The 57671-nt window shown below is 40.7% G+C and carries 47 protein-coding genes, 1 other RNA gene, 1 pseudogene and 2 riboswitches (2 of these 51 cut by a window edge); of the genes and pseudogenes, 8 read left to right on the top strand and 41 right to left on the bottom strand.

Translation table 11 applies throughout. The features are described from left to right. Positions 1-604: the 3' portion of an acyl-CoA dehydratase activase-related protein gene (locus tag ACTNC0_RS09750; protein ID WP_441087217.1), read on the top strand. 3638 nt of this gene lie to the left of the window's left edge; 604 of the gene's 4242 nt are visible here — the last part of the coding sequence; the start codon falls outside the window, past its left edge; its stop codon occupies positions 602-604. A 227-nt stretch (positions 605-831) separates the two neighbouring features. On the opposite strand, the gene ACTNC0_RS09745 is transcribed toward ACTNC0_RS09750, so the two are convergent. The 6 genes from ACTNC0_RS09745 to ACTNC0_RS09720 all read right to left on the bottom strand — a co-directional run bounded on the left by ACTNC0_RS09745 (position 832) and on the right by ACTNC0_RS09720 (position 7290). Further along, complete coding sequence (locus tag ACTNC0_RS09745; protein WP_441087216.1) at positions 832-2460, bottom strand: putative polysaccharide biosynthesis protein; 1629 nt, start codon at positions 2458-2460, stop codon at positions 832-834. Between the two features lie 45 nt (positions 2461-2505). Then, on the bottom strand, positions 2506-3180 hold the full coding sequence (gene ung / locus ACTNC0_RS09740; protein ID WP_008703498.1) for a uracil-DNA glycosylase: 675 nt from the start codon (positions 3178-3180) through the stop codon (positions 2506-2508). A gap of 32 nt (positions 3181-3212) precedes the next feature. Beyond that, positions 3213-3971 carry an imidazole glycerol phosphate synthase subunit HisF gene (gene hisF / locus ACTNC0_RS09735; protein ID WP_441087215.1) on the bottom strand — a complete coding sequence of 253 codons (759 nt, stop codon included), beginning with the start codon at positions 3969-3971 and terminating at the stop codon, positions 3213-3215. Beyond that, positions 3972-4613 (bottom strand): imidazole glycerol phosphate synthase subunit HisH, encoded by a 642-nt coding sequence (hisH, locus tag ACTNC0_RS09730; RefSeq protein WP_441087214.1) that lies wholly within the window; start codon positions 4611-4613, stop codon positions 3972-3974. A gap of 335 nt (positions 4614-4948) precedes the next feature. Then, a complete protein-coding gene (locus tag ACTNC0_RS09725) occupies positions 4949-6613 on the bottom strand; it encodes a sensor histidine kinase (protein ID WP_441087213.1) in 1665 nt (554 codons plus the stop codon). Continuing rightward, positions 6610-7290 (bottom strand): response regulator transcription factor, encoded by a 681-nt coding sequence (locus ACTNC0_RS09720; protein ID WP_117677037.1) that lies wholly within the window; start codon positions 7288-7290, stop codon positions 6610-6612. The genes ACTNC0_RS09725 and ACTNC0_RS09720 overlap by 4 nt, the downstream gene beginning before the upstream one ends. Positions 7291-7634: 344 nt before the next feature. Here ACTNC0_RS09720 and ssrA point away from each other — a divergent pair. Further along, positions 7635-7983, top strand: a transfer-messenger RNA (tmRNA) gene (gene ssrA, locus ACTNC0_RS09715). 277 nt (positions 7984-8260) lie between these two features. Here the strand turns inward: ssrA and ACTNC0_RS09710 are convergent. The 5 genes from ACTNC0_RS09710 to ACTNC0_RS09690 all read right to left on the bottom strand — a co-directional run bounded on the left by ACTNC0_RS09710 (position 8261) and on the right by ACTNC0_RS09690 (position 12506). Continuing rightward, a complete protein-coding gene (locus ACTNC0_RS09710; RefSeq protein WP_441087211.1) occupies positions 8261-9268 on the bottom strand; it encodes an aldo/keto reductase in 1008 nt (335 codons plus the stop codon). Positions 9269-9364: 96 nt separating this feature from the next. Then, entirely contained in the window at positions 9365-9922 is a 558-nt protein-coding gene (gene efp / locus ACTNC0_RS09705) for an elongation factor P (protein WP_008703519.1), read from the bottom strand. Positions 9923-10087: 165 nt separating this feature from the next. Then, the gene (locus tag ACTNC0_RS09700) at positions 10088-10612 is read right to left on the bottom strand and encodes a shikimate kinase (protein ID WP_441087210.1); all 525 of its coding nucleotides are present in this window, start codon (positions 10610-10612) and stop codon (positions 10088-10090) included. After that, on the bottom strand, positions 10609-11112 hold the full coding sequence (locus tag ACTNC0_RS09695; RefSeq protein WP_119244829.1) for a YqeG family HAD IIIA-type phosphatase: 504 nt from the start codon (positions 11110-11112) through the stop codon (positions 10609-10611). Before ACTNC0_RS09695 ends, ACTNC0_RS09700 begins: the two co-directional genes overlap by 4 nt. A 32-nt stretch (positions 11113-11144) precedes the next feature. Continuing rightward, positions 11145-12506, bottom strand: a complete 1362-nt coding sequence (locus ACTNC0_RS09690) for a citrate/2-methylcitrate synthase (RefSeq protein WP_441087209.1) — start codon at positions 12504-12506, stop codon at positions 11145-11147. Positions 12507-13005: 499 nt separating this feature from the next. Here ACTNC0_RS09690 and gdhA point away from each other — a divergent pair, with 499 nt between their 5' ends. After that, the gene (gdhA, locus tag ACTNC0_RS09685) at positions 13006-14340 is read left to right on the top strand and encodes an NADP-specific glutamate dehydrogenase (RefSeq protein WP_117677032.1); all 1335 of its coding nucleotides are present in this window, start codon (positions 13006-13008) and stop codon (positions 14338-14340) included. 256 nt (positions 14341-14596) lie between these two features. Here gdhA and nrdR read toward each other — a convergent pair whose 3' ends face one another. Next, positions 14597-15046, bottom strand: coding sequence for a transcriptional regulator NrdR (gene nrdR, locus ACTNC0_RS09680; protein WP_117677031.1), 450 nt, complete (start codon positions 15044-15046; stop codon positions 14597-14599). A gap of 283 nt (positions 15047-15329) precedes the next feature. On the opposite strand from nrdR, the gene ACTNC0_RS09675 reads away from it, so the two are divergent. Then, entirely contained in the window at positions 15330-15581 is a 252-nt protein-coding gene (locus ACTNC0_RS09675; RefSeq protein ID WP_117677030.1) for a PRC-barrel domain-containing protein, read from the top strand. 196 nt (positions 15582-15777) lie between these two features. Beyond that, the gene (gene sigG, locus ACTNC0_RS09670; RefSeq protein ID WP_118609560.1) at positions 15778-16557 is read left to right on the top strand and encodes an RNA polymerase sporulation sigma factor SigG; all 780 of its coding nucleotides are present in this window, start codon (positions 15778-15780) and stop codon (positions 16555-16557) included. A 139-nt stretch (positions 16558-16696) separates the two neighbouring features. On the opposite strand, the gene ACTNC0_RS09665 is transcribed toward sigG, so the two are convergent. From ACTNC0_RS09665 to ACTNC0_RS09545, 25 genes and pseudogenes are all read right to left on the bottom strand, one after another. Then, on the bottom strand, positions 16697-19585 hold the full coding sequence (locus ACTNC0_RS09665) for a CDP-glycerol glycerophosphotransferase family protein (RefSeq protein ID WP_441087208.1): 2889 nt from the start codon (positions 19583-19585) through the stop codon (positions 16697-16699). 25 nt (positions 19586-19610) lie between these two features. Further along, complete coding sequence (locus ACTNC0_RS09660) at positions 19611-20894, bottom strand: CDP-glycerol glycerophosphotransferase family protein (protein WP_441087207.1); 1284 nt, start codon at positions 20892-20894, stop codon at positions 19611-19613. An 11-nt stretch (positions 20895-20905) separates the two neighbouring features. Further along, the gene (locus ACTNC0_RS09655; RefSeq protein ID WP_441087206.1) at positions 20906-21322 is read right to left on the bottom strand and encodes an adenylyltransferase/cytidyltransferase family protein; all 417 of its coding nucleotides are present in this window, start codon (positions 21320-21322) and stop codon (positions 20906-20908) included. 91 nt (positions 21323-21413) lie between these two features. After that, on the bottom strand, positions 21414-22685 hold the full coding sequence (locus tag ACTNC0_RS09650) for a CDP-glycerol glycerophosphotransferase family protein (RefSeq protein WP_441087205.1): 1272 nt from the start codon (positions 22683-22685) through the stop codon (positions 21414-21416). A gap of 97 nt (positions 22686-22782) precedes the next feature. Beyond that, entirely contained in the window at positions 22783-23775 is a 993-nt protein-coding gene (locus ACTNC0_RS09645; protein WP_441087204.1) for a Stealth CR1 domain-containing protein, read from the bottom strand. Further along, entirely contained in the window at positions 23772-24887 is a 1116-nt protein-coding gene (locus ACTNC0_RS09640) for a glycosyltransferase family 1 protein (RefSeq protein ID WP_441087203.1), read from the bottom strand. Before ACTNC0_RS09640 ends, ACTNC0_RS09645 begins: the two co-directional genes overlap by 4 nt. 90 nt (positions 24888-24977) lie before the next feature. Continuing rightward, on the bottom strand, positions 24978-25715 hold the full coding sequence (locus tag ACTNC0_RS09635) for an ABC transporter ATP-binding protein (RefSeq protein WP_441087201.1): 738 nt from the start codon (positions 25713-25715) through the stop codon (positions 24978-24980). 138 nt (positions 25716-25853) lie between these two features. After that, complete coding sequence (locus ACTNC0_RS09630; protein ID WP_441087200.1) at positions 25854-26630, bottom strand: ABC transporter permease; 777 nt, start codon at positions 26628-26630, stop codon at positions 25854-25856. Between the two features lie 584 nt (positions 26631-27214). Next, complete coding sequence (locus ACTNC0_RS09625; protein ID WP_441087199.1) at positions 27215-28054, bottom strand: TPM domain-containing protein; 840 nt, start codon at positions 28052-28054, stop codon at positions 27215-27217. Positions 28055-28066: 12 nt separating this feature from the next. Next, positions 28067-29155: a hypothetical protein gene (locus ACTNC0_RS09620; protein ID WP_441087198.1), complete on the bottom strand. Its 1089-nt coding sequence runs from the start codon at positions 29153-29155 to the stop codon at positions 28067-28069. Positions 29156-29224: 69 nt separating this feature from the next. Then, positions 29225-30505 (bottom strand): SPFH domain-containing protein, encoded by a 1281-nt coding sequence (locus ACTNC0_RS09615; protein WP_441087197.1) that lies wholly within the window; start codon positions 30503-30505, stop codon positions 29225-29227. A 324-nt stretch (positions 30506-30829) separates the two neighbouring features. Then, positions 30830-31459: a sugar O-acetyltransferase gene (locus ACTNC0_RS09610; protein WP_441087196.1), complete on the bottom strand. Its 630-nt coding sequence runs from the start codon at positions 31457-31459 to the stop codon at positions 30830-30832. Between the two features lie 141 nt (positions 31460-31600). Then, on the bottom strand, positions 31601-31909 hold the full coding sequence (locus tag ACTNC0_RS09605) for a hypothetical protein (RefSeq protein ID WP_441087195.1): 309 nt from the start codon (positions 31907-31909) through the stop codon (positions 31601-31603). A 206-nt stretch (positions 31910-32115) separates the two neighbouring features. Further along, the gene (locus ACTNC0_RS09600; protein ID WP_441087243.1) at positions 32116-32538 is read right to left on the bottom strand and encodes a flavodoxin; all 423 of its coding nucleotides are present in this window, start codon (positions 32536-32538) and stop codon (positions 32116-32118) included. Further along, the gene (locus ACTNC0_RS09595) at positions 32531-32665 is read right to left on the bottom strand and encodes a hypothetical protein (protein ID WP_441087244.1); all 135 of its coding nucleotides are present in this window, start codon (positions 32663-32665) and stop codon (positions 32531-32533) included. Before ACTNC0_RS09595 ends, ACTNC0_RS09600 begins: the two co-directional genes overlap by 8 nt. A 390-nt stretch (positions 32666-33055) precedes the next feature. Continuing rightward, positions 33056-36388 carry an AAA family ATPase gene (locus ACTNC0_RS09590; RefSeq protein ID WP_441087194.1) on the bottom strand — a complete coding sequence of 1111 codons (3333 nt, stop codon included), beginning with the start codon at positions 36386-36388 and terminating at the stop codon, positions 33056-33058. 2 nt (positions 36389-36390) lie between these two features. Next, positions 36391-37521: an exonuclease SbcCD subunit D gene (locus ACTNC0_RS09585; RefSeq protein WP_441087193.1), complete on the bottom strand. Its 1131-nt coding sequence runs from the start codon at positions 37519-37521 to the stop codon at positions 36391-36393. Between the two features lie 400 nt (positions 37522-37921). Then, positions 37922-38662, bottom strand: coding sequence for a DeoR/GlpR family DNA-binding transcription regulator (locus ACTNC0_RS09580; protein ID WP_441087192.1), 741 nt, complete (start codon positions 38660-38662; stop codon positions 37922-37924). 166 nt (positions 38663-38828) lie between these two features. Continuing rightward, positions 38829-39086: an HPr family phosphocarrier protein gene (locus tag ACTNC0_RS09575; protein WP_117675333.1), complete on the bottom strand. Its 258-nt coding sequence runs from the start codon at positions 39084-39086 to the stop codon at positions 38829-38831. 105 nt (positions 39087-39191) lie between these two features. Then, positions 39192-40298: a PTS fructose transporter subunit IIBC gene (locus ACTNC0_RS09570; protein ID WP_441087242.1), complete on the bottom strand. Its 1107-nt coding sequence runs from the start codon at positions 40296-40298 to the stop codon at positions 39192-39194. Between the two features lie 177 nt (positions 40299-40475). After that, a pseudogene (locus ACTNC0_RS09565) lies at positions 40476-40765 on the bottom strand (PTS sugar transporter subunit IIA); the annotation flags it as partial. Positions 40766-40874: 109 nt separating this feature from the next. Further along, complete coding sequence (pfkB, locus tag ACTNC0_RS09560; RefSeq protein ID WP_441087191.1) at positions 40875-41786, bottom strand: 1-phosphofructokinase; 912 nt, start codon at positions 41784-41786, stop codon at positions 40875-40877. A gap of 382 nt (positions 41787-42168) precedes the next feature. Beyond that, positions 42169-43584, bottom strand: a complete 1416-nt coding sequence (locus ACTNC0_RS09555; RefSeq protein ID WP_441087190.1) for an alanine/glycine:cation symporter family protein — start codon at positions 43582-43584, stop codon at positions 42169-42171. A gap of 200 nt (positions 43585-43784) precedes the next feature. Beyond that, positions 43785-43929: riboswitch (glycine riboswitch) on the bottom strand. Between the two features lie 9 nt (positions 43930-43938). Next, positions 43939-44025: riboswitch (glycine riboswitch) on the bottom strand. A gap of 239 nt (positions 44026-44264) precedes the next feature. After that, the gene (locus ACTNC0_RS09550; RefSeq protein WP_441087189.1) at positions 44265-45944 is read right to left on the bottom strand and encodes an acyl-CoA dehydratase activase; all 1680 of its coding nucleotides are present in this window, start codon (positions 45942-45944) and stop codon (positions 44265-44267) included. Beyond that, on the bottom strand, positions 45937-47208 hold the full coding sequence (locus tag ACTNC0_RS09545) for a 2-hydroxyacyl-CoA dehydratase subunit D (protein ID WP_441087188.1): 1272 nt from the start codon (positions 47206-47208) through the stop codon (positions 45937-45939). Before ACTNC0_RS09545 ends, ACTNC0_RS09550 begins: the two co-directional genes overlap by 8 nt. A gap of 359 nt (positions 47209-47567) precedes the next feature. Between ACTNC0_RS09545 and ACTNC0_RS09540 the strand changes: the two genes are divergently transcribed. Further along, positions 47568-49415 carry an ABC transporter ATP-binding protein gene (locus tag ACTNC0_RS09540; RefSeq protein ID WP_441087187.1) on the top strand — a complete coding sequence of 616 codons (1848 nt, stop codon included), beginning with the start codon at positions 47568-47570 and terminating at the stop codon, positions 49413-49415. Next, the gene (locus ACTNC0_RS09535; protein ID WP_441087186.1) at positions 49412-51178 is read left to right on the top strand and encodes an ABC transporter ATP-binding protein; all 1767 of its coding nucleotides are present in this window, start codon (positions 49412-49414) and stop codon (positions 51176-51178) included. The genes ACTNC0_RS09540 and ACTNC0_RS09535 overlap by 4 nt, the downstream gene beginning before the upstream one ends. Before the next feature lie 223 nt (positions 51179-51401). Here the strand turns inward: ACTNC0_RS09535 and ACTNC0_RS09530 are convergent, their stop codons facing one another. Continuing rightward, complete coding sequence (locus ACTNC0_RS09530) at positions 51402-53189, bottom strand: aminopeptidase P family protein (protein WP_441087185.1); 1788 nt, start codon at positions 53187-53189, stop codon at positions 51402-51404. 128 nt (positions 53190-53317) lie between these two features. Beyond that, the gene (gene larE, locus ACTNC0_RS09525) at positions 53318-54124 is read right to left on the bottom strand and encodes an ATP-dependent sacrificial sulfur transferase LarE (RefSeq protein WP_441087184.1); all 807 of its coding nucleotides are present in this window, start codon (positions 54122-54124) and stop codon (positions 53318-53320) included. Between the two features lie 463 nt (positions 54125-54587). Here larE and ACTNC0_RS09520 point away from each other — a divergent pair, with 463 nt between their 5' ends. Then, positions 54588-55712, top strand: coding sequence for an acyltransferase family protein (locus ACTNC0_RS09520; protein ID WP_441087183.1), 1125 nt, complete (start codon positions 54588-54590; stop codon positions 55710-55712). Between the two features lie 93 nt (positions 55713-55805). Here the strand turns inward: ACTNC0_RS09520 and ACTNC0_RS09515 are convergent, their stop codons facing one another. Together ACTNC0_RS09515 and ACTNC0_RS09510 are read right to left on the bottom strand one after the other, a co-directional pair. Further along, a complete protein-coding gene (locus tag ACTNC0_RS09515) occupies positions 55806-57191 on the bottom strand; it encodes an MATE family efflux transporter (protein ID WP_441087182.1) in 1386 nt (461 codons plus the stop codon). A 23-nt stretch (positions 57192-57214) separates the two neighbouring features. Further along, positions 57215-57671, bottom strand: the 3' end of a protein-coding gene (locus tag ACTNC0_RS09510; protein ID WP_441087241.1) for a putative ABC transporter permease. It continues 848 nt past the right edge of the window; only the last 457 of its 1305 coding nucleotides appear in the window; its start codon lies beyond the right edge, outside the window; it ends in the stop codon at positions 57215-57217.

Below are 57671 nucleotides of genomic sequence, written 5' to 3'. Positions count from 1 at the left end.
TCGTGTCGGCATCGTAGGTGAGATCCTTGTCAAGTTCCTGCCTGCTGCAAATAATCATCTGGCAGAGCTTCTGGAATCTGAAGGCGCTGAGGCAGTTGTACCGGATCTGATCGATTTCATGTGCTACTGCTTCTATAATCAGAACTTTAAGGTAGAAAATCTTGGATTCAAGAAGTCCAAGGCAACCATGGCAAACTGGGGAATCAAAGCAATCGAATGGGTGAGAAAGCCTGCAAGCGAAGCTCTTGCACAGAGCCGCCATTTTGCACCGCCTGCTGATATCAGAGATCTGGCAAAAATGGCATCTCCGATCGTTTCCACCGGAAACCAGACAGGTGAGGGATGGTTCCTGACAGGTGAGATGATGGAACTGATCCATGGAGATGTTCCGAATATTGTTTGTATCCAGCCTTTCGGATGTCTGCCGAACCATATTGTGGGTAAGGGTGTTATCAAAGAAATCCGCAGAGAATATCCCACAGCAAACATTGTAGCCATCGACTATGATCCGGGTGCAAGTGAAGTCAACCAGCTGAACCGAATCAAACTGATGCTCTCCACAGCCCAGAAGAATCTGAAAAAAGCAGAAGAAAAAAATGCATAAATAATACCGTAATGGATATATTGCAATGTATTTTACCTTGCAATATATCCGCCTTAGAGCGTATTTGAAAAATCATTCCCGCAATCTACATATCCTGCTTTGCGAAAAGCATTTTTCAAACGCGCTCAAAAAAAGAGTTATATTTCAGAAATTTTAAATGTGTTTCTATTTCAGAACTACATTTAAACCATGAAATATAACTCTTTTGTTTTTTATAATTTCAGTGTTTAATTATTCTTCCAGAACGGAAGTTTCTCTGCAATCCTTATCAGATAGCTTCCACCCGGAATTCTTCTAAGCTGTGATTCTGACGGTTTGCTGATGATCAGGTAAGCAAACAGATAAACAACCGCAGCAACAGGAATGGAAACGATCAGACAAATGAAATTGGATTTTACAAAAATATTCAGTCCATAACAGATACAGCCTGCAACAATTCCCATGGGAACAGATGCAAGAACAGGATACAGATATCCTTCTTTCCATGGATTCTTATACTGCAGATATTTCTTCATGGCTCTGTCATTTAACACACATACAACCACAGAATAGATCACCATTGCGATCAGCAGTGCATAAACTCCAAGGTTTGTAGTAAACAGAAGCACTACCACTACCACAATATCCACAACCAGTGCGATTGCAGCCGTAATCACCGGAATCCTCTGCTGTCCGATTGCCTGCAGAACTCCATTGGAAATATTTGACATTCCATTGAGCAGGATCGAAAAAGAACCAAGGATCAGCAGGTTGGCTGCCAGTCCTGTGGAATTTCCGTAAAGCAAAAATACAATCGGCTGTGCAAGCACTGCCAGTCCCATGGCACATGGGGCGGAAACTACCATAGAAAGCTGTACGGTCTGGTCAATGCACTCTCTGGTCGCTTCAATGTCTCCGGTGGCATACAGGGCGGAAACTTCCGGAATCATGGAAGTAGGTGCCGTACTGGACAGCGTCAGAGGAATATTAATAATAGTCATAAAGTAAGTAGCATACTCTGCATATAAAATACCAATCTGTGCCGCATCTCCACCTCTTCTTCCCAGAATATCCGAGAAAAGATACCCATTGATATAAGCATTTACATTATAAACAAAGGCGCTGAGAATGATCGGCGAAACAACCAGGATAATCACACGAAAAATCTCTTTGTAGGACTCTTCCTGATGTCTGTGGTCTTTCTCTACCCGGTGCAGGATTTTTCTGCGGTTTAAACCATACACCAGAAGCATGAATGCCAATGCAGTCACCACTCCGGCTCCGGTTCCTACTGTGGAACCTGCTGCCCCCCATTTTGCAATGCTGTTCTCTGTTCCATCTGAGAATGCATTGATGAATCCCCAGGCTGCCAGAAGACTGACTGCCGCATTAAATACCTGCTCAATGATCTGGGAGATAGATGTTGGCATCATATTTCTGTATGCCTGAAAATATCCTCTGAATACCCCAAGAATACCGGACAAAAAAATCGTCGGAGCCAGGATCTGAAGTGCCGGAATTGCATCCTTCTGATTCTGAGGGATGATCAGCCCTGCTCCAAAGAGACAGAATAAACCGACCACTCCGCCAATCACCATGGCATAGATCATGGCACCCTTAAAGAACTTATGTGCATTTCTGTAATCCTTCAGAGCAATACGCTCGGAGATCAGCTTGGATACCGCCTGTGGAATACTAAAGGATGCGATCATCAGAAGGATCATATAGGCATTCTGTGCAAGACTTGTATAGCCCATTCCAAGGCTTCCGATAATATTGGAAAGGGGACTCTTGTACAGAAGACCGATCACCTTGGAGATCATAGCTGCAATCATCAGAAAGGATGCATTTTTTACTAAATTGTTTTTCTGATTCATGTTATCACTGTGTGTCTTTTACCTGACTACACATTACCTCTTTTCTTATATATTTTCTATCTGCCAGTCGATTGGTTCCAGACCATTGGCAACAAGAAATTCGTTTGTTTTACTGAAATGTTTACATCCGAAAAATCCCCTGTAAGCAGACAGAGGACTTGGATGAGGTGCCTCCAGAATCAGATGCTTCGGATTATTCAGCATGGATTTTTTCATCTGCGCCGGACGTCCCCATAGCAAAAATACAATAGGACGGTCTTGCTCATTCAGAACCTGGATCGCAGCATCCGTAAACTGCTCCCAGCCGATCCCCCTGTGTGAATTTGCCTGATGGGCGCGTACAGTCAAAACGGTGTTCAGAAGAAGCACCCCCTGCTTCGCCCACTTCTCCAGATAGCCGTTATTGGGGATATAGCATCCACAGTCATCATGAAGCTCCTGATAAATATTCACCAGCGACGGCGGAGTCTCCACTCCTCTCTTTACGGAAAAACAAAGCCCATGAGCCTGCCCGTCATTATGATAGGGATCCTGACCCAGGATCACTACCTTCACTTCATTCAACGGTGTAAAATGAAATGCATTAAACAGATCATCCGCAGGAGGAAAAATCTTCCTAGTCTGATATTCTGTCATCACCGTTTTATATAATTTCGCATAATACGGCTGGTGAAACTCCCCCTTCAGGGCTTCCAGCCAGTCACCTGAAATTGCTGACATACCTTATCCTTCACCTCTTATATTTTTCGTGGTCATCGTCTGACAGAAATTCCCCTGTCAGACAGATAATCCTTCACCTGAGAAATCTCCAGTTCTTTATAATGGAACAAAGACGCAGCCAGTGCAGCACCTGCTCCCCCTTCGGTCAGTGCATCATAAAAATGCTCCAGTGTACCTGCACCGCCTGATGCGATCACCGGAATGGATACTGCATCTGCGATTGCTCTGGTAAGTTTCAGATCATATCCCGCTTTCGTTCCATCGCAGTCCATGCTGGTAAGAAGAATCTCACCTGCGCCAAGGGCTTCCACTTTCTTCGCCCATTCTACAGCATCGATTCCTGTATCCAGTCTTCCACCATGTTTGTAGATATTCCAGCCGCCATCTTCTCTTCTCTTGGCATCAATGGCAACTACAACACACTGGCTTCCGAATTTATCTGCCGCCTCACTGATAAGCTCCGGTCTGTCGATAGCCGCAGAATTTACAGAAATTTTATCCGCGCCTTCTCTTAACAGCTTCTTGAAATCATCTACTGTACGAATTCCGCCGCCTACTGTAAAAGGAATAAATACATTGGCAGCTACACGTCTTACCATATCTACGACGGTGTCTCTCTGTTCGCAGGATGCTGTAATATCCAGAAATACCAGTTCATCTGCTCCCGCCGCATCATAAGCCTTCGCAATCTCCACTGGATCACCGGCATCACGAAGCTGGACAAAATTAACGCCCTTTACCACACGTCCATTATTTACATCCAGGCAGGGAATAATTCTCTTTGTAAACATTTATCTTCCCTCCTTTTCGTCAGTTTCTGTTGTTTTTCCGATAGCAGCAAAATTCTCAAGTATTTTCAGTCCCCATTTGCTGCTCTTTTCCGGATGAAACTGACACGCAAATACATTGTCTTTCTCTACAGATGCATGAATGCAGGTGCTATATTCTGTCGTTGCTTTTACGATTTCAGGATCCTCTGCCTGCAAATAATAGGAATGAACAAAATATACATAGGTCTGTTCCGGAATTCCTTCAAACAATCTGCCATTATTCTGAAGATGCAGAGAGTTCCAGCCCATATGCGGAATCTTAAGTCCTGCTGCCGGTGGAATCTTAACGATTTTACCTTTCAGGATTCCAAGTCCCTCTACCCCAGGAGTTTCTTCACTACTTTCAAAAAGGAGCTGAAGTCCAAGGCAGATTCCAAGAAATGGTATCTTTTTCTCTACAATCTCATGAATCACCGTTACAAGTCCATATGTATGGAGATTCTCCATAGCCTGCCCAAAACTTCCCACTCCCGGCAGAATCACTTTATCTGCACTTAATAAAGTCTGCGGATCACGGGTTACAATTGTTTCTTCTCCAAGATAATGAAGTGCTTTTTCCACGCTTTTGATATTTCCGGCGTCGTAATCGATTATCGCTATCATGTTGTCCTCCTATATCATTATCTTTTTCCTCATTATATAGTAATCCAAGTATACCTCAGAGTACCTGTCAAACTGAATCAACTATCTGTTTTACCTTTGATTCAGATCCAACGGATAAGAATATCCGCCCGCTATATTTGCATAGCTATAATACAGTATAACCCAAAAACAGACAGTTGCAAAGTATAATTTCTTTGCAACTGTCTGTTTTTGTTTCTTTTTATTTTCTTTTATTTCAGTCATCTGCTACTATTCTTAGTTATCGCATACTTCTGACTGAAAGACAGGTCTTTTACTTTACAGGAAAGATCATCTGACAATATTCTCTTAATTTCTTACTGTCTGCAATCCAGCGTAAACCAGAACTCAACACCGTTATCATAGTTACATACGCCATACTTCTGGTTCATGCCCTCAACAATCGCCTTAACAATCGAAAGTCCAATGCCGCTTCCGCCATACTCTCTTGTACGTGCTTTATCTACTTTATAGAATTTATTCCAGAGATTTGGAATATCCTCTTCCGGAATCGGAGTTCCTGTGTTAAATACTGTCACTTTTACGCAGTCACCCTCACGGAATACTTTGATTTCCACCTTACGTTCTCCATCCAGATGATTTAACGCATTGCTTGTATAGTTTGTTACAACTTCTTCCGTTTTAAATTCATCTGCCCAGACGTATACAGGCTCTGTCTCTTCAAAAATCACTGTTGCCTCTTTTTGCTCAATCATAATGTGCATAGAGCCAATCACTCCTTTTATCAGAGATACAATATCGAAACGCTCCATCAACGGAGCATCTTTACCGGATTCCAGCTGATTTAAGGTCAACAGATTCTTTACCAGTTTATTCATTTTGGATGCTTCATCCATGATAACTTCACAGTAAAACTCTCTGCTCTCCGGATCATCGGAAATATTTTCATTCAGACCTTCTGCGTAGCCCTGAATCAACGCGATCGGAGTTTTCAGCTCGTGTGATACGTTATCCAGAAATTCTTTACGCATTTCATCAATCTTGATCTTATCTTCAATATCCTTCTGCAATTTGTTATTTGCCGATTTCAGTTCAGAAATCGTACTTTCCAGTTTTCTGGACATCTTGTTGAAATTATCACCAAGCACATCAATCTCATTTCCCGCCCAACTCTGATATCTTGCCTCAAAATCAAGGTCCGACATCTTTTCTGACAGCTTTGTCAGTTCACTGATTGGTCGGGTAATACGACTTGTTACTACCAGAATGATCAATCCGCTGATCACAACTATGATTGCTCCTACAACAAAATAAAAACTATTAGAAATAGCAGCGCTTTCTTTTATACTTTCCAGTGGAGAACGGATCAGAAAATAATAGCCATTATCAAACTGCCCCCAACATTCTACATATTCCATACCTGCAAATCGGTCATGTACCTGCCACATAGTACAGGTATCTGTCTGTTTGAGAATGCGGCTGCGCTCCATATCCTTATCAAGATCATTCACATATCCGAATAATTTACTTCGGAGCATCTTGGCCATATTATTCTCACCCCAGTAATAGTATCCACTGTTCTCCTCATTTACAATGATCCACGTAAGGTTATTTCTGGAACTGTTCCATTCAATCTCATCCGGAATCTCAGCTTTTGCTTCTTTTGTGTCTTCTCCCGAATCTGTGTCATATTCCAGTATATCATCCAGATTCATCTGGGATAAAAGTACTTTTGCTTCTTCTAGTGCTTCCACTTTCTTGGACACGTAATACTTTTCAAGAAACAGACCGTTAATCAAAGTAATGCTGAAAATAGATAATAACAGCAATCCTATAAACAACACTGAAATCTGATGCTTCAGAGAATGAAATTTTTTAGCTTTGACTCGTTTCTTACGTTTCTTATTTTTTTGTGATTTTTCAGCAGGCGCTGACTCATTCTTTAAATTTTTTTGAATTTCTTTTTCGTCAGTTTTTTCACCTGGAAGCCCTTTCTCACCTGTATTCCCATTTACTGTCATTCGTCTACCTCAAACTTATAACCCATGCCCCATACAGTTTTGATATATTCACCTTTGTCACCCATTTTGCTTCTGAGTTTCTTGACATGGGTGTCAATGGTACGGGCATCTCCGAAGTAGTCGTAATTCCATACAGAATTAAGAATCTTCTCTCTGGAAAGAGCTATTCCCTCATTCTCCAGAAAATAGGTCAGAAGTTCAAATTCCTTGAAGCTTAATTCCATCGGATTGCCATCTACGGTAGCCAGATGTGCGGCTTTGTCTATCACGATACCACCTGCTGAAAGCACATCTTCCGGATTACTCTGACCGGTACGTCGGAGAATTGCTTCTACTCTCGCCACAAGAATCTTCGGGCTGAATGGCTTGGAAATATATTCATCTACTCCCAGATCAAATCCGAGTAGTTCGTCTCTCTCATCACTTCTCGCTGTCAGCATAATGATCGGCACCTTTGAATTTTTACGGATTTCACGGCAGACTTCCCATCCGTCCATCTTCGGCATCATAACATCAAGAATGATCAGCGCGATATCCTTTTCTTCATAAAAGATATCCATAGCCTCCTCACCGTTACCTGCCTCAAGCACCTGAAAATTCTTCTTTGTCAGGAAGTCCTTTACCAGTTTTCTCATACGACTTTCATCATCTACCACCAGGATTTTCAACGCATCCATCTTTATCTCCTCCGTTTTCTTTTTTATCTTTCAAAGCAGCTCGTATCCTACTCTGCTGCTTCTTCTTTCATCAGCTAAATCATTGTTCATTTTATATGAAATTGAAATATGAACAATCATCTGTAATTTTCTATAACGGTACTATAGCAAAGATTTATGTAAGTTTTGTGAACATACAAAAGAAACAAAAAGAAATTTTAGCGAAAATAGACTTGACAGCGTTTAAATTCTTTCATATAATTAAACTCATCTGGAATATAATACATGCCAACATTAAGAAACACGCTTTCGTCTTACCACCAGTGCTGTTTTATAAAAGGACAGCGTAGCAAGAGTCATATTCAGGGCTTGTACTGGTTTCGACGGGGGCTTTGAAGTTGGGGAAGCCATCCGCAGACTCCTGGACTGCGTACCAACCGGGAACCTAAATATAAACGCAGACGAACAGTACGCGTTAGCAGCCTAATTGCTGCTCGTCAGCCCTGATGCACTCACACTTCAGGAATCTGGCGTCGACTATGTGAGAAACCTTGCCGGGTAAGCTTTGCCCCGGTAGATGTATTATGAAGCTACTAAGATGATAAGCCTGTCGGTGGGCGTATCATTGAGGGAATGTTAAAACAGCGACTGTGATGGGAGATGCCTTAATGAATAGGCTTTCGGACGCGGGTTCAATTCCCGCCAGGTCCACTATAGCGCGCCTAGTCAAATCCTGATTACGCGATTAGCGAGCGTATACAAGAATATTGATTGTGCCGTTGGAACGCAAGATATAGAAAGAGAGGAGCTTCGGCTTCTCTTTTTTATATTATAAAAAATTGTTCTGTAATATTCCTATAATATAAAAAATGCGCGTCTGAACTCATCGCTATTGCTGAAATAACGAGAATATGACGCGCAATTATCCATATAATTATTATTTTCTTAAAACTGCAGTATAAGAAATAAATACCAAGTCTCTATCTGATATTTATTCTCCAAACTGCTGTGCACATTCCTTCATCATTTCACGAATCGGCAGATGATATGGACATCTGGTCTCACAGGCACCGCATTCCACGCACGCAGAAGCTTTCACTGCAAGTGAACTATAACGGTTCTTTGCCCAGTCACCCAGTCCATAACGGTTTAAGTAACCTGCAAACAGGAATACATTCGGAATACTGATTCCCACGCTGCAAGGTGCGCAATAATTACATCTGCGGCAGAAATTTGTGCCAAGCTGTTCTCTGACTTCTTCAATTTCTTTCAATTCCTTCTCATTTAACGGAGAAGAATCAAGACAGGCTTTGATGTTTTCTTCCATTTCTTTCTCTTCTGCCATTCCAGGAATTACGATTGTGACATTCTTATTGGCACAGATATAGCGAAGTGCCAGTGTTCCATTCTCAATAGCGCCTCCTGCCAGTGGTTTCATATCAATAAATCCGATATTTTTCTCTTTACATTTTGCAATCAGTTCTTCACCCTGGCTCTCTACGATATTATATGGAAACATAATCGTCTCTACCCAGTCCAGTTCCAGTGCACGTGCAAATACTTCTGTTGAATGTGCAGTTAATCCAATATGTCCGATCTTGCCTGCCGCCTTTGCTTCCTGTAATGCCTCAAGAGCACCGCCTGCTGCCAGCACCTGATCCAACTGCTCCATACTTGGATTGTGTACCTGGTACAGATTAATATAATCTGTGCGAAGATTATGAAGACTCTTCTCAATATCTGCCGCCATAGATTCTTTTGTGCGCGCCATAGACTTTGTTGCAAGTACAAATTTATCTCTGATGCCTTCTAACGCATATCCAAGATACTCTTCACTTACTGTATAGCCTCTGGCTGTATCAATATAATTCACACCCTGATCTGCCAGTTTATGTAGCAGACTTTTTGTTCCTTCTGCATCAATTCTCTGAATCGGGATTCCACCAAGTCCCATTCTGGAAACTTTTAATCCTGTTTTTCCAAGTGTTACGTATTCCATCACTTCATTCCTCCTATATAAAAACTGCCACCGGTCTTCACCGATGGCAGTCTGATTACTTTCTTATAACCGCAAATCCTTAATGATAACCTGCAATTATACTCTGGAGAGATATTCTCCTGTTCTTGTATCGATTTTCAGTTTATCGCCCTGGTTAACGAACAGCGGAACCTGAACCTGTGCACCTGTTTCTACAGTAGCCGGTTTCGTAGCGCCCTGTGCTGTATTTCCCGCGAATCCTGGCTCTGTCTCAGTAACTTCAAGTTCTACGAACAGAGGTGGCTCGATAGCAAATACGTTTCCGTTATGGGAACAAATCTTAACCATTTCGTTCTCTTTAACGAATTTAAGAGAATCGCCAACCTGATCTTTTGTAAGACCAACCTGATCATATGTCTCTACATTCATGAAATAGTACAGATCACCATCATCATACAGATACTGCATATCTACACGCTCGATACGTGCTGCCGGGAATTTCTCTGTAGGACGGAAAGATTTTTCAAGAACTGCTCCTGTGATGATATTTTTGTATTTTGTTCTTACGAAAGCAGCACCCTTTCCTGGTTTTACGTGCTGGAATTCAACAATCTGACATACGTTTCCGTCAATTTCAAGTGTGATACCGTTTTTGAAATCACCTGCTGAAATCATAGTTATATTTCCTCCTTAATAGTACAAGTTCAGCGATGCTGTTTCCCGCCGGTTTTCATTCTGAAATGGCATTTACAGCAACAGCCGGTTCAAAGTGTGTGTCTTTCTCATTCTTCATCTTCGTGACACACTCTTGTTTAATTTTATAATATTCCGACGCTTTTTTCAACTATTTTTTACATATGTTTTTAATTTTTCTTCAAGCTGGGCGATCAGCTCCTCAAAAGGCTTGTCTCCTGTGACCATCTCAACATCCGCAAACTTCGCATAAACCGGATCTCTTTGTTTCAGAAGCTTCTTGATCTTGTCTTCTTTATCTTCACCTTCGATCAAAGGATTATTGCTGGAATTCTCCAGTCTCTTCTTCAATGTAGCGTAAGATCCTTTCAGATATACCACAGTCCCAAGCTTCCTGATATATTTGGCATTCTGCTCCTGCATCGGCAGTCCGGCTCCCAGTGAAATAACTTTCTGTTCCGGATCATCGATTAAAGCCTTAATTACAGTAGTCTCAAGTGCTCTGTAAAATGGTTCGCCAAATCTTTCAAAAATCTCTTTCATTGTAAGGTTCATCTTTTTACTTACTACGCGGTCAACATCTATAAACGGCAGATTAAAATCCTTTGCCAGACGTTTTCCTACTTTTGTTTTTCCTGAACCCATAAATCCTATGATAACAATATGGTTCATGAATTCCCCTCCTCTTTACGGTAAAAATATAGCACAATTCTTTCAAGGTATCTCTTAAGTACGATCTGAATCTCTTCTTTCGGATTGAGTGGTTTCACCAGAATATTACGGATTCCTGCACGTTTCGCTCCAAATATATCAGTAAACAGCTGGTCTCCCACAAAAATCGTATTACTCCTGTCAGTTCCAAGAAGTTCCATTGCCCTGATATAATTCTTCGTTGAAGGCTTGTGTGCATCTTCTATGAAATGCTCTCCTATCGCATCATTAAAAGAGGAAACTCTTTCATACTGATTATTCGACAGGAAACAACACTTAAAGCCAAGTTCCTTCAAATGTGCAAACAATGCGCATGCTCTCTCATCTGCCGGTGCGCCATGGGGTACTAAAGTATTATCTATATCAAATAAAAGCCCCCTGTATCCTTGCGCATACAGATTGTCAAAGTCAATCACATAAGTAGAATCCACATATTCATCCGGAAAAAAACATTTAAACATTTGCAGCTATTCCTTTATTTGTATTTTTACGATCAACGCTCATTAAGCGGAACGTATACCGCCGGTTCCAGAACGTTCTTGTATGCAGGACGAATGATCTTGTCAGCATTGATAAGCTCTTCCATTCGGTGAGCACTCCATCCTACGATACGCGCAACTGCAAACATCGGCGTAAACAGCTCAAGCGGCAGATCCAGCATACTGTAGACAAAGCCACTGTAGAAATCCACATTGGCACTTACCCCTTTATAAATACGACGTTCCTCTGCAATTACTTCCGGTGCCAGACGTTCTACCATAGAATACAGACCATAATCCTTCATTCTGCCCTTCTCCCTTGCCAGTGTTTCCACATAAGTTTTAAACACTTCGGCTCGCGGATCAGATACAGAATAGATGGCATGTCCCATACCATAGATCAGTCCTTTCTGATCAAATGCTTCTTTATGAAGAAGTCTCTTTAAGTATACACGGACTTCGTCTTCATCTTTCCAGTCCTTAACTTCTTTCTTCATATCATTGAACATTTTGACAACTTTAATGTTTGCGCCGCCATGTTTTGGTCCTTTTAAAGATCCAAGTGCTGCCGCAATCGCAGAATAAGTATCGGTTCCTGATGAAGAGACAACATGAGTTGTAAATGTAGAGTTATTACCTCCGCCATGCTCCATATGAAGAATAAGTGCAATATCCAGAATCTTCGCTTCCAGATGTGAATATTTCTTATCTGGTCTTAACATTCTCAGAATGTTCTCTGCCGTTGAAAGTTCTTTCTTCGGATTATGGATATAAAGGCTCTTTCCCTTTATGTAATGGTTATAAGCCTGATAACCATAGACAGACAGCAGTGGAAATATACTGATAAGATTCAGACATTGTCTGAGTACATTTGGCAATGACGTGTCATCTGGATTTGTATCATAAGAATATAATGTAAGCACGCTTCTTGAAAGAGCATTCATAATATCCTTACTTGGTGCTTTCATTACAACATCGCGGACAAAATTTGTCGGGAGTGACCGCTGATCAGCCAGAAGCTCTGTAAAATCAGCAAGCTGCTTCTTGTCAGGAAGCTTCCCAAACAACAACAGATATGTAACTTCTTCAAACCCATATCTGTCGTCTTCAATAAAGCCCTTTGTCAGTTCTTTAATATCGTATCCCCTGTAGGAAAGACTGCCTGCACATGGAACTTCTTTACCATCTACGATCTTTGTAGCTTTGACATTGGAAACCTGTGTCAGCCCCGCAAGAACGCCTTTTCCATTAATGTCACGCAGACCTCTCTTTACATCATATTTTCCATACAAAGAAAGATCCAGACTTGTATGCTCCTTGCAGATATCAGTCAGATTTTCAATTTCAGGTGTTACTTTCATTTTAAATCCCGCCATGTAATTAAATCCCCTTTCTTCACAATTCTGTCGATAATAAGTCCCCCTCTTCATCCCTGATCTGTTATGAGATACTGATCGATAATGTTACTTTTCACTGCTAATATCCCGCAAGTTACCGGGTATAACAAGTATAGAATGAATCGTAACCGAAAACTTAAAACAATAACTGTTTCCAGCTATTTAATAAAAGTATAGCATTTTTTTTCCATCTGGTCTATATTTTATATAAACTGTTTTTTCTTTCACCAGATCGTGTTTAAAAAGCCTTTCTGCAAACACGTTCTGGCTCATAAATGTTACAGAAATTATAGTGACCAATATCATATGGATGATTCTTAACATTTTCTCATATTTAACTTTTTTTATCAAGTCAAAATTTGTTCACAAAATTTTTATAAAAAAATTTCATTTATCTCTTTCCATTTGTAACACTTTAGTGTATAATAACGTCGATTTAAAAATTATAACTCAAACGATCGACGAGGAGGAAATCATTATGTCTTATACTGAAGAGGTATACGAGAGAGTCGTAGCACAGAATCCAAATGAGCCTGAATTCCATCAGGCAGTAAAGGAAGTTTTAGACTCCCTTAAAGTCGTAATCGACAAAAATGAAGAAGAATACCGCAAACTTTCCATTCTGGAGCGTCTTGTTGAGCCAGAAAGAATCATTTCTTTCCGTGTTCCGTGGGTAGATGACAAGGGTGTTGTACAGGTAAACAAGGGTTATCGTGTACAGTTCAACAGCGCAATCGGACCATACAAGGGTGGTTTAAGATTCCATCCGTCAGTAAACCAGGGAATTCTTAAATTCTTAGGTTTTGAGCAGATCTTCAAGAACTCTCTTACAGGTCTCCCAATCGGTGGCGGTAAAGGTGGTTCCAACTTCGATCCTAAAGGAAAATCTGACAGAGAAGTTATGGCATTCTGCCAGAGCTTTATGACAGAGCTTTCCAAATATATCGGCGCTGACATGGACGTTCCTGCAGGTGATATCGGTGTAGGCGGACGTGAGATCGGTTATCTGTACGGACAGTACAAGAGAAACCGTGGATTATATGAAGGTGTTCTCACAGGTAAAGGTCTTTCCTATGGTGGATCTTTAATCCGTACACAGGCCACAGGATATGGTCTTGTATATATGCTTGACGAGATGGTTAAAGCTAAAAACGATACAATTTCCGGTAAAACTCTTATCGTAACAGGTTCCGGTAACGTTGCTATCTACGCTGTAGAAAAAGCTACTGAACTTGGCGGTAAAGTTGTTGCTATGTGCGACTCCAACGGATATATCTATGATCCGGAAGGAATCAAACTTGACATCGTTAAAGATATCAAAGAAGTAAAACGTGGACGTATCAAAGAATATGCTGATCGTGTTGAAGGCGCTACTTACACAGAAGGAAAAGGTATCTGGAATATCAAATGCGATATCTATCTTCCATGCGCAACACAGAACGAGCTTGATCTTGACGCCGTTAAAACTCTTATCGCAAACGGCTGCAAATATGTTGCAGAAGGTGCTAACATGCCTACTACCCGTGAAGCAACAGATTATCTTATGGCAAACGGCGTAACATTTATGCCTGGTAAAGCTGCTAATGCCGGTGGTGTTGCTACTTCCGCGCTGGAAATGTGCCAGAACTCTGCAAGACTTTCCTGGACAGCTGAAGAAGTTGATGCAAAACTTCATCAGATCATGGTTGACATCTTCAACAAAGTTGATGATGCTTCCAAACGTTATGGAATGGAAGGCAACTATGTTGTAGGTGCTAACATCGCAGGCTTTGAGAAAGTTGTAGATGCTATGAAAGCTCAGGGTATTGTTTAATTTTTAATTCGTTAACTACCCCATAAAAAATACACATAAAAAGTCGGTGGAATTAATTCTGCCGGCTTTTTATAATGTAAAAATATACTCCATTTTTCGTCTGTATTTTGGATATTTCCAAATAATTTGTCAATCGGATATTCGCAATCCGCTTACCTGTAATATAAAAACTGCTGTCTGATATATGCAGTCTTTCACCCGCTATCTCAAAACAGCAGCTATCTTTTTTTCACAGCATCTGATCAATATTAATGTGTTAATTCATAAACTTCTTCAGTTCATCCATAAATGTACTGACATCTTTAAATTCTCTGTACACTGATGCGAAACGTACATAAGCAACCGCATCCAGATCTTTGAGATGATTCATCACGATCTCTCCAATCTTTGTGCTGGAAATTTCTTTTTCTTCCGTATTAAAAATTTCCCCTTCGATGGCATCCATCATTTCTTCCACTTTATCTATAGATATCGGTCTTTTATAGCACGCTCTCAGAATGCCTGCCTGAATCTTGGCACGACTGTACTGCTCTCTGTTCTGATCTTTCTTGATCACCGTAAGCGGAATACTCTCCACTTTCTCATATGTAGTAAATCTTCTGCCACAGGCATCGCATAAACGGCGGCGACGAATAGAGTTTGTATCCTCTACCGGTCTGGAATCAACTACTCTCGTGTTATCCTGATTACAAAATGGACACTTCATAGGACGTCCCCCCTTTTTAAGTCATATCACGTTTTCTGTGAGATTATGTTGTATAGCTGTAACTATTCAGCAGTCTACTATCCCATGAGATATTTTCACATAGAAACATGGTACTGAACAGTTACGTATGAGTTTATTATACTGTATTTCTATTTGAAGTGTCAATAAAAGGACTTGCATAAATTTTCGCAAAAATACATAAATTGTTATCAGATAACGTTACTGTTCATTTCGCTCTCGGTAACGGATGACTCTTTGTATTCAGAAAGGATCTTCCAATTCTATGAGAATCTGCGAATTAAAGCAAAAAGAAGTAATCAATACCTGCACCTGTCGAAGTCTTGGATGTCCTGTTGATATAGAATTCGACTGCAAAACTAATCGTCTGACAGCTTTGATCGTGCCTGGTCCCGGAAAACTGTGTTGTCTTTTTGGACATGACAGCGAATATCTCATTCCCTGGGAATGCATCTGCCGAATTGGTGATGATATTATTCTTGTGGAGATTGAAGAAGAAAAATGTTTACATAAATAACCATATAACCACACCTGCTGCGTCAGACGAATATAGCGATATGCTTTAAGCCTTTATTTTGTCAAGGGGTAATATTTTTTATATTTTCCAGTCAAAAGTATAATTATTCCTCCATCTGAGAATCATTCTTACTGAAACATTATCAGGTGAATTTTACTGTTTTACGTTTAAGGATAATAAGGAGGATTCAAAAAAGATGGCACTGAACAAAGTAGAAATCTGTGGAGTCAATACGGCGAAACTTCCTGTTCTTAATGCAGAAGAAAAAGAAGAACTGTTCAGCCGTATCAAAGAAGGTGATGAACAGGCACGTGAATTATACATCAAAGGAAACCTGCGGCTGGTCCTCAGTGTGATACGAAGATTTCAAAACAGCAACGAAAATGCAGATGATCTCTTTCAGATCGGCTGTATCGGCCTGATCAAAGCAATCGATAACTTTGACACAACTCTACAGGTAAAATTTTCAACATATGCCGTTCCCATGATCATTGGAGAAATCCGAAGATACCTAAGGGATAATAACAGCATTCGTGTAAGCCGCTCTCTTCGCGACATTGCATATAAAGCGATCTATACCCGCGAAACTTATATGAAACAGTATCTTAAAGAACCGACAGTCACCGAGATTGCACAGGAAATCGGTATCGAAAAAGAAATGATCGTATACGCTCTGGACGCGATTCAAAATCCGGTAAGCCTCTTTGAACCGGTTTATACCGAAGGAGGAGATACTCTTTATGTTATGGATCAAATCAGCGATACCAAAAATAAAGAAGATCGCTGGATTGAAGATCTGTCTCTCAGGGAAGCTATGAAGCGTCTGAGTAAACGTGAAAAACATATCATAGAACTACGCTTTTACGAAGGAAAAACTCAGATGGAAGTGGCTCAGGAAATAGGCATCTCCCAGGCACAGGTCAGCCGCCTGGAGAAAAATGCCTTAAAATCCATGCGCAATTATCTGCGCACCTGAAAGTTACTGTTCACTCTGTTCTCAGTAGCACTCGAAAAGCTTTATCATATTTTCCTGTCATAGAAATACTACAAAATAATTTTCTATAATATAAAAAGCAGTCCAGTATTTATACTTACCAGACTGCTTACATATTTTTTTAAAGTTTCAGAACTTCCTGCCAGTTTTCTATGTCATATATCTGCTTCACATCCAGTGCACCAGACATTGCAGGGAAAAACTTCTTCATATCTGTAAACACTACAGCATAGTCAAACTTTGACATTCCCAGTATTCTTCGAAGCTCACGTTTATAGAAATCAAGAAGCATCTCAGGCACTTCTGTTTCCTCTGCTTTCATGAACTTCTTATGGCATACATATTCCTCATCTGTAGCAGGATAAGAACGTTTCCAGTATAATACCCTCACTTCTTTTGACAGTTCATTCAATTTCTTTGCAGATTCCTCTTCCTTTGCGCCATTACCAATCAGGGTGACATCAAAATGTTCAAAATCTACTTTGTTCAGGAATTTATAAAATGCCGTTGTCTCAGGTGCATCACTAAAATCACCTGCATATACCAAAAGTTTTACTTTATCTGTTTTATTCAGGTATACCGGATTTACCGGTTCTTTTCCGTCAAACATCACATCAACGATTCGTCTGCAGACATTTCCGTCATCTCTTGGACATATCTGTACTCTGGCTTTCGCATATTTCTCCTGATAAGAACTTACTGCTGCCGGAATATCTTTGAGCAGCTCACCCAGTTTCTCCGGTGAAGATACCGCCGGTCCCGGAAGATTGTCAAATCCATAATATAATCCTCTGTAATCTTCAAATTTTTCTGCATCAGGCACATAGAACAGAATCGGTTTTCCTGTCAGCATGAAATCGTAGAAAATACTGGAATAATCAGAAATAAGTACATCTGTTACAGACAAAATCTCATTGGTATCCATTGTAGCAGGGATAAATTTCGCCTGAGCATCTCCCAGTTCCACCTGATTCTCTTTCAGATAATGATATACGATCTGATGAAGTTTAACCAATACCTGATACTCTTTTGTATCTATGCTGTCTTCTATGCTCTGAATCAGTTTATATACGTCCTGTAAATCTGTATCCGGCTGACTATACTGCTCACCTCTCCATGTCGGAGCATAAAGGATTATTTTTTTATCCGCTTCTGCATTTACGCCATAACCTTGAAGTTTCCGAATAATTTCTGCGCGATTATTCTCAAACAGTTTATCATTGCGCGGGAAGCCTTCTTCAAGGATTGTTCCCTCATACAGATTCTGCATTTTATAAGAATTCTTATATGCCGTCTCAGTCATGTAAGGGCCTGAAGAAACAATATAATCTGCACTAAGCAGATTTCTTGCTGTATTTCCCTGAGAAATATTAGCTCCCGGAATATCAAATCCCATGTTCTTTAACGGAGTACCATGCCAGGTATCGATCAGCACCTGTCCTTCTCTCTTAAGGAAATAGCTTGGGAAACTTACATTATTTACCAGATATTTTACCGTTGCAAGATCTTTACAATATTCCTTTGACTTATATTTTACAAATCTTACATTTGGATATTTCTCGTATTTTTCAATCTGCTTCCTGTTGTCTTCAAAATCATCCAAAACCCAGATATGTGTATAATCCTGATACTCTTCTTTTTCCAGAAGGTACAGGAAAAGAGCATACGGATTACAGATCATTCCACGTCCGCCAAACGCTTCGTAAAGAATGGTTTTATCCTTTAGCTGATATTCCTTTACAAATTCAGCATAACTGGTTCTCAACGGATATTTTTCCCTGCATTCAAGAATCTTCTTTTCATTCTTCTGATAAAATGTCTCAATTCCCATCACACGGTTGAAAAGACGGTTCCATTCTTTGACAGCTTTTTCAATTGCAAAATCTTCTGACTTCCAGATTGCATTTCTGGACATCTCCCTGCGAAGCTCTTCGTCATGGGCAAGTTTTAACATTGCATCTGTAAATTTCTTTGTATCAAAAGCTTCCGGCAGGTATCCTGTCTTTCCATCATCTATGATCAGATCCATCGCACCTGTATGGAATGCGATAACCGGAAGACCAAACTCAAAAGCTTCCATGATAACCATCGGCCACCCTTCCCATCTTGACGGAAGAAGGAAAATAGATGAATTCAGATAATATTTCTCCGGTTCATTGGTATAGCCAACAAAGTTAACTCTGTCTTCAATACCACGTCTTTTGGCATCTGCCACGATCTGATTCCAAAGATCACCGGCTCCGATAATATCTAACTGCCATTCGTCATCCTGTTTGCAGAATTCCTCAAAGGATTCCATCATCAAGTCAAGACCCTTGGCATATACGAAACGGGTAGCCATAAGAAAACGCTTGGATTTTGGATCACATTTGCGTTCGCTTACGAAACTTCTCGGATTGATTTTAACCTCTGTATCAATATCCAGGAATTTCTTATAATCGCGTTTATCATAATCACTGAGGACGATATATCTGTCCAATTTGGGCAGGTATTCCTGAAGCAGACATTCCTGTTTCCAGAATACAACATTAGGCACATCCAGATATCCGGCATAGCAGTTATGCTGCCAGCCAATCGTCTTTGCATTCAGTTCCGGTGCCAGCATACCAAGGCGAAGACTCAGACCGGCAGTTGTAATAATGATATCATAGTTCTGCTCATTTAAATACTTCACCCATTTTTCCCTGGTCTTCTTAGGGAAAATCGCATCTGCCAGGATATCGTTAAATCTTTCTTTATTAAAAATTCCATATTTCGCATTCAGTTTCTGAACAAGATAACGCCAGCAGAAAGCCGGTGTATGATGGCGATTGACAAATTCACTGTTGTCAATAAAGTCCACTTTGATATCTTCGCTCATATGATACATATTGCGGTCTTCTTTAAATCTATCCTGGTATATCATGATCGTTACATCATGTTCTTTTACAAGTTCATTTGCAAGGAGTGTGACAACTCGCTTAGTTCCGCCAAGATCAAATATCTTAGTACACCAAATACATATTTTCATTTATCTTTCTTCTCCTGTTATGGCTTTACATAGTGATGTTAAAGTAATCCAGTACACGCTGACAGTAATTATCACACACATTATGTGTTTTCGCTCTTACACTGGCACGCTGTTCCTTATACTTATCATTTCCATTCTTGATATCCAAAATAAAATTCTCAAAATCTTGCATATTGTACATATGTTCACCAGGCATATATTCCAGCGGATCATCAAATACCCATCCTCTGGACTCTGTATAAGCTTCATAATCATCCAGTGTGAAGCCCAGTGGTCTGTCCAGAAGCAGATAGTCAATCGCAACAGATGAATAATCTGAAACAAGCGCATCTGAGCAGTTGATAAATTCATAAAGCTGTAATTCGTTATCAGCAAGATCTTTATTTTCCAGATAAACAATATTTGTAAGAACATTCTCACCAAAATCATACGGAATCTGGAGATAATGCTTCTTGATAACAATCAGAATATGTTTTTCCTTACAGAAATTATTCAGTTCAAGAAGTTTGTCTGCATTGTCAATGATCGGAATATTAAATTCATTATTCAATGTCTCCTCATTGAGACGTTCGCTGGAAGCATGTCTGTATGTCGGCATCCAGAGAATCATTTTCTCACTGTTCGTTTCTTTCAGCAGCTTCTCCTTAAACTCGTCTGACTTTTTGCTTCCTCTGAGCATCATATCATAACGCGGGTATCCAAAAGAAAGCAGTTTCTTTGAAGTACATCCAAAGAATTCCATCTTTGTTTTAATAAAGATATCTCCGGGAACCAGACAATAATCAAAGAATACCTTACGTCCATTTTTATTTGCCTTATATCCGCATCCATGCCAGAGATCAATAAAGAGCTGATTTCTTCTTGACATTCCAATCCAGTTAAATGCCTGAGTATAGAAAATATATTTGGATGTCAGAGCATATTTATACGCTTCTGCTCTTCGGATCGTAGAACCTTTCTTAAAGTTTCTTACGAATTTCACATTCTCTACGGCATATTCTTTATATTTTTCCGGCTCATGAACCAGCCATATGATTTCGTATTTTTTGTTGTATCCATTTTCAATCAGATAATCAAACAGTGCACGACCATTATCCGTAAAATCATCATTTGTCTCAAAAAGCATTCTGTTTTCTATTAATGCCGGTGGAAACTTCTTCATACGTCTGATCGTACGTCCATCATAAATTCCATATGTGATGGTTGCCCACAATTCAGAAAGCATTGCTTTTCTGCCCTTTTGAGCTTTTACTTTCTGGATTTTTTTTGCCGCATTTTTAATTTTCTTTATTTTCTTCTTGACTCCCATATGAACACTCCTTAAAACTCTTTTAATTTTTCACGAAGCATGGTTGATGAAGTATCTTTCGTATATGGAAGATATACAAGCTTTGCTCCGAGTGCTTCCATCTCTTTTCCTGTTTTTTCCCAGCGCTCGTTACCTTTCCAGTCATCTCCGATATAGATCTCATTGAATCGTATTTTTTCCCATATTTTTTTCTTATCCAGAGTTGTAGTAACAATTACCTCATCTACATATTTGATTGCACGAACGATCTCCACTCTCTCTTCCAACGGAATGATTGGTCTTTTATGTTTATATGATTCCACCAGATCATCAGCATTTACACCAACAATCAGATAGTCACAATGACGTTTTGCGTTTTTGATAAGATTCAGATGGCCAATATGAAACATATCAAAAGTTCCCTGTGTGTATCCAATTACTTTTTCCATAATGTTCTCCATTTCTTACATTTTTATTGCATTTTTCAAACACGTTCTAAGCTATTACTGATGATGTCTTCAACCGATAAATCATGGGACTTTATAATTTCAGGAACTCTGCCAATGCCTTAGAATAATTCTCTTTGACAGGCATCTGATGCATAACCGGAAGCAATTTTATTCGTTCTTCCCGGTACAGGTCCTTTTCTCCTGTCACATGTACAGCAAATTCCTCCAGACCTTTAAGATCATAAATTTTCTCGCCTGGCATATATTCCTGTGGGTTCTCAAATACAAAACCTCTGGTCTCTTTATATTGTTGCATATCTGACAGCACAAAAGCCAGTGGCCGATTCAGCAGCATATAATCGACGGCTACCGATGAATAATCTGAAATCAGTCCATCACTGGCACTGATCAGTTCATACAGCTGTATTTCTTTCTGATCCAGCATTTCCTGATTCACAAAACGAATATTCTCAAAAGCATCCTCTTCTATGCCCCATTCTTTCTGCACCGGATGTTTCTTGATGATAAGCAAAACATTCAAATGTTTCAGCGTCTTATCAAGATGTCTCAGCTCTTCTTCATTCTTAAATCCCGGCAGTGGGAACGGAAGTTTGATCTTACTTTCTGCACTATCCAGAACTTCACTGTTTCTGAATGTAGGCATCCACAAGATCACCTTATCTGCCTTCATTCCAAACATTTTCCAGATGATATCCTGACTATTCATAGGTGGATGCAGCATCCAGTCGTATCTTGGATATCCGAGCGGAAGTATCTTCTCTTTCGGGCATTTCCAGTAGCGGGATTTTGTTTCCACAAACGCCTCTCCAGGCACAAGTGCATAATCAAAATGCATCATACTTGCCCTTGTATTCTCACGCTTCTCTCTGGGAACATCCTTATACCCACATCCATGCCACAGATTCACTGTAATCTGTCCCGGACAATGATGCAGATTCAGATAGGCAGTATTATTCGTATAAAAGAAAAATCCGGAAACAGCCCCATAATAATACGCCAACGGACTGGTCCATCCATTCCTGCTCTCTGCTGTTACAAACTTTACATTCCTATATTTGCATTTCCGAAATTTTCTTTTATCCGAAACCATCCAAATAATCTGATAATTTTTATACGCTTCATTATGGACCAAATATTCAAAGAAGGCCCTGGCATTATCTGTCATATCCTGCATCGTCCTGTTTTTAAATACAATATAATTTCTATGCAGTTTTCCATGATTTGCAGCATAAGTCCCAACTACTTTAAGTGCCGCTTTCGACATGACCCGACAGAAATAAAATTCTATCGTTTTCCAGAATCCTTTTTTCTTAAACTGCTCCTTAATGGAATCTAATATCATTCTTTCCTCCTGAGATACAGATTATGAAATATCAGGGACAAAATCGTTACTGTTCACTCCATGCCCGGTAACACAAAATCCTACGATTCTCGCATTATTATAATTCAAAAGATGATTTCTCCGGCAGAATACTTTCAAAGGACTGAATGATCCGTTTTTTCTGCTTTTCAAAATCACCTACATCTGCCGTATCATTAATGCAGATCATCTGGCACTGCTGTTTTCTGATGGCTGAATGAATCTGTTCATCATGCAGACCGATCGTATAAAATTTTCCAATTTTCGGAGATTGAGGTACAAACTTTCCTTCCATATACTGCCAATATTTCAGTACATACTGATTTACATCAAATAATGTCCGGAACCGATTTCTACATACTTCATCCAGGAATGAACCTTCTTCATCCCACAGCTGCTCGTATGTACTTTTCAGAAAAGCGCTCGGCAGATGTGTATACTTAAAACTTGAAAAGTCTCTGTAAGGAAGCATCAACAGATTTCTTAGTGCCATCTTTCCATAAGATGGGTTAAACCATTTCTTCCAGTGTTTTTTTATTACCTCACGCTTGGAATAATGCATATTTACCAACGCCGCATCGTTCATCAGCATTGATGCAAACGGATTTCTGATATCATCCTGTACCAACGCAGTCTCAATACAGCAGTCCCGCGGAAGTCCGTCTTTAAAGAAATCTTCTTCCTTCACAGGCTTTAACAAAAACATATCATCATTAAAATAGACAAACTGCTCTGACAATTCCGGTATCCTGTGAAAGTTCAATTCAATAGAGTTGATATTAAAAGTAGGCAGATATTCCGGATTCATATAATCTGAATGCCTGATCAACTTCAATTTAGGATGAGAAGTATTCAGCCACGGCGGTATATGACCGCAGGTTACAAAATATATCCTGTTTACCCACGGTGCAAATTTCTCTACACCCCTGAACCAGTACTGAAGATTTTCCCAGTCCCGGTATCTTGCAGCTGAATTATCTGCACCTTTTGCAGGATTATATTTACGGCGCTCTGCCAACCATTCCTTATCTGCCCCATCTACCCAGGCCAGTACAAAATCTATTTTATTCATCCTCCAGCTCCTATTCCAAGATAAAGGTCCTTAAGCCGCTGTGCTTCTGTTGTAATATCAAAATGAGCTTTGCGAATCCCCTCACAGATCACATTCTGTGGTTTTCTTTTTAGATTACCCATCTGTATAATTGTATCAGCCCAGGACTGATCATCTTTCTGAAGAGACAGACGTTTTACACTTTCAGGAAAGATAACTGCTTCTTCAGAGACAGCATCCGACATGACACATGGCAGTCCGTTTGCCTGTTCTTCGATCAACGCAAACGGTACTCCTTCAAAAAGAGACGGAAAAAGAAATACATCCATCGCAGACAGATATCTTGAAACATTCTCCTGCTTTCCTGCAAAATATACATGCTTTTCCAAATCAGCTTTCTGAACTTTTTCTCTGATTTGTTCATACAAGCCTTCTTTTGGACCTATCAGGCACAATACAACATCTTTATTCTTTGTGACAATACACTTCATGATGTCAACCATGCGGTCATGATTCTTTGGAATATCAAATCTTCCCACATGTCCGATCACTATCTTATTTTCCCAGCCCATCTTTTTGCGAAGTACATCCCGCTCTTCTGCCTGAAAGCAGAATTTTTCTGCCTGTATCGCATTATTGATCAGAATCACCTGTCCACTCTGGTATGCCTTATCTCCGAACAGCCATCTTCCGGCCATTTCCCCGCAGGCAACTCTCTCTGTGGCATATCTGGCAATTTTCGGCCGGTTCCACCAATCCATTGTTTTTCGGATAAATCCCGGACAGGAGGAACTGTGGCTGTGTGCAATTACCTTTGGTATATTCATTTTACCGGCTATACGAAGCGGAACAATATTCGCTGCTGACAGCATATTTACATGTACCACATCGTATTTCGTCTCTCTCAGGATTCTTTTTAATTGCTTCACATAACCTTGATAATTTTTCTTTACATTTGGGATGTAATAAATCTTTCCGCCGAGTTTTTTTATTTCATCTTCATATGCAATTTTATCATACATACACACAAAATCAAATTGTACATCCATATGAACCAGAACTCTGTAATAATTCATCACAAATGATTCCAGACCTCCGGCAATATTTCCCATTCCAATCTGAAGTATTTTCATTATGCACTCCCTGTTTCTTCTTGATTTTATGCAGCATAATGTCATGTTGCTGTCACCTTTTGATATCCGGTGATCTTTTTTTGGTAATTTTTAATTTGTCATCTTTTCATACTGTTCAGAGATTGTACCAATATCACCGTATGCGATCAGTTTTCCTTTTTCAAGGATCATTGCTTTGTTACAGATTCTCTGTACCTGTGCAAGGGAATGAGAAACAAACAGCACAGTCACCCCTGAGTCAAACATACTAAGGACTTTTTTCTCACTTTTCTTACGAAACTTCGCATCACCGACAGATAGCACTTCGTCCAGAATCAGAATCTTAGGGGAAACCACTGTCGCAATAGAAAAGCCCAGTCGGGATTTCATACCCGATGAGTAGTTCTTGATTGGAACATCAATAAAATCCTTCAGTTCTGAAAACTTTACAATTTCATCATACTTCTCATCAATAAATTCTTTTGTATATCCGAGCATTGCTCCATAAAGGTAAATGTTCTCTTTTCCTGTATACTGTGGATCAAAGCCGGCACCAAGTTCCAAAAGCGGTACCATCTTTCCATGCTTGGTAACTGTTCCTTCTGTCGGTTTAAAAACACCGGCAATTACTTTCAAAAGAGTACTCTTTCCTGCACCATTCAGTCCAAGGATTCCTACTCTGTCACCTTTTTCTACAGTAAAACTTACATTCTGTAATGCCCAGAACTCATTATATTTAATCTCTTTTTTGATTGATTTGATAATGTAATCCTTCAGGCTGTCCACTTTTTCTTTGCTGAGGTTAAACTTCATGCTGACATTATCAACAATAATCGCTGGTTTGCTCATCTTTTCTCCTTATTATTCATAAAATTAGCAAGTCCCTGCCCGCCAATTATTGAGTTACTATTTATACTGTTTTCAGTATTTTCAGTAACTTTATGACTCTTCGAAGCCTCACAGGGAGTTTACTTAATTTTCGCTGTACTAGATATAAAGAATAAAATCATCCTGTTTCTTCTTAAAACAGAATAATCCAATTAAAATCATCACGATAGAAAAGCCCAATGCATATTCAAAGTAATGAATATTCATCATTTCTCCAAATACAGAGCATCGGAAAATATCAATCACACAATACAGCGGATTATATTTTAAGATCCATGCCCATCCACTTTTTAAGAGTTTTGTTGGATAGTAGAAAATCGCACATGTATACATGACCAGCATAAGTGCTACAGACCAGAGATACTCCATATCTCTGAAAAATACACCAATCGTTGCCAGGATCATTCCCACTCCGTAAGACATAATAAGAATGAGAATTAATGCTATCGGTGCCTGAATCAGATAAATTGTAGGTTTTACTCCAAGCACTATGCTTACAAGTGCCAGCACAATCAGTGAAATCAAAAAAATCACATAGTTAAAAAGCACACTGGACAAGGGATATAAATATTTCGGCACATAAACCTTCTTGATCATCGCCGAATTCTGTCTGATAGATTTCAATGCCGCCTTTGTTGCCTGTGAAAAAAAGCTGTACAACAATCGTCCTGTCAGAATATACACCGGAAATGTCCTGTCTGTATTTCCATATAAGGTACCAAACACAATGGTAAGTACGATCATTGTAAGCAATGGTTCCAGCATGGACCATACGATTCCCAGATAAGAACGTCTGTACTTCAGCTTAATTCCTTTTTTTACCAGTTCCGATAAAAGGAAGCGGTACTGCAAAAAATTATCAACGTATTTTTTCATGTTCTCTCCATCGTTTCCATTTCGTAATATTTTTACTACTGTTCACATGCGCTGGACAGTAGCCGGTTTTGTGGCCTGACACAAAGCAAACCACTTTGTACTGTAGCATATTCTTTTCCGTCTTGCAACTGATATCCCGATATTTTATGTTATTTCCTATTATAAACATATTCGTATAAACTATATAGCATCAGAAATTTGTGCTAATTTTACAAAAAGCATGTGATGGCTCACTCCGTCCATGATAATATATTCTGCATAGACAGCAAAGTGTAAGCAGCAGCAAAACTATTTACATATATATAAATCCCGCCAGGAGAGCTTTTTTATGTTATAGGAACATTACAGAGTAGTTTCCTGTGATATGAGAAAAATCCCGGCTTTTACTTATAATTTTTATAAGACAAAAGCCAGGATCTTTAGATGTCAATCGGATATTCGCAATCCGCTTCCGCTACTTGCTCATAACCGAATAACTGCTTCGCAGTGTATCAGGAGGGGCTTGTACCCCTCCTGATACAAGCAAGTCCCCACCCACTGCTTATTGCTCTTCGCAATTGAAGCAGGGGACTTACTTAATTCGGTTAAAATGATCCTCCGGAACCTCCATGTGTCTCTCCCGAAGAACTTGTATGTGTACTGCTTCCACCGCCGGAATCTTCATTCTTTGGCTTCGCTGTACGTGTAACATGATTATACAGAAACATGTCACGGCTTCTGTTAATGTGAAGGCTTCCTGCTTTCATATAATCTGCCGCATCAGGTTTCATATGAACTGTTTTCATCTGACATCGCATCACCACTGATACGATCAATGCAAGAACAAAACCGACTGCCAGTGACATAAGAAACAGAAAGCCTGCGGATATAGAGTCGTCTGGCATATTCTCCACATCATACGGTTCTCCATTCTGTGCCTGTATGATAAACTCCTCGCAAAGATCTGCAAACTCTGTAAATCCCTCGTAATAATCACCATCCGTTAATGATGAAACAAATTTATCAGACATGTACTCCTGCCCTGCATCGGTAAAAATCCGGGCCGCATCACCATGCGTAGACATCCTCCATTTACGTTCTGACATAGTCAGCAACAGTAAAATACCGCTATTGTCATCTCCCATGCCATAGTCATTATAATCATAGAAATCATCTGCATAGGCCGTAGGATCAGCTCCGTCTATGCTCTCTTCCGTAACGATCACAACATCACAGTCATAATCTTCACTGATTTGATCAAGCTTCTCTTCCAGCGTCTCTGCCTCATCATCTTCCAGAAGACCTGCATAGTCCACCAATCTTACTGTGTGCAATTCTTCCGCCGCATACGCATTCTCTGAAAATGCTTCTGCTGAAACTCCTGCTGTAGCGGATATAGCAAGGACAGAAGCCAGAAATGCAGGTATTATCTTTCTTTTTAACATTCTTCGTCCTCCCTAAAAAATCAGCATTCCTACAAGATAAGCGATAGCAGTAAACACTACCGTCAGACCGACAAGATATTTCCTATAAATTTTTTCATCAATCGGAAGATCCCCTGTCATCTTTCCAGTCTGCCCATTCATTGCAAATATGTATCTCGTATTTTTCCAGGTCGTGTTCAAAATCCATACCGGATATAATGCGTACTGTGCCTTGCCTCCTGACATAGATACATTTGAATTCTCCGGAACTACAGTAGTATATCCTTTTACAGTATCAGCAATTACTTCCTCTGCACTCTTCTTCATACGTTCATGTGCTCTGTTCACACTTTGCTCCTGACTGACATCATATTTATCTGCCAGATATCCGGAAAGATATGCAATCTGAAAATCTACCGCTTTAGACATATCAAATGGCTCTATTGATTCCATAAGATCATCCGGCATTTTCTCAGATCCATCTACAGGGACAGAGGCAAATGCCATATCTCCATTTCTCTCTACAGAATAATAGCTGGTTTCTGTATAATCATAATCATGATCACTCCATGTTCTCACTTTCGTTGCCTTATAACGGACATCCGCATTGACATCCGCATCAAAAAGCCAGAACGGAACATAGACTCCCTTAATCTCATCTATATGATTTTCTTTTCGGAATGTTTTTGGAAGTAATCGTCTTCCTTTGATATGTTTATAGTAAGCCTCTTTCGCAGCTTTCTTATCTAACTTAAACGGAATCACCAGATCAGGTCTTAAAGCTCCTTTAAATTTCGCTGTCATAATTACAGGATTTCCACAATATGGACAGTTCGTTGCTCCTGTAGTCTCATCTGCAATGATCTCGCCACCACAGGACTGGCAGGTATAGACATTCATCCCATCTGTCTCACCTTCCTGCCATTCTCCGCCGGCATCCGTCTGCCATCCTGACAGATCATCTTCCTGCGCTGCCTCACGCTTTATCTGTTCGTCAAATTCTTTTAACGTGTCCAGTTCAAATTCTGTATCACAATATGGGCACTTCATTTTCTGTAAATGGCTGTCAAATTCGATTGAACCCCCACAGGCAGGACACTTGTATTCTTTTAAATCAGACATAGGTTTCCCCCTCGTACTGTATTCTTATACTACCGTTCCTTGGTAATATGACCGTATACAATCCCTTTCTTATGGTCTTGGTTTTCCGCACTCTGCGCAGAACTTTCCGGTATTTTCAGCTCCACAGCTGCAGATCCATTTGCCTGCCGGTCTCGGGCTACCACACTCAGAACAGAACTTTCCGGTATTTACTGTTCCACAGCTACAGGTCCACTCTGCCGGCTGTGGTTTCGGTTTTCCACATTCTGCGCAGAACTTTCCGGTATTCTCAGCTCCACATTCGCATTTCCATGTTCCCACACCGGATGATGGTTGCATTTTCGGCGCTGCCTGAGCCTGTTGCTGTGCTCCCATCTGATAAAGACTCTGCATATTCGCTCCGCCAGCCTGACTTGCCATACCCATTCCCATAAATCCAGTCATAGCACCTGCCTGATTGGAAGCCGCTGCTTTCATAGCCTCTGCCTGCGCTCCGGCAAGTGTAGCTGCCGCCATAGTCGGATCACGCATAATCGCATTCTTCTGGGCATCCTTAATCATCTGCGCGTCTTCTTCCGGAAGTGTCACCGGATTCATGGCAATAGAAACCACTGCAAGTCCTCTTGTTTCCAGCCATTTCTTTGTAAGTGCCTCATTCATGGCATCGCATAATTCCTGCACATGTCCCGGGATCGCACTTGGACGAATCTGAAGCTCTGAAATTTTTGCAAATGCAGGCTGCAGAGCACTGACAAACTCTGTCTTTAACTGACCTTCAATTTCTTCTCTGTCATACTGCTGCTCTATATTGCCACATACATTTGTGTAGAATAAAAGCGGATCAACAATCTTATAGGAATAAATACCATTACAACGTACAGATACATCAATATCAAGACCGATATTTCTGTCAACTACGCGGAATGGAATCGGATTTGCTGTTCCGAATTTATTATCTACCAGTTCTTTCATATTAAAATAGTACACTCTCTGGTCTTTACCTGTATCTCCGCCAAATTCAAAACGTTTCTTTACCGTTTCAAAGGTTCTGCTGATTCCCTCTCCTAAACTTCCGGAGAAAATGCTCGGTTCTGTTGATGCATCATAGGTAAACTGACCTGGTTCCGCACATACTTCTACGACTTTTCCCTGTTCCACAATGATCATACACTGGCCATCTGCAACTGCAATTCCGGAACCACTGGAAATAATGTTGTCATTTCCTTTTTTATTAGAAGAACGACCACTTACTCTTTTCTCTCCTTTGACAACCAGAACATCCTTATCTATCGCATCACAATAGAAAAACTCCTTCCACTGATCTGCCATTGTTCCGCCAAATGCACCGGCGGCTGCTTTGATTAATCCCATAATATAAAGTCTCCTTCCCATATACTGTTTCAGCATATTTCCTTAATTTTTATTTAATTGTGCGAATTTTTATCTCTGTACCTATCATATCATATTTTCCATGGTATGTCATGCGCAAAAACTCCTCTTTTCTGTCATTTTGTAACATCTTATGATGATTTTTCCGAAAACTGCTGTCATTGACTCAAACCCTTTCGGATTCTGCTCTTTGCTTTTTCCGAAATCACCATTGATTAACCGTATAAAAGGCTGCCGGATGGGTTTGATTCCCATTACAGCAGCCTTCTTATAATCATATATGATCGTACCATATATAATCTGTTTTTATTTATTATTTATCTCATTCCAAGCCTCATCATCAAATTTCTTTTTTTTGAAATAGTAGATTCTGTCCTCATCTGTGATCTCACGGATCACTCTGCATGGATTTCCAACAGCGATCATATTGTCCGGAATGTCTTTGGAAACTACACTTCCGGCACCGATCACTACATTATTTCCAATGGTAACTCCCGGAAGAATCACTGTGTTTCCACCAATCCATACATTGTCTCCAATCGTAACAGGAATTCCATATTCGTATCCGGAATTACGGCTGTCCGGATGAACTGGATGACCTGCTGTGTAGATGGAAACATTCGGCGCAATCTGGACATTTTTTCCAAATGTTACTTTGCCTACGTCAAGGATTGTCAGATTATAATTGGCATAGAAATTCTCACCAACTTCGATATTCCAGCCGTAATCGCAATGAAATGGTGCTTCCACCCATACACTTTCTCCTGTTTTCCCAAAAATATTTTTGATCATCTGTGGAGCTTCTTTGCTCTGTCTGGACGGTGGCAGCTGATTAAAATCATAAATCTTCTGTTTGCATGCCTGTCTGTCCTCTTCAAGCCCATCTAACCACGCTTTGTACGGAAGTCCGCTTAACATTCTTTCTCTCTGATTCATTTGTTATCTTCTCCTTTACGTTTTTATTTTTAACTGTTAAATACCCTGCACAACCTTATCACATTATTATTTTATAAATGATATGTCAGAAGCCTTAATAGTTACACCATTTCCAAGCATTTATATTCTGATTTAATTGAGTTATGTAAGGTTTCTCACCCAGTTATATTTTTTGTAATGTCTATATACAGCAGGAAGTTTTATTATCTCGTCCATGCTGATAATAAAATAAGCCACCATGATCGGAAGTTTCAGCACAAATGCTGCTATCATCCCTATCGGGATCAGAATCACCCACATCGTTACTGCATCACATTTCAGTCCAAATTTCGTGTCTCCGCCTGCGCAGAATACACCGGCAATCACTGCCAAAAGTATAAGCCCTGAAACTGCGCCTGTAAATACCGCAAGCTTAAAAAGTCTGTCTCCGTATTCCCTGGCCCGTTGCATTAAAGCGTTTTTTTGCTTCCGGGATCATTTTCAGTTATGTTCACACCTGTTCATAGATTTCCGTCAGATAGCTGACCGCCTTTTTGTGCTACGAGCAAATTGTACCATACATATCTTTTTTGTAAACATAAGTTCTTTTTTACAAAAAAAGATTGCGCGTCTAACTCATCACTGAAGTAACGAGAATGCGACGCGCAGTTATTCAATTATACTAATGCAACACCCAATGCTTTGCATGCTTCTGTAGCTTCATCATCCGGCTCTTCCTGGCAGATCACACTTTCACATACAAGGTTTGCACCCGCTTCCTTGCAGGAGTCTTCCCAGTTGCGCATCCATTCGCCATCTCCCCATCCATAAGAACCAAACAGAGCGATATTTTTGCCTTTGAGTGCATCTTTACATCCATCAAACATCGGCTCGAACTCTGTATCTTCCAGAACTTCATCTCCCATTGCCGGGCATCCAAAAGCGATTGCATCATATTCAGCTACTTTAGATCCGTCAAAATCCTCACAAGTATGAAGAACAGCCTCGCCGCCTTTTCCCTTAACTCCGTCTGCAACTGCATTTGCCATTGCCTCTGTGTTTCCTGTGCTGCTCCAATAAACAACTGCTACTTTACTTATGATTAAAATCCTCCTTAAAATCTGCTTTGAATTCTTCCTCAGATTCATATTTATATGTAAAAAGATTTCCGGTTTTAATAGATGCCAATGTAGATGAACAATGTTCGATCACAGATTTCTCCAGCATGTCAGATATCCTCTCTTATAATAAATCTATTCAGTTAGAATATGCTAACCATGTGTTAAAAAATAAAGCTTTACAAACAGTTCTCTCTAATTTAATCTCTGCAAAGCTTATTTGCTGCCATTCAACAGCGGTCTTGGTTATCTATATCTAACTTCATGTTTTAATATATACTAAAAGACTTCTGCTGTCAAGTTAATTTTATATAACTTTTCCATTTTATTGTCAATCGGATATTCGCAATCCGCTTTCGCTACGTGGCTCTACACCTAATAACTGCTCCGCAGTTTGGTTAAAAAACATTACGTTACTTCAGAAATCATTGATCATTCATAATATTTTATAAATATGCTCTCACCAAAAGAAGCGTGGCAAAAAAGCCACACTTCCTTCTTAATTTTCTATTGTAACAGCACTGCCAATTCCATCTTCTGTTCTTTTTTTATTCACTATGATTTTTTTGTCAATACGCTCTTTCAGTTCTGCTACGTGAGAAACAATTCCCACTAATCTGCTTCCCTGGCTTAAGTCTTTCAATGCACGGATTGCCTGATTCAGTGAATCTTCATCCAGAGATCCGAAACCTTCATCCACAAACATGGTGTCCAGCTGAATTCCACCTGAATTTGACTGAATCTCATCAGAAAGCCCAAGTGCCAGAGATAAGGAAGCCTGAAAAGATTCTCCACCTGAAAGAGATTTGACGCTTCGGTTGCTTCCGTTATAATGATCGATAACATCCAGTTCCAGTCCGGTTTTGCCTACTCTGCTTTTATTTTCTTTTCGCCGGATCAATTCATACTGACCACCACTCATTGTCATCAGCCGGATATTTGCTCTCGCAAGAATACGGTCAAAATACTTCATCTGAATGTAAGTTTCCAGCATGATCCTTGCTTTTCCTGTTATCGTGCCATTGGCGGTATCTGACAGAGATTTCATCCATTTCCAACGGATTTCCGTTTTCAGAAGTTCTGTTTGTTGCCTGCGCACTTTTTCATACATATCGCCATTAATTTCCAGACGGGCATGAACTTCATCACGTTCTGATGAGAGTGTTTTCTTTTGCTCCTGAAAACTTTCCTTCTGGATTTCTAAATCTTCTGATGAAATATTTACAGATTCTTTTAACTGTTCTGTCAAAGATGTGATTACTGAATTCAGCTCTGTCATTCTCTTCTCTAAGGCATCTTTTTTCTCTGTTATTGTCTTATAATGCAGCTCCAGTTCCTGACGTTTCTGTGTCTGGCTCTGGATCTGAGATAGGATTTCCTCTTTCGTGCGCTCTCCAAGCTCTTTTTCCATTGTCTCTTTCTGTTTCAGGAGCTGATCATATCGTGATTTCTCTGCCGCTATCTGCTGCTGATTTTGATTTATCTTATCTGTAAGAGCAGTAAGATCCGTCTGTATTTTAGTGATCTGCGTCTCCAGAAGTTTTCTGTATTCCAGAAGTCCCGCCAGTTTTTCCTGCTTCTGATTCAGGAAATTCTGTTGCTCTTTCAGCCATTTTTCTGCATTCTTTCCCCTATTCACAAGTAACAGCATATTATCACAATTTTGCTGATGATTTTCTTCCACCTTATCAATCTGTTGTTGCCGCAATACTAAGTTCTCGTCGCTTTTCTGTCTGTCCTTTTTATACATTGACTCAAGCAGCTGAGCATCCAGCTGGCTCTGAAGCTGCTCACTGATACTCTCCTGCTGGCTTTTTCTCTTTTCAAGACTGATATGAAGTTTCTGATATTCTTTCTCGTGCTCCTCTGATTGCAGAGTCATTTCTTCCTTTTGCTTCAAAATAGCCTGCTGAGCTTTTTTCTGTTCTTGGATTTCTTCTATCTGTATCTGAACAACGCTTTCCTGTATCTCGAGAAGCTGCTGTGTCACTAAAACATTCTCTTTTTCCGCATTCAGGTACTGCGCTGCAAAATTTTTGTAATTTTCCTGTAATTCTTCCTGTGAATGTTGTATCAGTCCGGCAGCTTCTCCTGCCTGTACACTTGCCGCAGAAGCTTCTTTCTCTGCCATTTCCGCAATTTTTTTCTGCTGTTTCAACTGTTTTTCTGTCGGTACTTTTTCCGGAATCTGTGTAAGCTTTGGATGATGAACAGAGCCACATACAGGACACGGACTTCCCTCTCGCAGTTTGGCTGCAAGAACACCCGCCTGTGCATCCAGAAAAGCCTGTTCCATTTTATTTAAAAGATCTTTTGTTTCTGCCAGCTTCGCAGATGCGACCAGATATGCTGCTCTTTTGCTTTCTGCCTCTTTTGCAAAATTCTGACAACGTATCTGCTGCTCTTTCATCTTTCTAATCTGCTGCATTTGCTGAATCAGATTATTCTCTTTAACTTCCAGATTCTCACCAGAAATAAGTTTTTGTTCCAGCTCACCCAGATTCTTTTTTAATTTCTCAGAAAGTGTTTCTTCTTCCTCGGACTGCTTCTCCAATTCCAGAATTTTTGTATGCAGAAAATCCAGATTTCCACAATTTTTGTGGATTTCTGTATAGAGATTATCAATCTTTTCCTTCTGATAATCCGTTTCCGCTTTCTCTTTCTCAGTCTTATCTGTTGTCTGATATTCTTTTTGTTTCTCTTCCAGAATGCTGCCTGCCCCTTTTTGTTTCTCATCCAGAGACACTCTGTCTTTTTTCAGATTCTCTATCTGCGCACCGGCATCTTCCAGTTCTTTTATCAGATTTTCCAGCCTTGTATAGCGATCCAGATTTTCTTTTTCTTTCTGTATGGAAAGCAACAACTGCTGAACCTGTTCTGGTTCTGTCGCAGCATTTTCTGCCTCTTCTTTTGCTTTTGCAAGCTGCGGAATCAACATTTCCATCTCTTTTTGCAGCTGTTCCTTTTTTACTTTTGCATCCGCTTCTTTATGAACCTTTCCTAAAAGCTGATTCACATCTTCCAGTTTTATATCATTCTCTTTAATCTGCTTATTTAAATCTTTCAGAACTTTTTTATCTGCTTTAAGCAGTTCTCCCAGAAGCTCCAGTCCTTCTTCCAGATTTCCTTCAAATCCTTTCTTCTCAAGCAACTCCCACTGCTGTCCCAGTGTATCCTGTGTCGGATACCTGACCTGTTCCGTATATTGCCGGATACTGCGCAACAGCTCTTTATACGCCTTATCCAGACTGCCCGCCTCAAATTTCAGCTTCTCCTGAATAACCTTGTAAATATCTGTATGAAAAAGTTTCCTGAAAATATTGCTCCGCTCTTCTGTATCCGCCAGAAGTAGCTTTCTGAAATCTCCCTGCGCAATCATGGCAATCTGCGTAAACTGCTTCATATCCAACCCAAGCAACTCTGTAATCGCCTGATTTACCTCTTTCAGCTTCGTCACCGGCGACTTCCCATCAGAAAAAGTCAGCAGTGCTTCCCCCTTCTGCATCGTCATCCCAGTACCTCTGGCCTTCGGGCGCTCATAATCCGGACTCCTTTTTACCGTATACACCTTATCTTTATATTCAAAAACATATTCCGCATAAGTAGGTGTCTCCGGCTTTGCATACTTACTTCGAAGCATCGATGCCTCACGAATTCCACCGCTGGTTTCCCCGTACAGGGCAAACGTAATTCCATCAAAAATCGTAGTCTTTCCAGCCCCTGTATCTCCTGTCACCAGAAATAGTCCCTGACCTCCAAACTGCGTAAAATCAATCTCCGTTTCACCCGCATACGGTCCAAATGCAGATAACGTCAGTTTCAATGGTTTCATACTCACACCTCCTTCAGCCCCAGGATCAAATTTTCCATAAACTCCGTCTGTTCTTCCTTCATAACCTCATTATTCAAAAGCTCATAAAACTCCCCAAACAACTCCAGCTCCGACTTCTGCTCCTGTGCCTCAACAGCCTGAACTTCCCTGTTCTCCCTGGTACGCTTATTATCGTACTCCAGCCGCATCAGATTCGGATAAATCGTACGTAATTTCTGCAATGCACCCGGCACATCCTCTTCATCCGTCAACGTAATCTGCAGATAATCCATCTTATTCTCCGCAGTATAACTCTCCTTCGCTGTCACTTCCATATAAGTTCCACGAACTTTTCGCATATCCCTCAAAGGAACCAATGGAACCGTACTAATCTGCACATTCCCCTTTTCTAATAGCTCCACGATTGTCACCGACTTCTTATGTTCCACTTCCGAAAAAGAATACTTCAACGGTGTCCCACTATAACGCAACGTCTCTCTTCCCATCTTCTGCGGCCTGTGAATATGTCCCAGCGCCACATAATCAAACTCCTCAAACACCTCAGCACTCACATTATCAAGACCACCCACCGACGCTTCTTCCGAATCACACCTGTCAGCCCCAGTCACAAACTGATGCGCAACCAGAACATTTCTCTGCGAAGCATCCACTTCACATTCCTGCAAGGCAGCCATAACACCATCCTCATAACTTTCGATATCATCTCTCTGCAAGGCATGACGCACCGTCACCGGCTTCAAAAACGGCAGAAGATAAACATTTACTAACCCATACTCATCCTCCAACCCAACCTTCTTCACCTTCCCGTCATAAACCTGTGAAATATAAATATCATTACTCTCAAACAACTTCGCACCAAAAGAAAGCCTCTCCGCCGAATCATGATTTCCACTGATCATATACACCGGAATCTTCAACTTCGCCAGCCTCGTAATAAACTCATCAAACAATTGCACCGCCTCCGCCGACGGCACCACCTTATCATAAACATCCCCCGCAATCAGAATCCCATCAACACGCTGTTCTTCAAAAATTCCCAGCATCTGATCCAATATATACCTCTGATCCTCCAACATAGAAAAATCATGCACTCTTTTCCCAATATGCAGATCCGCAATATGTGCAAACTTCATCCATACACCCTCTCTCTTTCAAGATATCTCCTTACTACCCGTTATTCTACCAAATCCCCGTCAAATTTCCACAGTTCATCTCATTATGCTACTGTTCCTTCCGTTCTCAGAACACCCTTTGCAGGATAGTAACGTATAAACAATAATCGCATCATTCCACTTTCAGTCAATCGGATATTCGCAATCCGCTTCCGCTACGTGGCTCTACACCGAATAACTGCTTCGCAGTTTATCAGAAGGGGCTTGTCCCCCTCCTGATACAAGCAAGTCCCCACTCACTGCTTATTGCTCTTCGCAACCCCCGCAGGGGACTTACTTGATTCGGTTAATATATCTATAAATTGATTTTTGAATCAATAATCAAGATATTAACTTATTGGTACCACTCTCATTACTTAATTTATACCTTCAGAATATTTCTGCTTTCCCTATATTCCTCCGGAATCTCTTCCGTCAAAATACATCCATCTGCAAATTCCCCAAATGTCACAGAACTAACCTGTCCAAACTTAGTCGTATCTGCCAGAACATACACATCTTTGCACTGTTTCATCGCTGTGCTCTTCACGATTGCCTCATTGGCATCCGGTGTTGTGAAGCCCTCTCTTTTCGCGATTCCATTCGTTCCAAAGAAGCCTTTAGTGAAATGATACATCTGGATCATCTGCATCGCCTGGCTTCCGACAACCGCCTCTGTAGAACTCTTCAGTTCTCCCCCGATCAGGTAGACGCGAATCCCCATCTTCGCTAACGTCTGCGCATGGGATACTGCATTTGTGACAAAGGATGCCTGTGTACCTTCCAGATATTCTAACATCAGCCCTGTGGTAGTTCCTGCATCCAGATAAACAAAGTCATCCAGTAAAATAAGACTGGCTGCATATTTTGCTATCTTTTTCTTTTCTTCTTTATTTAATTCTGATTTCTGCGCTACTGTGGGTTCGTAGGCAGTTACCTTGTGATTTAATGTCACTGCTCCGCCAAAAACTTTTGTAAGCTTTCCTGCCTTATCCAGTGCTGTGATATCTCTGCGCACTGTGGACTCTGATGTGTCCAGAAGTTCTCTCAGTTCCGTAACCGTAATACTCTTTTTTTCTTCCAGAAGCCTCAGGATAATTTCATGTCTCTGTTCTGTCAGCATACTGTGCCTCCATTTATCTATTTTAATTCAAATATTATAAATCCATCGCCAAAGGTGATTTTCAATGGGCTTTACCTAATGATTATGTTCTCTCTCATTATAACAGAAACAGGAGATGATTGCATCATCTCCTGTCCTTCTCATTTCTTATATTTAATTCCGTTAATTACAGATTTTCCTGCATGAATTTGCTTACTGCTTCGTATGCAGCTTCTTCATCAGCACCTTCGATTGTGAATGTTACTTCATGACCTTTCTTAACGCCAAGTCCCATCAGTGCAAGAAGCTTTCTGCAGTCTACTTTCTTTCCTTCTTTTTCGATAGATACTGTAGATTCAAAGCCTTTTACCAGTTTTACAAGTTCTCCTGCCGGACGTGCGTGGATTCCCTCGTTGTCTGTGATTACGTACTTAAATTCTTTCATTTTAATATCCTCCATATTTTTGTTTTTTTACCTGTTTGATTCATATACCAATGAATGGTAAACAAACCTGTCAGTTTTTGTTTCATTTAACTATCTTTTAACTGTTTATGCAATCTTCTTTTTTACCAGGCCAAGCAGGACTGCTGAGATTACAGTTCCCACAACTAATGCCGCCAGATACATTACTGCGTTTCCAACTACAGGGAATACGAAGATTCCACCATGTGGTGCCATCAGTGTACAGTTAAATGCCATGGAAATAGCGCCTGCCACAGCGGATCCGATAATGCAGGATGGAAGTACACGAAGCGGGTCAGATGCTTCGAACGGAATCGCACCTTCTGTGATAAATGCAAGGCCCATGATAAAGTTTGTCGGACCTGCGTCTCTCTCTTCTTTTGTGAACTTATCCTTAAACAACAGTGTTGCCAGTGTGATTGCACAAGGAGGTGTCATGCCACCGATCATAACTGCTGCCATGATATCATAGTTACCTGCCGCGATAGCAGCTGTTCCAAATACATATGCCGCTTTGTTGAACGGACCACCCATATCGATTGCCATCATTACGCCAAGCACCGTACCGAACACTATTTTACTGGAACTTCCCATTCCTGTCAAGGCATTGTTCAGTCCTGTGTTGATACCACCCATGATCGGTTCTACGATAAATGTCATTAAGAGTCCCATAACAAGGATTCCGACTACAGGGTAGATCAGAACAGGCGCGATTTTCTCTAATGCTTCAGGAAGTTTGTCACATAATTTACGGAGTCCAAGGATCAGGTATCCTGCTGCAAAACCTGCAAGCAGTGCCCCAAGAAAACCGGATTTGCCGTTAGCTGCCATCATACCGCCAACCAGACCAAGCGCAAGTGCTGGTCTGTCACCAATTGCCATAGCGATAAATCCTGCAAGAATCGGGAGCATAAATCCAAATGCTGTTCCACCAATATTCTTAAACAATGCAGCTACCGGTGTGATCGTACCAAAGTTTGCTCTCTGGTCTGCCGGAAGTGCACTTAAATCTACACTCAATCCATCGATCAGGAATGCGATCGGAACTTTGGCATCTGCTGCAACGATAATACAATCTGCTTCTGCGATTTCCTGATCTGTCAGTACATTTTTAGCACCACCGGAACCGCGGGTTTCAATCTTGACAAAACAGTTCTTTGCTTTTGCAGCTTTTTCAATTCCTTCCGTTGCCATGTAGGTATGCGCGATACCGGTCGGGCAGGAAGTGACAGCCAGAAGTTTTGCCTGTGTTCCTTCTGCTGAACCTGTATCAGCGAGTCTCTCATCAATATTTTTCTTTTCACTGTCTGCCTTGTCAATGATTTCCATAAATTCATCTACAGAAGATGCGTTGCGAAGAGATTCTGTGAATTCTTCATCTATCAGCATAACAGAGAGTTTGCTGAGCACATCCAGGTGGATGTTATCTTCTGTATTTGGTGCTGCAATCAGGAATAATAAGGTTACCGGCTCATCATCCAGTGCCTCAAATTCCACGCCATTTTTATTACCATTGCAGCAAGCCCCGGTTTCTTTACCGCATCACATTTTCCATGCGGAATGGCTATTCCCTCACCGATACCGGTGGTGCTTTCTTCCTCTCTTAAATATACCTGCTTACGATAGGCTTCGCGGTCGCTGATCTTCTCACTCTTTACCATAAGATCAACTGCCATATCCAGAGCTTCTGCTTTACTTGCAGGAGCTGATGTCAAAGAACACTTCTTCTGTCAAGCAGATCTGTAATCCTCATCTTTTTCTCCTCCTTTATTATTTTCCGGTTACCTGACGATAAACGGCTTTTATTTCTTCTTCTGTTGCAAGATTCTCTGAAAATGCACTTGCACTTCCTGCTGCGATTCCCATATGGAATGCGTGTTTATAATCCTTCTTCTCCATCCATCCTGCAACGAAACCTGCTACCATGGAATCTCCGGCACCAACACCATTTACAAGCGTTCCTTTTGGTGCAGGCTCTTTATACACCTGTCCATCTTCCGCTACCAGGACCGCGCCTTCTCCTGCCATGGAAATCAGCACATTTCTTGCACCTTTTTCCTGAAGTTTCTTTCCATATGGGATCACATCTTCTCTCGTCTTTAATTTCACTCCAAAAATCTCGCCAAGTTCATGGTTGTTCGGTTTTACCAGAAATGGATGATATTTCAGGACATTAACCAGAAGATCTTTTGTCGCATCTACCACGATCATGACGCCCTTTTTGTCCAATCTTGCCATAATCTGCTCGTACATGTCATCCGGCATGGAGGAGGGAATGCTGCCTGCCAGGAAAAGTACATCGCCTTCACCAAGCTCATCCAGCTTCTTCATCAGTTCTTCTACTTTATCTTTACTGATCACCGGTCCTGCGCCATTAATCTCTGTGCCGTCAATGGATTTCAGTTTGACATTAATTCTGGAAACGCCTTCACTGATCTGAATGAAATCAGATTTCACCCCCATCTCCTGTAATCTGCGGATAATCTCCTCTCCGACAAATCCTGCTGTAAAACCAAGTGCTGTATTCTCAATTCCCAGATTCATCAATACTGTGGAAACGTTGATTCCCTTTCCACCAGGAAGCATCAGTTCCGAACTTGTTCTGTTTGTCAGCCCCAGCTTGAAGTCATCTACTGAAACAATGTAATCCAGAGATGGATTAAATGTCACTGTGTAAATCATCTCTTCTTTCCCTCCCGTTTATCTTTCTCCATATCAGCGATTTTTATAGATTATATTATTATTCCACTATCATCAGTCATCTGCGTCTTTGTGTTGCCTTTTGATGACTTCCTTTGTTTATGGTCCTAGTATACAGTCATATTCGTTCAAAGTCAATCAAACTAATTCATAAAATTTATGACTGATTTTGGTTTAATTTGCACAAAATCGTTTATCATTGCTCGCATTCATTCAAATTCGTCCAAGTCAATTGGATATTCTCAATTCTTTCCGAGAGAAGAATCCTGCCTGTATAATTCTCCATTGCAATGTAACAAAAAAATCCTCTGACTGAGATCAAGTCCACAATCAGAGGATTTACAATTTTCCATTATTTTATTATTTACATTTTATGCTTCTCAGCGGTAAAAAACGCTTTTGTTTCTTTCACAACCACACCGCTTAACACAAACAATGCGATCATATTCGGAATCGCCATCAATCCGTTAAAGATATCTGCGATAGTCCATACTGCGCTTACCGTCATGTACGGTCCGATAAATACTGCCAGAATGTACAGCCAGCGATATGTAAGAATTGTTTTTTTATGTCCTTTTGTCAGATATTCCAGACAACGTTCACTGTAATAATCCCATCCAAGAATTGTAGTGAATGCAAAGAATACCAGACAGATCATCAATACAAATGCAGAAACCTGTCCCGGAATCGGAAGTCCATGCTGGAATGCATAAGTTGTTACCTGAACACCTTCCAGACCTTCTACCTGCCACGCACCTGTCAGTACAATGGAAAGTCCTGTCATGGTACAGATCACGATCGTATCAATAAATGTGCCTGTCATGCTTACAAGCCCCTGACGTACAGGCTCTTTTGTCTGAGCTGCCGCTGCCGCGATTGGTGCACTACCAAGACCTGCTTCATTTGAGAAAATACCACGTGCAACACCCTTCTGCATAGCAACGATCATCGTTCCTACCAGACCACCTGTTACAGCTGATGGATTAAATGCTCCTTTCACAACAGTTACGATAGCAGCAGGAATTTCAGTGATATTTAAAACAATCAGTGCAACACTGAAAATCAGATAAATCACTGCCATGAACGGTACAATAATCTGGCTGACTGTTGCAATTCTTTTTAATCCACCAATCAGGATCGCTGCAACACATGCAGCAAGAATCAGGGATGAAATTACAACTGCCCATGAATATTCTCCAAGGAACGGGATATTCACACAGTTAGTTTTATTCGGATCAAAGAAATTCTGAACGGCACTGGAAATACCATTTACCTGGCTGAATGTACCGATCCCGAAAAGGCCTACACAAACTCCGAAAAATGCAAAAATCTTAGCAAGCCATTTCCATTTCTCGCCCATACCTTTCTCAATATAATAGAAAGGACCACCAAGGCTGTGACCATCTTCTGCTACCACACGATATTTAACCGCCAGAAGACCTTCTGAGAATTTCGTTGCCATTCCAAAGAATGCCGCAACGATCATCCAGAATAATGCTCCCGGACCACCTGCACAGACAGCAGTTGCAACACCGACGATATTACCGGTACCGATAGTTGCGCTTAATGCTGTACATAAAGCTGCGAAACTGGAAATTTCACCATCGCCTTCGTCTTCATTCTTAAACATCCATTTGAGAGCAAGAGGAAGTCTTCGTATCTGAAGAAGTCCAAGTCTGGCTGTCAGTAAAATACCGCCTGCCATGATAAGGACCATAAGGGGTACACCCCAGACGAGATCATCTACCGTAGATAAAAATGAATTGATCGCTTCCCACATAATAATAAATCTCCTTTTCGTAAAAAGTGTAATATATTGTACAGCTGGGAAACAAAGTAATAACAGACCGTTTCAGAAATTAGAAAGTTCAGAAAATACTATCCATATGTAAACTGCCTCTAAAGTTAGTTATCTAACATTATCCAATGTTTTCTAAATATCAGCATCTTTATAGTTTCATATGAATCAGCGGGGATGATAAAGCATCCTCTGTCCTTTTGCCTGAGAGATTCAAGACACGATATAACTGATTTTTAGCTGATTCTGTGTGACAGTCAGCCATTCATATCCGTGTTATTTGCACCTTCGGCCCCCGACTTAACGGGTGTCTCCAGAGAAACGATCCATTTGCAGTTCCTCCCTGCGTCCAGGGAACCTGAGAGTTTTACTCCTTCGGCGGGTATAGCCATTGTGCGGCTTCCTCTTTCCTGCAAACTTCACCTCGTTAATTTGCTGTTACTGTGATATACTATATCCCTTAATTTTGAACTCGTCAATAGAAAATTAAACTTTTATAAAAAAATAATAAAATTTCTGGCTATTTAAAGTGATATTCCGTAAATTTCATAGAAACACATGCAAAAATCCCAGAATTTCAGCTTGCATAAAATCTAAAATTCCGGGATTTTATAATACTTTCATAAAAATTTGTCTTAAAAATAACTTTATAATAATACAGTCTATGCATTCACCATATCAGCAGCAAACAAAGCCGCACCAAGTGCACCACAAAGCTGCGCCTTATCACTGATCACCAGTTTTGTGCCAAGCTTCTCTTCCAGTGTCTTCACCAGACCTTTATTCTTGGAAACTCCGCCTGTCATCATGAATTTCTCTTCTCCACCCACACGTCTGGTGAGAGCCGCAGTTTTGACAGCAACCGCTTTATTCAGTCCGTGAACGATATCATCGGCAGCCTTATTCTGCGCGATCAGAGAAACAACCTCAGATTCCGCAAATACCGTACACATACTGGAAATCGTAATGTCTTCCTTAAATTCCAGGCCGCACTCACTCATCTGATCCAGACTCATTTCCATGGTACGCGCCATCATTTCCAGAAAACGTCCGGTTCCTGCTGCACATTTATCATTCATAACAAAGTTGGCCACTGCCCCGTTTTCATCCAGACGGATTACTTTACTGTCCTGTCCTCCAATATCAATAACTGTACGGACTTCCGGATTCAGGAAATGTGCGCCTCTGGCATGACAGGTAATCTCAGTGATACTCTTATCGCCATTTTTGATCGCGGTACGTCCATATCCAGTCGTAACCAGAGCATCTATATCCTCTCTCTGTAATCCGGCTTTATTTAATGCCTCTGAAAGCGCACGGTCCGCACCAATAGCCGCACCTGCGCCTGTAGGCAGGATAATACCTGTAACGATCTCATGTTCTTTATTTAAAATAACTACATCTGTACTTGTAGAACCACTGTCAATTCCAGCAAAATAACCTTTTCCCATTTTTTTCTCTCCTTTTGCGTTTCCATCTGTCGTCTGCTCCAGTGTCTCCGGCTGAATACTCTCTGCAAAAGCCTCCAGTCTGGTAAGAAGCTGACCGCTGCTTTGAATGGTATAATCTGATTCTATCTTCAAAAGAGGTACGTCTGTATGATTCTTGATATCTGCGTATTCAAAGCTATAGAAATCACAGAACTTTACAGTATGATAGATAATTCCTGCTATGGATGGATCATTATAAAGTTTCTTGCGTCCTGTAGGATCCATCATACGCATACATGGAATCTGTCCCAGGATTTCTCCGGCATACCAGTCCATCAGTTCATCAAAAGAAGCTCCTTGTGGCGGCAGCACATTTCCCACTGAGCGGTTATGTACGCAGGTATCATTCTCTACCGGAAGCGGCATTGCCTTACTTGTCATTTCAAATAGTTCCTGTCCCATTCTTGCACCAAGCACTGCAATATGCGGCTTTGTAAACTTCTCTGGCGCGTGGAAAGCAGCGCAGAATTTCTCAGGATCAAATTCTGTCCCTTTATATTTGGCATAAGCTTTTGCCAGACCCTTCAACTGAACAGCCATTCGCTCCCTGCTACAGGCGCTGTCACAGTGAAGCACATCCAGAATATAAAGAAAATCCAGTTTTCCACTTTCCAGAAGAATATCATATACACTTCGGATCGTATCACAGCAGCTTACTAAAACCAGCTCTTTGATTTTTCCTTCCATGACTCCTTCCAGAAGAGTTTTTCCAAATCCGCAGATATTCGGATGAGAAACCTGATCAGCCAGATCGAAACCATCCGGCATGTGGTTAAAATTCTCACATTCTCCGCCAAGAGACTCCAGAAGTTCAATCGGCGTATATTTACAGACATAATAAGTTTTATTCATTTTCAGCACCTCCCAGCATTTCCAGAAAAGCTCCCAGTCTGGTGGAAGTCTGCCCTTCTCCTCCATGACTTCTGTCACAGCCGTCGCCGTCCAGGATCAAAAGTGGCAGGCCGGCTTCCTCAAATTTCTTCTTTGCAAGCTGTGCAGCTCCAAGGGTATGTTTACAGCCCCAGTGTCCAAACCATACTGCCCCGTCTGCTCCTGCCTGTTTTGCATGACGGATTCCCGCTTCAATTCGTCTCAGAGCGCTTCCATTCAGAGAATGATATACCATTCTTCTCGCCATCGCTTCAAATGGTTTCTCCGGGTCAAAATCCGGCTCACAAGTCTCTGCCAGTTCGCATCCCACAATCTGTGCCTTCTCACTGAAACAAAGCTCCTGGCGCACTGCATCTGACCAGAATGGGATCGTGTGCATCCAGTAGATATGTTTGCCTTTTGCTTCCGGCGCTTTCTTAATATCTTCAAGAAGCATCTGGGTATATTTCTCTTCTTCTGCTGTTCCAAGCAAAATATTATTCGTCATTCCCGCATACAGTGGTGTAACCAGATCTGTCGGTACATATCTATCTGCACGCAGCTGCTGATATTTTTTATAATTTTCCAGAGTACGCTTACTACTGGCAAGACGCTTTTTCAATGCATCTTCTGAAATTGTCTTGCTGGTATGTTTTTCCAGGAATACTTTCAAGTCTCTCAACTGGTCTGCCACATACTGCACATTCTCCTCATTCTGCTGCCATGGTACATCAATGGCAAATGCCGGTACCTGGTAAAAATCAGCCAGTATACGGAACGTCAGCAGATTTGCATCACAGGTCAAGTTTGTATAGACAATACATTTCGGTTTCGGCAGAAGCTCTTTCTGCGCTGCTCCTAAGAATGTTTTGTGATAGCTGCAAAGGGTTTCAGCGATTCCCTGATTCTCTGCCTGCTGCAAGAATCCTCTCTCCGCTTTGCTGGCAGAAAGATAGCAGGAAAATCCCTCTACATTATATGGATGTAATCCCACCTCCTGCATCATTTCGCAGGGTGTAAAAATACTTACGATTACAGAATCATCCGGTTTCTGCAATGGATGCAACATCGTATCCATCATCAGATTTGCAAGATGTCTGTCTGCAGGCATCAGTCTCTTATCCTGCATGTAATGAAATTTCAGGTTCTGTGCTTCCCATCCCGTTTTTAACAGCCAGCGGGCGGACTCTGGCTTTGTGTTAGTCAAATTTTCAACATAATGACCAAATGTCTCAACAATCTGCATAAGTCTTCTCTTCCTCATTATATTATGGTGTTATGAGCAGAAAATCTCTTGCCCAAAATTTGATATTCAAAATAAAGCTGTATAATGAAGCATTGTAATAATATCTTTTTTCAAAGTCAAGAAATTTTTCTTTCTTACAATTCTTATCCGCTATATTACAATTGATAAATATATACATTTTTCTTACATTCTTATTGACAAAAAAGTCTCAAATGGTACACTTTTGATTGTATTATTTTTCATAAAGAGAAGATTAATATTACTATGATATCAGTGCCCAAAATGAAACTGTCATTCGTACCTGTCTGGTAATTTGGGAACTCTGATATCTTATAAAAAGGAAAGGAAGGAATTAAAAAATGCGTTCATTGGCAGTTTATTTAAAGAACTACAAAAAAGAAAGCATTCTGGCGCCATTTTTTAAATTTCTGGAAGTTGTATTCGATCTGATCGTACCTGTCATCATCGCCCAGATCATTGACGTGGGTATTGCAAACCATGACAACGGATACATCATCCAGAGATTTTTTATTCTTATTTTAATGGCAGCTTTCGGTCTTACCTGCAGCATTACGGCTCAGTTTTTCGCCGCAAAAGCCAGCGTAGGTTTTGCCACCAGATTAAGGCAGGCAGTTTATGATCACGTACAGTGTCTGTCCTTTACAGAACTTGACACTCTGGGAACAGATACTCTGATTATCCGGCTGACTGACGATATCAATCAGATTCAGAATGGTCTGAACATGGGACTTCGTCTTCTTCTTCGGAGCCCGTTCATCGTACTCGGATCCATGGTTATGGCATTTACCATTGACTTTAAATGTGCTCTGGTTTTTGCTGTTGCGATCCCATTTCTGTTTCTGGTTGTCTTCGTTATCATGTTTCTCAGTATTCCTTTATTTAAGAAGGTACAGGGAAAACTGGATACTGTTACTGGACTTACCAGGGAAAACCTTACCGGTGTCCGCGTTATCCGTGCATTCTGTCGTGAAAAAGAAGCAGTTCAGGAATTTGACTCACGTAATCAGGAATTGACAAAGTTAAACCTCTTTGTCGGAAGACTTTCTGCTTTATTAAATCCGGTTACTTATGTACTGATCAACATTGCCACTGTAATCCTGATCCAGAAAGCAGGTGTTGAGGTAAACTTAGGCGGTATGCAGCAGGGACAGGTCGTTGCGCTTTACAACTATATGGCCCAGATGATCGTCGAACTGATCAAACTTGCTTCCCTGATCATTACCTTAAACAAATCAGCAGCATGTGCAGGACGTGTGGCAGATATCCTGAAAGTAAAATCAACTATGAATTATCCTGCTGCATCTACCGCTACATCTGACTCTGACAAACCAGTCCAGAAACCAGGTTCTGTTGCAGAATCTATCAGTGCTTCATCCTCTTACAATGCTGACAATTCCGAAAATGTAGTTGTATTTGATGATGTTACTTTCGAATACAGCAAAGCCGGTGCTCCCAGCCTTTCCCATATCAGTTTTTCTGTAAAGAAAGGACAGACTGTCGGCATCATTGGTGGTACCGGAAGCGGTAAGACTACATTGGTAAACCTGATTTCCAGATTCTATGATACCAGCAAGGGAACTGTACTTCTGGATGGTCAGAATATTGAAAATTATACCAAAAATGATCTTCGTTCCAGAATCGGTGTTGTCCCTCAGAAAGCAGCACTTTTTAAAGGCACGATCCGTGATAACCTGAAATGGGGCCGCGAGGATGCCACTGACAAAGATTTATGGCAGGCACTTACCACTGCACAGGGAAAAGAAGTTGTAGAAGGAAAACCGGGACAGCTTGATTTCGAGCTGGAACAGAACGGTAAAAACCTTTCCGGCGGACAGAAACAGCGACTTACTATTGCCCGCGCCCTGGTAAAGAAACCAGAGATTCTGATTTTGGATGACAGCGCAAGTGCTCTTGACTTCGCCACTGATGCGGCACTTCGCAAATCTCTCAACAGACTTGACTGGAACGTAACCACTTTCCTGGTATCCCAGCGTTCCTCCAGTATTCAGCAGGCAGATCTGATCCTTGTTCTTGACAATGGAACGCTTGCAGGAAAAGGCACTCATGCCGAGTTACTGCGCACCTGTGATACTTATCGTGAGATCTATTTCTCCCAGTTCCCTGAAGAGAGAGCAAAATACGCCTCTGCATCTGCAGATGGTATGACAGCGGGGGTGACAGTATGAGCAAATCAATAACCAACAATGCATCAAAAGGAAAAAGTACTGAAACCTTCTTAAAGGTACTTCGTTTTATCGGAAGATATCGTTTCCTGCTGATCCTGAGTATTGTACTGGCAGCAATTTCAGTTATTTTACAATTATATGTACCGATCCTGTTTGGAAATGCCATTGACCAGGTAGTTGCCGAACATCAGGTAAACTTCGAGATGATGTGGTATTATCTGTCACGGATTCTTGTTATGGTTATCTTATCTTCCGTAGCTACATGGCTGATGAACGTAATCAATAACCGTATGACCTACCAGACGGTCAAAGATATCCGTGCCAAAGCAATCCGCCACATCCAGGTACTTCCACTCTCCTACCTTGACGGACACAGCACCGGTGATATCATCAGTCGCGTTATCGCAGATACGGATATCCTGTCTGACGGTATGCTGCTTGGATTTACACAGCTTTTCTCAGGAATCGTAACTATTATCGGAACATTGATCTTTATGTTCTCCAAGAACTTCTGGATCACATTAATGGTCATTGTCCTGACACCTTTAAGCTTCCTGGTAGCAAAATTTATTTCTTCCCATACCTTCCAGATGTTCAGAAAGCAGAGTGATGCCCGCGGACGTCAGACTGCTCTTATCGAAGAAATGATTGGAAACCAGAAAGTTGTTCAGGCTTTTGGATATGAGGAAAAATCCTCCAAACGTTTTGCAAGGCTTAACGAAGAATTACAGGACTGCAGTCTGAAGGCTATTTTTTACAGCAGTCTTACTAATCCGTCCACACGTTTCGTAAACAATGTAATTTACGCATGTGTAGCTTTGGCAGGTGCATTCATTATTCCTGGCGGCAAGCTGACAGTCGGAGGTCTTTCCGTACTTCTCTCCTATGCCAACCAGTATATGAAACCATTTAACGATATCAGCTCTGTCGTCACTGAACTTCAGAATGCTCTTGCATGTGCTGGCAGAATCTTTGATCTGCTTGAAGAAGAACCGGAAGTTGCCGAGGCTTCTGACACATTAAACAATGTCAAAGGGGAAGTAGATATCAAGAATGTTTCTTTCCATTATGATGAGTCAAAGAAATTGATTGAAGACTTTAATCTCCACGTAAAACCTGGTATGCGTGTTGCCATCGTAGGCCCTACCGGATGTGGAAAATCAACGTTTATCAATCTTCTGATGAGGTTTTATGATGTAAACGGCGGATTTATTTCTGTTGATGGTAAACCGATCAGAGACATTACCCGTCATTCCCTCAGAAGCAGTTACGGTATGGTTCTGCAGGAGACATGGATCAAGAACGGAACTGTCCGCGATAATATTTCTATCGGAAAGCCAGAAGCTACAGATACCGAGATCATTGAGGCTGCTAAACTTACTCACAGCTGGGAATTTATCCAGCGTCTTCCTAAAGGACTGGATACTATGCTGAATGAGGACAGTTTAAGCCAGGGTCAGAAACAGCTGTTATGTATCACAAGAGTTATGCTCTGCCTGCCTCCGATGCTGATTCTGGATGAGGCAACTTCCAGTATCGATACCAGAACAGAATTACAGATTCAGGAAGCGTTTGAGCGAATGATGGAGGGAAGGACAAGCTTTATCGTAGCTCACCGTCTCTCTACGATTCGAAATGCTGATCTGATCCTCGTTATGAAAGACGGAAGCATTATCGAACAGGGAACACATGATGAATTGATTGCAAAAGGTGGTTTCTACCATACTCTGTATAATAGTCAGTTCGCAAAAGTTTCTGAGTAAATAATAAAAGGGTTACTGTTCACTCCTTCTCAGTAACACGCTTCGCGATGCAGGAAATATGAACCTCCTTGTGCAAAGTCCAAGGAGGTTCATTTGCTTCGCAAACTTAATTTATGCTAATCGCATAAATTCGCGCTGTATGTCTCGGAATTTTGGCATTTTCATGCCAAAACACCTCGCGGGATAATGACATGTGAACAGTAATATAAAAGAAACTATTTCATCAGATTGCTCTGGTAGCTTCTTTCAGCCATTCTTTCTCTTCATTTTCCAGATACGGAGATATCTTCTTATACACCTGTGCATGGTAATCATTCAGGAGTTTTCTCTCCCTTGCAGTCATCTGTTCCGGAATAATACCATCCAGATCAAACGGAACCATTGTCAAAAATTCAAAGCACATAAACTGACCATAAGAAGTTTTCTCCGCCTTTTTGCATACCAGCATATTCTCATGGCGGATTCCATATCCATCTTCCACATAATACCCAGGTTCATCAGAAGTGATCATTCCTTCTTCAAAGACTGCGTTGCCGCCCGGCACATTTCTCCATCGGAAGCTATTCGGACCTTCATGAACATTCAGAAGATATCCGACTCCATGGCCGGTTCCATGATTAAAATCCTGTCCAAGTTCCCATAATGGACCACGTGCCAGATAATCCAGATTCACACCGGTACATCCATAACGGAATTTCGCAGCCCCAAGATTCAGCATTCCGCGAAGTACTGCCGTAAAATACATCTTCTGTTCCTCTGTGACCGGTCCCATTACCACTGTACGTGTAATGTCAGTTGTTCCCTCATAATAGTTGCCGCCTGTATCTGCCAGCACAAAGCTTCTTGGCTCAATCGGAATATCTGTCTCAGGTGTGGCAAAGTAATGATTGATTGCTGCATGAGCACCATAAGAAATAATCGGATCAAAGCTATTATCAATAAAATTCTGCTGTTCTGAACGCAGACTGTACAATTTATCTGCCGCACTCATCTCAGTAATCGGAATCTTTCCTACATTTTTCTTCAGCCAGTAGATAAATTTTGTCACTGCCACTCCATCTTTAATATGAGCGATCCGTTCATTCTCTACCTCTGTCGGATTCTTGATAGCCTTCGGAAGGAATGTCAGATTTTCTTCATCCAGAATTGTCGCGTCAGAAGAAATGCTGCTTACCAGACGGCTGTTTGCTTTTCTTTTACATAACAGAACTTTTGTATCTTTTTCAAATTCTTTGACATATTCATAAATACTGTCATAAGGAAGGAGAGAAACTCCATCCTCTGCCAATATGTTCAATACTTCTGCCGGGAATGCTTTCTCATTCGCGAACAATTTAATTTCTTTCTCCGTCATAATAAGGTAAGAAAGAACAACCGGACAACACTCCACATCTCCTCCACGAATATTTAAAAGCCACGCAATATCATCCAGAGAAGTCAGTACAAACGCGTCCGCTTCCTTCTCCTTCATTGCCTTACGGATTCGTGCACATTTATCTGAACGTGTCTCTCCCGTCCATTTTACATCCAGTTCCATTACCTGTTCACAGGAGAGTGCCGGACGATCTTCCCATATATCTCCGACAAGGTCATGATCTACATCAAGGGACACACCTTTTTTTCCAAGAAGCAGTTCAAGTTCTGCTGCCTCTTTCGCACTGACCGTACGTCCGTCAAAACCCAGACACATCCCATTCGTCAGCGTCTTTTCCAGAAATTCATGGACAGTCAGAACCTCCGGCTCACCCATTTTAAATAAGTCAATCCCGCTGCCTTCCAGCTGATTAGCTGCCTGGATAAAATAACGTCCATCTGTCCATAAGCCTGCCATATCCTGCATGATCACCGCAGTTCCCGCAGAACCGTTAAAACCGGTGATATATTTCCTGCATTTGAAATATTCTCCGACATATTCTGATCCATGAAAGTCATCTGTAGGAACCAGATAAGCATCGATTCCTGTCTCCTTCATTCGTGCCCGAAGTGCTGCTACTCTCTCTTTTACTGTCATTTGTTTTTACCCTTAAGGCTGCCCGCTGCAGTCTTTCCTATCTGCGTATAATATAAAAGGGCGGCCACAAAAATATGCAGCAGCCCTTTTTATGTATTCAGTGTAATAATATCAGAGATATTTGTCAATTACTTTTTCTCGAGAGTCTCGTTCATACTTCCCATACGGTAACCTAAAATATCCATAGTTACATAAGTAAATCCATACTCTTTAAATTTCTTTGCAATATCTTCACGAACATCTTTTTTCAGAAGTTTCGGAAACTCCTCCGGCATAATCTCAATTCTGGCAAGAAGACCATGAATACGGACACGAACCTGATGGAATCCATAGTCTAGCAAAAGCTGCTCCGCTTTCTCAACCATTCCAAGTTTCTCCTCACTGATCGTCTCACCATATACAAATCTGGACGACAAACAGGCAAAGGACTGCTTATCCCAGGTTGGAAGTCCAAGTTCTTTGGAATATTCTCTGATTTCCGCTTTCGTGAGCTTCGCTTCACGTAACGGGCTCTTAACTCCGAGTTCCTTTACCGCGATCAGACCTGGTCTGTAATCACCATTGTCGTCCATATTAGAACCTTCTGCAATATACTTGATTCCGTTTTCTTTTGCGATATCACCAATCTTCTCGAACAGTTCTTTCTTACATAAATAACATCTGTTTGGCGGATTCTGGGAAAATCCTTCAATCTCCAGTTCTTCAGACTGGCAGATCACATGTTTGATACCCTCTTTCTCACAGAATGCCTTCGCCTCATTCAGTTCTCTTTTCGGGAAAGAACATGACTGGGCTGTAATGGCGATTACTTTGTCCCCAAGTACATCATGCGCTACCTTTAACAGAAAAGTAGAATCCACGCCGCTTGAAAAAGCAACCGCTACGCTTCCGAGTTCTTTCAGATATTCTTTTAAATGTTCCAGTTTATTTTCCATAGTGTAAACCTCCTGCTTGTTTTCCTCTTCGTTACTATCATGCGGATATTTATAAGCTACTTTCGCAATTTACTCATAACCGCCTTTTTTCTTTGTAAAACTCTAATTTGATTAATCATATCATTAAAGTAGGGTTTAATGTCAAGTACTAAATTTCTTACTGAGAACGGAACCCGTTACTGTTCACTCCGTACCTGATAACCGGAGCCGTTACTGTTCACTCCGTTCTCAGTAACGTAGCCCCAATACACAATATTGAAATTCCAATATTGCTAATGAAATAGATATATTATATAATACATTTGTGTGTGTTTGAAATACCATTTTGCAAGATTTATCATAAGTTTGCCAAAGATTTTTTATTATCAGGCACGAAATGGGCACTGGCATCATTACTGTTCACATGTATTTTTCAAACACACTCCGGAAATTTTATATCATAAAAAATATATTGGAGTATATCATGAAAAAATCAACTACCTCATCAGTTCATGCATTTGGCAGTCAGGAATCTCTCTGTCTTAAGGGAATTGCCATCGTCATGCTGATCTGCCACCACTGTTTTTTAGGTCCGGCGCGCTATAAGGGTCAGGCCGTTACGTTTATCATTCCAGAAAACATATGGAATTATGTTGCTCTCTTTTTCAAGATTTGTGTATGTATTTTTGCATTTATCAGTGCCTATGGAATTACCTGGAAAATAAAAAGTTCCTGTCATTTTGATTCTGCAGAGCAAACTCAGAAAGACCTCAGAAACATATTACTTTCCCGCCTGATCCGCCTTCTGGCCAGTTTTATTTTGGTTTTTCTGCTCGTAGACGTTTTTGCTTTGTTTTATGATCCATGGCGCTTTGCAGAAATTTATGGAACTTCATTTCCTGTATGTATCGCATATTTTATTTTAGATATGCTGGGACTTGCACAGCTTTTACACACACCTACTTTTTTAGGTACCTATTGGTATTACAGTCTGGCAATTGTGATCATTCTGCTGGTACCATGTTTTTACTTACTTATCAGGAAGATAGGGACTGTTCCTTTTCTTGGGCTGATCGCAGTCATCAATTTTACAGTTTCTATTCCAAATCATAATTTCTGGCGTTATCTTTTATGTATTGCAGTTGGAGTTTCATGTGCTTACAACAATACCATTGTTAAAATTATGAATTGGGATATCATAAAATCACAAAAATGGAACCATCTTGTAAAATTTTTCATAGAATTTTTACTGCTATTTGTTCTTATGGTTCTACGACAGGGTCCATTAATGGATATACTCTATCCATTTTGGGATGCAGTAATTCCAGTTGTTTTTGCTTCTTTTTGCTGTGAATTTATAGTTATAATTCCTGGTTTGCGACAGCTTCTTATATTCCTTGGAACATATTCGGCTAATATTTTTATTATACACAATTACATTCGCAAAGTATGGTTTTATGATTTTACCTATAGCTTTAAATACCCTCTGTTAATCGTAATGGTTTTACTTTCAATTTCACTGGTTTTGTCCATCTGTATTGAACAACTAAAGAAAATCATTCATTACAATAGTTTTACCAGTCTTTTGGTTCAGAAAATATGTAAATAAAAACTTTATCCACCACGCAAAATGTCCCTGTGTTACCATCGTAAGTAACGCAGGGACATTTTATTATTCCTTTATTATTCCTTTATTATTCCTTTATTTTTCATCTGTATGTGTAACCTTTGCCAGCGTATCCAGTGACAGTATTTTTCTGATATTTAACAAAAATAACGTACAGGCAGTAACTACAGAAATGATATCTGCAATTGGCTCTGCATAATACACACCCATAACACCAAAGAAATGCGGCAGAATAACAGCAAAAGGAATTAACAGCACTACTTTTCTAAGTATTGCAATACACAGAGAAATTTTCGCCTGTCCCAGGCCAAGGAAAGAGCTCTGTATTCCACTCTGAAGTCCGAAAATAGACATTCCCATAATATATATCGGCAGAACTCTCTTTACCAGGTCTATCAAATCCGCATCATTCGTAAACATTCCTGCAAAAACACCCGGACAGGTCATTGCAAACATCACATATGCAAAAGAAAACAAAAATGTGATAATAAGCATATTTTTTATTGCTTTTTTGACACGTTCAAACTGTCCTGCACCAAAATTATAACTGATAATCGGCTGTACTCCATTTGTGAATCCATTGATTGGTACAAAAATCAGCTGTAGAACACTCTGTAAAATTGTCATAGATCCAACATACAAATCTCCGCCATACGTCTGTAATCCATGATTCATTACAATAGTTATCGCACTCTCCGTAGCAGACATAATAAACGGAGATACTCCCAATGCCAGTATTGAGCCAAGGATTTTCACGTCTGGCTTCAAATCAGAAATTCGGAGATGGATCTGCGATTTCGCTGAAATCAGGAAACTCAGCACCCAGACCGTACTTAATGCCTGCGAAATCACAGTTGCTATCGCAGCTCCTACAACTCCCATATCCAGAACAAAAATAAAAACAGGATCCAGAATAATGTTAACTATTGCACCGATTAATACTGAAATCATAGCCGTTCTTGCATATCCCTGACAGCTGATAAACGTATTAAGTCCTACCGCAAGCTCCACAAAAACTGTTCCCAGAAGATATACTGTTATATACGAAGCCGCATATTCTATTGTATAATCACTGGCGCCAAACATATAAAGCAATGGCTTTTTTAATCCCAGAAATACTGCCATGAGCACGCCTGAAAATACTAATAGCAAAAAAGTAGAATTCCCAAGAATTTTTTCTGCACGTTTATTGTCTCTTTGTCCCATAGCAATAGCTGCCAATGGTGCTCCTCCTCCATTGGCAAATCCTGCAAATGCAGATACGATCGTAATGACAGGAAAGGTAACTCCCACTCCGGTCAGTGCTGCTGCTCCGACTCCCGGAATCCTTCCTATATATATTCTGTCGATAATATTATATAAAACATTTACTATCTGCGCTAATACAGATGGCAATGCCAGCTGCAGCATCAATTTTAATATCTTTTCCGTTCCAAGACGACTGTCTGATTTTGTTTCCATATGATTTCCTAATTTCCTTTTCGTTAATGTGTTGATTTCGCTTTTGGGTAAATATGTTTCATTCTGGCATCGTCAAAATGTGTATCCACCCATTTTTCTATCTGATTCTGTGCCGTTATTCCCTGTGCACGCTGATCGTAACGTATCAGTGCTATAGAGGAAACTATAATATTACAGCACATAAACACAGTCAATATCCAGGTTATCACCTTTCCTGGTTTTACAGGGATCTTTTCGATCAGACCTGAGAGAAGCGGATATAACTTCTTAAACCATACCACCGCTGCAATTCCCCAGAAAAAACAATACAAAAGATTAATTCTTCCTCCCAGATTAAACGGAAGCTTACTGTAATCCCAGAATACTTTTCCGAAAAAAATCTCGGTAAACACACTGCACAGGTATTCATAGGCACCCCCGAGGAATGTGCCTGTCAGAAAAAGGAAACTCTCACTGTGATCCTTGTATTTATATAAAAAC

The sequence above is a fragment of the Blautia sp. HCP3S3_B11 genome, assembly GCF_052064435.1.
Lineage (GTDB): Bacteria > Bacillota > Clostridia > Lachnospirales > Lachnospiraceae > Blautia_A.
This window is presented reverse-complemented; position numbering and strand designations above follow the sequence as displayed.

Bases quoted from the DNA above. Each gene is read 5' to 3' on its own strand.
- ACTNC0_RS09745 (WP_441087216.1), bottom strand. From the start codon at position 2,460: ATGAATCAGAAAAACAATTTAGTAAAAAATGCATCCTTTCTGATGATT.
- ung (WP_008703498.1), bottom strand. From the start codon at position 3,180: ATGTCAGCAATTTCAGGTGACTGGCTGGAAGCCCTGAAGGGGGAGTTT.
- hisF (WP_441087215.1), bottom strand. From the start codon at position 3,971: ATGTTTACAAAGAGAATTATTCCCTGCCTGGATGTAAATAATGGACGT.
- hisH (WP_441087214.1), bottom strand. From the start codon at position 4,613: ATGATAGCGATAATCGATTACGACGCCGGAAATATCAAAAGCGTGGAA.
- ACTNC0_RS09725 (WP_441087213.1), bottom strand. From the start codon at position 6,613: ATGACAGTAAATGGGAATACAGGTGAGAAAGGGCTTCCAGGTGAAAAA.
- ACTNC0_RS09720 (WP_117677037.1), bottom strand. From the start codon at position 7,290: ATGGATGCGTTGAAAATCCTGGTGGTAGATGATGAAAGTCGTATGAGA.
- ACTNC0_RS09710 (WP_441087211.1), bottom strand. From the start codon at position 9,268: ATGGAATACGTAACACTTGGAAAAACAGGATTAAAAGTTTCCAGAATG.
- efp (WP_008703519.1), bottom strand. From the start codon at position 9,922: ATGATTTCAGCAGGTGATTTCAAAAACGGTATCACACTTGAAATTGAC.
- ACTNC0_RS09700 (WP_441087210.1), bottom strand. From the start codon at position 10,612: ATGAACCATATTGTTATCATAGGATTTATGGGTTCAGGAAAAACAAAA.
- ACTNC0_RS09695 (WP_119244829.1), bottom strand. From the start codon at position 11,112: ATGTTTAAATGTTTTTTTCCGGATGAATATGTGGATTCTACTTATGTG.
- ACTNC0_RS09690 (WP_441087209.1), bottom strand. From the start codon at position 12,506: ATGGCGGGATTTAAAATGAAAGTAACACCTGAAATTGAAAATCTGACT.
- gdhA (WP_117677032.1), top strand. From the start codon at position 13,006: ATGTCTTATACTGAAGAGGTATACGAGAGAGTCGTAGCACAGAATCCA.
- nrdR (WP_117677031.1), bottom strand. From the start codon at position 15,046: ATGAAGTGTCCATTTTGTAATCAGGATAACACGAGAGTAGTTGATTCC.
- ACTNC0_RS09675 (WP_117677030.1), top strand. From the start codon at position 15,330: ATGAGAATCTGCGAATTAAAGCAAAAAGAAGTAATCAATACCTGCACC.
- sigG (WP_118609560.1), top strand. From the start codon at position 15,778: ATGGCACTGAACAAAGTAGAAATCTGTGGAGTCAATACGGCGAAACTT.
- ACTNC0_RS09665 (WP_441087208.1), bottom strand. From the start codon at position 19,585: ATGAAAATATGTATTTGGTGTACTAAGATATTTGATCTTGGCGGAACT.
- ACTNC0_RS09660 (WP_441087207.1), bottom strand. From the start codon at position 20,894: ATGGGAGTCAAGAAGAAAATAAAGAAAATTAAAAATGCGGCAAAAAAA.
- ACTNC0_RS09655 (WP_441087206.1), bottom strand. From the start codon at position 21,322: ATGGAAAAAGTAATTGGATACACACAGGGAACTTTTGATATGTTTCAT.
- ACTNC0_RS09650 (WP_441087205.1), bottom strand. From the start codon at position 22,685: ATGATATTAGATTCCATTAAGGAGCAGTTTAAGAAAAAAGGATTCTGG.
- ACTNC0_RS09645 (WP_441087204.1), bottom strand. From the start codon at position 23,775: ATGAATAAAATAGATTTTGTACTGGCCTGGGTAGATGGGGCAGATAAG.
- ACTNC0_RS09640 (WP_441087203.1), bottom strand. From the start codon at position 24,887: ATGAAAATACTTCAGATTGGAATGGGAAATATTGCCGGAGGTCTGGAA.
- ACTNC0_RS09635 (WP_441087201.1), bottom strand. From the start codon at position 25,715: ATGAGCAAACCAGCGATTATTGTTGATAATGTCAGCATGAAGTTTAAC.
- ACTNC0_RS09630 (WP_441087200.1), bottom strand. From the start codon at position 26,630: ATGAAAAAATACGTTGATAATTTTTTGCAGTACCGCTTCCTTTTATCG.
- ACTNC0_RS09625 (WP_441087199.1), bottom strand. From the start codon at position 28,054: ATGTTAAAAAGAAAGATAATACCTGCATTTCTGGCTTCTGTCCTTGCT.
- ACTNC0_RS09620 (WP_441087198.1), bottom strand. From the start codon at position 29,155: ATGTCTGATTTAAAAGAATACAAGTGTCCTGCCTGTGGGGGTTCAATC.
- ACTNC0_RS09615 (WP_441087197.1), bottom strand. From the start codon at position 30,505: ATGGGATTAATCAAAGCAGCCGCCGGTGCATTTGGCGGAACAATGGCA.
- ACTNC0_RS09610 (WP_441087196.1), bottom strand. From the start codon at position 31,459: ATGAATCAGAGAGAAAGAATGTTAAGCGGACTTCCGTACAAAGCGTGG.
- ACTNC0_RS09605 (WP_441087195.1), bottom strand. From the start codon at position 31,909: ATGCAACGGGCCAGGGAATACGGAGACAGACTTTTTAAGCTTGCGGTA.
- ACTNC0_RS09595 (WP_441087244.1), bottom strand. From the start codon at position 32,665: ATGCTGGAGAAATCTGTGATCGAACATTGTTCATCTACATTGGCATCT.
- ACTNC0_RS09590 (WP_441087194.1), bottom strand. From the start codon at position 36,388: ATGAAACCATTGAAACTGACGTTATCTGCATTTGGACCGTATGCGGGT.
- ACTNC0_RS09585 (WP_441087193.1), bottom strand. From the start codon at position 37,521: ATGAAGTTTGCACATATTGCGGATCTGCATATTGGGAAAAGAGTGCAT.
- ACTNC0_RS09580 (WP_441087192.1), bottom strand. From the start codon at position 38,662: ATGCTGACAGAACAGAGACATGAAATTATCCTGAGGCTTCTGGAAGAA.
- ACTNC0_RS09575 (WP_117675333.1), bottom strand. From the start codon at position 39,086: ATGAAAGAATTTAAGTACGTAATCACAGACAACGAGGGAATCCACGCA.
- ACTNC0_RS09570 (WP_441087242.1), bottom strand. From the start codon at position 40,298: ATGGCAACGGAAGGAATTGAAAAAGCTGCAAAAGCAAAGAACTGTTTT.
- pfkB (WP_441087191.1), bottom strand. From the start codon at position 41,786: ATGATTTACACAGTGACATTTAATCCATCTCTGGATTACATTGTTTCA.
- ACTNC0_RS09555 (WP_441087190.1), bottom strand. From the start codon at position 43,584: ATGTGGGAAGCGATCAATTCATTTTTATCTACGGTAGATGATCTCGTC.
- ACTNC0_RS09550 (WP_441087189.1), bottom strand. From the start codon at position 45,944: ATGAATAAAACTTATTATGTCTGTAAATATACGCCGATTGAACTTCTG.
- ACTNC0_RS09545 (WP_441087188.1), bottom strand. From the start codon at position 47,208: ATGCAGATTGTTGAGACATTTGGTCATTATGTTGAAAATTTGACTAAC.
- ACTNC0_RS09540 (WP_441087187.1), top strand. From the start codon at position 47,568: ATGCGTTCATTGGCAGTTTATTTAAAGAACTACAAAAAAGAAAGCATT.
- ACTNC0_RS09535 (WP_441087186.1), top strand. From the start codon at position 49,412: ATGAGCAAATCAATAACCAACAATGCATCAAAAGGAAAAAGTACTGAA.
- ACTNC0_RS09530 (WP_441087185.1), bottom strand. From the start codon at position 53,189: ATGACAGTAAAAGAGAGAGTAGCAGCACTTCGGGCACGAATGAAGGAG.
- larE (WP_441087184.1), bottom strand. From the start codon at position 54,124: ATGGAAAATAAACTGGAACATTTAAAAGAATATCTGAAAGAACTCGGA.
- ACTNC0_RS09520 (WP_441087183.1), top strand. From the start codon at position 54,588: ATGAAAAAATCAACTACCTCATCAGTTCATGCATTTGGCAGTCAGGAA.
- ACTNC0_RS09515 (WP_441087182.1), bottom strand. From the start codon at position 57,191: ATGGAAACAAAATCAGACAGTCGTCTTGGAACGGAAAAGATATTAAAA.